The 56,366-nt window shown below is 64.6% G+C and carries 50 protein-coding genes, 2 tRNA genes and 2 rRNA genes (1 of these 54 cut by a window edge); 30 read left to right on the plus strand and 24 right to left on the minus strand.

Annotated elements, in window-relative coordinates:
* The 4 genes from A9D14_RS03375 to A9D14_RS03390 all read left to right on the plus strand — a co-directional run.
* Positions 1 to 2,273 (plus strand): 23S ribosomal RNA (locus A9D14_RS03375) (it extends 520 nt beyond the left edge of the window).
* A 108-nt stretch (positions 2,274 to 2,381) separates the two neighbouring features.
* A 5S ribosomal RNA gene (rrf, locus tag A9D14_RS03380) occupies positions 2,382 to 2,496 on the plus strand.
* Between the two features lie 121 nt (positions 2,497 to 2,617).
* Positions 2,618 to 2,694, plus strand: a tRNA-Met gene (locus A9D14_RS03385).
* A gap of 67 nt (positions 2,695 to 2,761) precedes the next feature.
* Positions 2,762 to 2,950, plus strand: coding sequence for a hypothetical protein (locus A9D14_RS03390; RefSeq protein ID WP_087910447.1), 189 nt, complete (start codon positions 2,762 to 2,764; stop codon positions 2,948 to 2,950).
* 115 nt (positions 2,951 to 3,065) lie between these two features.
* Here the strand turns inward: A9D14_RS03390 and A9D14_RS03395 are convergent, their stop codons facing one another.
* Complete coding sequence (locus tag A9D14_RS03395) at positions 3,066 to 3,425, minus strand: hypothetical protein (RefSeq protein WP_066842947.1); 360 nt, start codon at positions 3,423 to 3,425, stop codon at positions 3,066 to 3,068.
* A gap of 142 nt (positions 3,426 to 3,567) precedes the next feature.
* On the minus strand, positions 3,568 to 4,206 hold the full coding sequence (locus tag A9D14_RS19295; protein WP_157668120.1) for a hypothetical protein: 639 nt from the start codon (positions 4,204 to 4,206) through the stop codon (positions 3,568 to 3,570).
* A gap of 665 nt (positions 4,207 to 4,871) precedes the next feature.
* Here A9D14_RS19295 and A9D14_RS03405 point away from each other — a divergent pair.
* Positions 4,872 to 6,035: a cupin domain-containing protein gene (locus tag A9D14_RS03405; RefSeq protein ID WP_066842951.1), complete on the plus strand. Its 1,164-nt coding sequence runs from the start codon at positions 4,872 to 4,874 to the stop codon at positions 6,033 to 6,035.
* A 9-nt stretch (positions 6,036 to 6,044) separates the two neighbouring features.
* Here the strand turns inward: A9D14_RS03405 and A9D14_RS03410 are convergent, their stop codons facing one another.
* The 3 genes from A9D14_RS03410 to A9D14_RS03420 form a co-directional block, all read right to left on the minus strand.
* Positions 6,045 to 6,608: a pseudouridine synthase gene (locus A9D14_RS03410; RefSeq protein WP_066842952.1), complete on the minus strand. Its 564-nt coding sequence runs from the start codon at positions 6,606 to 6,608 to the stop codon at positions 6,045 to 6,047.
* A gap of 241 nt (positions 6,609 to 6,849) precedes the next feature.
* A complete protein-coding gene (locus A9D14_RS03415) occupies positions 6,850 to 7,011 on the minus strand; it encodes a YqaE/Pmp3 family membrane protein (RefSeq protein ID WP_269769214.1) in 162 nt (53 codons plus the stop codon).
* Between the two features lie 176 nt (positions 7,012 to 7,187).
* On the minus strand, positions 7,188 to 9,683 hold the full coding sequence (locus tag A9D14_RS03420) for a glycoside hydrolase family 9 protein (RefSeq protein ID WP_066848134.1): 2,496 nt from the start codon (positions 9,681 to 9,683) through the stop codon (positions 7,188 to 7,190).
* A gap of 290 nt (positions 9,684 to 9,973) precedes the next feature.
* On the opposite strand from A9D14_RS03420, the gene A9D14_RS03425 reads away from it, so the two are divergent.
* Both A9D14_RS03425 and A9D14_RS03430 read left to right on the plus strand, forming a co-directional pair.
* Positions 9,974 to 10,981: a zinc-dependent alcohol dehydrogenase family protein gene (locus tag A9D14_RS03425; RefSeq protein WP_066842954.1), complete on the plus strand. Its 1,008-nt coding sequence runs from the start codon at positions 9,974 to 9,976 to the stop codon at positions 10,979 to 10,981.
* Positions 10,982 to 10,997: 16 nt separating this feature from the next.
* On the plus strand, positions 10,998 to 11,276 hold the full coding sequence (locus A9D14_RS03430; RefSeq protein ID WP_066842956.1) for a UvrB/UvrC motif-containing protein: 279 nt from the start codon (positions 10,998 to 11,000) through the stop codon (positions 11,274 to 11,276).
* A 150-nt stretch (positions 11,277 to 11,426) separates the two neighbouring features.
* Here A9D14_RS03430 and A9D14_RS03435 read toward each other — a convergent pair whose 3' ends face one another.
* Both A9D14_RS03435 and A9D14_RS03440 read right to left on the minus strand, forming a co-directional pair.
* The gene (locus tag A9D14_RS03435; protein WP_083987589.1) at positions 11,427 to 11,798 is read right to left on the minus strand and encodes an alpha/beta hydrolase; all 372 of its coding nucleotides are present in this window, start codon (positions 11,796 to 11,798) and stop codon (positions 11,427 to 11,429) included.
* An 18-nt stretch (positions 11,799 to 11,816) separates the two neighbouring features.
* Positions 11,817 to 12,287, minus strand: coding sequence for a DUF411 domain-containing protein (locus A9D14_RS03440; protein ID WP_066848140.1), 471 nt, complete (start codon positions 12,285 to 12,287; stop codon positions 11,817 to 11,819).
* A 381-nt stretch (positions 12,288 to 12,668) separates the two neighbouring features.
* Here A9D14_RS03440 and A9D14_RS03445 point away from each other — a divergent pair, with 381 nt between their 5' ends.
* The 5 genes from A9D14_RS03445 (at position 12,669) to A9D14_RS03465 (ending at position 19,614) form a co-directional block, all read left to right on the plus strand.
* On the plus strand, positions 12,669 to 13,388 hold the full coding sequence (locus A9D14_RS03445; protein ID WP_066842960.1) for a PepSY domain-containing protein: 720 nt from the start codon (positions 12,669 to 12,671) through the stop codon (positions 13,386 to 13,388).
* Positions 13,389 to 13,785: 397 nt separating this feature from the next.
* Positions 13,786 to 17,100, plus strand: coding sequence for a response regulator (locus tag A9D14_RS03450; RefSeq protein WP_083987982.1), 3,315 nt, complete (start codon positions 13,786 to 13,788; stop codon positions 17,098 to 17,100).
* On the plus strand, positions 17,100 to 17,924 hold the full coding sequence (locus A9D14_RS03455; RefSeq protein WP_066848144.1) for a CheR family methyltransferase: 825 nt from the start codon (positions 17,100 to 17,102) through the stop codon (positions 17,922 to 17,924). The genes A9D14_RS03450 and A9D14_RS03455 overlap by 1 nt, the downstream gene beginning before the upstream one ends.
* A complete protein-coding gene (locus A9D14_RS03460) occupies positions 17,921 to 18,487 on the plus strand; it encodes a chemotaxis protein CheB (protein ID WP_066842967.1) in 567 nt (188 codons plus the stop codon). Before A9D14_RS03455 ends, A9D14_RS03460 begins: the two co-directional genes overlap by 4 nt.
* Positions 18,484 to 19,614: a hybrid sensor histidine kinase/response regulator gene (locus A9D14_RS03465; RefSeq protein ID WP_066842969.1), complete on the plus strand. Its 1,131-nt coding sequence runs from the start codon at positions 18,484 to 18,486 to the stop codon at positions 19,612 to 19,614. Before A9D14_RS03460 ends, A9D14_RS03465 begins: the two co-directional genes overlap by 4 nt.
* 60 nt (positions 19,615 to 19,674) lie before the next feature.
* Here the strand turns inward: A9D14_RS03465 and A9D14_RS03470 are convergent, their stop codons facing one another.
* Entirely contained in the window at positions 19,675 to 21,552 is a 1,878-nt protein-coding gene (locus A9D14_RS03470) for a hypothetical protein (protein WP_066842971.1), read from the minus strand.
* 367 nt (positions 21,553 to 21,919) lie between these two features.
* On the opposite strand from A9D14_RS03470, the gene A9D14_RS03475 reads away from it, so the two are divergent.
* Entirely contained in the window at positions 21,920 to 24,157 is a 2,238-nt protein-coding gene (locus tag A9D14_RS03475) for a TonB-dependent receptor (protein ID WP_157668121.1), read from the plus strand.
* Positions 24,158 to 24,182: 25 nt separating this feature from the next.
* Positions 24,183 to 24,608 (plus strand): GFA family protein, encoded by a 426-nt coding sequence (locus tag A9D14_RS03480; protein WP_066842973.1) that lies wholly within the window; start codon positions 24,183 to 24,185, stop codon positions 24,606 to 24,608.
* A 12-nt stretch (positions 24,609 to 24,620) separates the two neighbouring features.
* Here the strand turns inward: A9D14_RS03480 and A9D14_RS03485 are convergent, their stop codons facing one another.
* Positions 24,621 to 25,592, minus strand: coding sequence for a sensor histidine kinase (locus A9D14_RS03485; RefSeq protein WP_066842975.1), 972 nt, complete (start codon positions 25,590 to 25,592; stop codon positions 24,621 to 24,623).
* Positions 25,593 to 25,975: 383 nt separating this feature from the next.
* On the opposite strand from A9D14_RS03485, the gene A9D14_RS03490 reads away from it, so the two are divergent.
* A complete protein-coding gene (locus A9D14_RS03490; RefSeq protein WP_083987591.1) occupies positions 25,976 to 28,378 on the plus strand; it encodes a PAS domain S-box protein in 2,403 nt (800 codons plus the stop codon).
* Positions 28,379 to 28,384: 6 nt separating this feature from the next.
* Here A9D14_RS03490 and A9D14_RS03495 read toward each other — a convergent pair whose 3' ends face one another.
* Positions 28,385 to 29,053: a methyltransferase domain-containing protein gene (locus A9D14_RS03495; protein ID WP_232468744.1), complete on the minus strand. Its 669-nt coding sequence runs from the start codon at positions 29,051 to 29,053 to the stop codon at positions 28,385 to 28,387.
* 198 nt (positions 29,054 to 29,251) lie between these two features.
* Between A9D14_RS03495 and A9D14_RS03500 the strand changes: the two genes are divergently transcribed.
* Genes A9D14_RS03500 through A9D14_RS03520 form a run of 5 tightly spaced genes read left to right on the plus strand, consistent with a single transcriptional unit; the run spans position 29,252 to position 33,369 of the window.
* Complete coding sequence (locus tag A9D14_RS03500) at positions 29,252 to 29,716, plus strand: DUF2147 domain-containing protein (RefSeq protein ID WP_232468746.1); 465 nt, start codon at positions 29,252 to 29,254, stop codon at positions 29,714 to 29,716.
* Complete coding sequence (locus A9D14_RS03505) at positions 29,716 to 29,952, plus strand: acyl carrier protein (RefSeq protein WP_232468748.1); 237 nt, start codon at positions 29,716 to 29,718, stop codon at positions 29,950 to 29,952. The genes A9D14_RS03500 and A9D14_RS03505 overlap by 1 nt, the downstream gene beginning before the upstream one ends.
* Positions 29,953 to 29,982: 30 nt before the next feature.
* On the plus strand, positions 29,983 to 31,188 hold the full coding sequence (locus tag A9D14_RS03510) for a beta-ketoacyl-[acyl-carrier-protein] synthase family protein (protein ID WP_087910449.1): 1,206 nt from the start codon (positions 29,983 to 29,985) through the stop codon (positions 31,186 to 31,188).
* The gene (locus A9D14_RS03515) at positions 31,185 to 32,288 is read left to right on the plus strand and encodes a type III polyketide synthase (RefSeq protein ID WP_066842982.1); all 1,104 of its coding nucleotides are present in this window, start codon (positions 31,185 to 31,187) and stop codon (positions 32,286 to 32,288) included. The genes A9D14_RS03510 and A9D14_RS03515 overlap by 4 nt, the downstream gene beginning before the upstream one ends.
* A complete protein-coding gene (locus A9D14_RS03520; RefSeq protein ID WP_066842984.1) occupies positions 32,281 to 33,369 on the plus strand; it encodes an NAD(P)/FAD-dependent oxidoreductase in 1,089 nt (362 codons plus the stop codon). Before A9D14_RS03515 ends, A9D14_RS03520 begins: the two co-directional genes overlap by 8 nt.
* 6 nt (positions 33,370 to 33,375) lie before the next feature.
* On the opposite strand, the gene A9D14_RS03525 is transcribed toward A9D14_RS03520, so the two are convergent.
* From A9D14_RS03525 to A9D14_RS03545, 5 genes are all read right to left on the minus strand, one after another.
* On the minus strand, positions 33,376 to 34,722 hold the full coding sequence (locus A9D14_RS03525) for an ABC1 kinase family protein (protein ID WP_066842985.1): 1,347 nt from the start codon (positions 34,720 to 34,722) through the stop codon (positions 33,376 to 33,378).
* A 4-nt stretch (positions 34,723 to 34,726) separates the two neighbouring features.
* On the minus strand, positions 34,727 to 35,224 hold the full coding sequence (locus A9D14_RS03530) for a DUF427 domain-containing protein (RefSeq protein ID WP_198302040.1): 498 nt from the start codon (positions 35,222 to 35,224) through the stop codon (positions 34,727 to 34,729).
* Positions 35,218 to 35,580, minus strand: coding sequence for a thiol-disulfide oxidoreductase DCC family protein (locus A9D14_RS03535; protein WP_066842987.1), 363 nt, complete (start codon positions 35,578 to 35,580; stop codon positions 35,218 to 35,220). Before A9D14_RS03535 ends, A9D14_RS03530 begins: the two co-directional genes overlap by 7 nt.
* 150 nt (positions 35,581 to 35,730) lie before the next feature.
* Positions 35,731 to 36,555, minus strand: coding sequence for a ferredoxin--NADP reductase (locus tag A9D14_RS03540; RefSeq protein ID WP_232468750.1), 825 nt, complete (start codon positions 36,553 to 36,555; stop codon positions 35,731 to 35,733).
* Between the two features lie 214 nt (positions 36,556 to 36,769).
* A complete protein-coding gene (locus A9D14_RS03545; protein WP_232468752.1) occupies positions 36,770 to 37,960 on the minus strand; it encodes a multidrug effflux MFS transporter in 1,191 nt (396 codons plus the stop codon).
* Positions 37,961 to 38,097: 137 nt separating this feature from the next.
* Here A9D14_RS03545 and dinB point away from each other — a divergent pair, with 137 nt between their 5' ends.
* Positions 38,098 to 39,264, plus strand: a complete 1,167-nt coding sequence (dinB, locus tag A9D14_RS03550; RefSeq protein WP_083987595.1) for a DNA polymerase IV — start codon at positions 38,098 to 38,100, stop codon at positions 39,262 to 39,264.
* Here the strand turns inward: dinB and A9D14_RS03555 are convergent.
* A complete protein-coding gene (locus A9D14_RS03555) occupies positions 39,261 to 39,749 on the minus strand; it encodes an NUDIX domain-containing protein (RefSeq protein ID WP_087910450.1) in 489 nt (162 codons plus the stop codon). The genes dinB and A9D14_RS03555 overlap by 4 nt on opposite strands.
* Positions 39,750 to 39,753: 4 nt before the next feature.
* Entirely contained in the window at positions 39,754 to 40,377 is a 624-nt protein-coding gene (locus A9D14_RS03560; RefSeq protein WP_332459780.1) for a 6-phosphogluconolactonase, read from the minus strand.
* A 124-nt stretch (positions 40,378 to 40,501) separates the two neighbouring features.
* Between A9D14_RS03560 and A9D14_RS03565 the strand changes: the two genes are divergently transcribed.
* A complete protein-coding gene (locus A9D14_RS03565; RefSeq protein ID WP_066842993.1) occupies positions 40,502 to 41,248 on the plus strand; it encodes a hypothetical protein in 747 nt (248 codons plus the stop codon).
* Positions 41,249 to 41,270: 22 nt separating this feature from the next.
* On the opposite strand, the gene putP is transcribed toward A9D14_RS03565, so the two are convergent.
* Entirely contained in the window at positions 41,271 to 42,752 is a 1,482-nt protein-coding gene (putP, locus tag A9D14_RS03570; RefSeq protein WP_066842995.1) for a sodium/proline symporter PutP, read from the minus strand.
* 112 nt (positions 42,753 to 42,864) lie between these two features.
* Positions 42,865 to 44,685 carry a translational GTPase TypA gene (gene typA, locus A9D14_RS03575; protein WP_066842996.1) on the minus strand — a complete coding sequence of 607 codons (1,821 nt, stop codon included), beginning with the start codon at positions 44,683 to 44,685 and terminating at the stop codon, positions 42,865 to 42,867.
* 336 nt (positions 44,686 to 45,021) lie between these two features.
* Between typA and A9D14_RS03580 the strand changes: the two genes are divergently transcribed.
* The gene (locus A9D14_RS03580) at positions 45,022 to 47,736 is read left to right on the plus strand and encodes a TonB-dependent receptor (protein ID WP_083987599.1); all 2,715 of its coding nucleotides are present in this window, start codon (positions 45,022 to 45,024) and stop codon (positions 47,734 to 47,736) included.
* Positions 47,737 to 47,917: 181 nt separating this feature from the next.
* Positions 47,918 to 48,325, plus strand: coding sequence for a DUF805 domain-containing protein (locus tag A9D14_RS03585; protein ID WP_066843002.1), 408 nt, complete (start codon positions 47,918 to 47,920; stop codon positions 48,323 to 48,325).
* Position 48,326: 1 nt separating this feature from the next.
* Here A9D14_RS03585 and A9D14_RS03590 read toward each other — a convergent pair whose 3' ends face one another.
* Together A9D14_RS03590 and A9D14_RS03595 are read right to left on the minus strand one after the other, a co-directional pair.
* A complete protein-coding gene (locus A9D14_RS03590) occupies positions 48,327 to 50,870 on the minus strand; it encodes an ABC transporter permease (protein ID WP_066843004.1) in 2,544 nt (847 codons plus the stop codon).
* Positions 50,867 to 51,622, minus strand: coding sequence for an ABC transporter ATP-binding protein (locus A9D14_RS03595; RefSeq protein ID WP_083987601.1), 756 nt, complete (start codon positions 51,620 to 51,622; stop codon positions 50,867 to 50,869). Before A9D14_RS03595 ends, A9D14_RS03590 begins: the two co-directional genes overlap by 4 nt.
* Before the next feature lie 66 nt (positions 51,623 to 51,688).
* Between A9D14_RS03595 and A9D14_RS03600 the strand changes: the two genes are divergently transcribed.
* Positions 51,689 to 52,354 carry an arylesterase gene (locus A9D14_RS03600; protein ID WP_066843006.1) on the plus strand — a complete coding sequence of 222 codons (666 nt, stop codon included), beginning with the start codon at positions 51,689 to 51,691 and terminating at the stop codon, positions 52,352 to 52,354.
* Here A9D14_RS03600 and recF read toward each other — a convergent pair.
* A complete protein-coding gene (gene recF / locus A9D14_RS03605) occupies positions 52,351 to 53,454 on the minus strand; it encodes a DNA replication/repair protein RecF (RefSeq protein ID WP_066843010.1) in 1,104 nt (367 codons plus the stop codon). The two genes, A9D14_RS03600 and recF, sit on opposite strands and share 4 nt — an antisense overlap.
* Here recF and A9D14_RS19300 point away from each other — a divergent pair.
* The 3 genes from A9D14_RS19300 to A9D14_RS03615 are packed head-to-tail and all read left to right on the plus strand — an operon-like array spanning position 53,413 to position 54,193.
* Complete coding sequence (locus tag A9D14_RS19300; RefSeq protein WP_157668122.1) at positions 53,413 to 53,814, plus strand: hypothetical protein; 402 nt, start codon at positions 53,413 to 53,415, stop codon at positions 53,812 to 53,814. The genes recF and A9D14_RS19300 overlap by 42 nt on opposite strands.
* 32 nt (positions 53,815 to 53,846) lie before the next feature.
* Complete coding sequence (locus A9D14_RS19305) at positions 53,847 to 53,987, plus strand: hypothetical protein (protein WP_157668123.1); 141 nt, start codon at positions 53,847 to 53,849, stop codon at positions 53,985 to 53,987.
* Positions 53,984 to 54,193 carry a PspC domain-containing protein gene (locus A9D14_RS03615; protein ID WP_066843012.1) on the plus strand — a complete coding sequence of 70 codons (210 nt, stop codon included), beginning with the start codon at positions 53,984 to 53,986 and terminating at the stop codon, positions 54,191 to 54,193. Before A9D14_RS19305 ends, A9D14_RS03615 begins: the two co-directional genes overlap by 4 nt.
* 8 nt (positions 54,194 to 54,201) lie before the next feature.
* Here A9D14_RS03615 and A9D14_RS03620 read toward each other — a convergent pair whose 3' ends face one another.
* Positions 54,202 to 54,894, minus strand: a complete 693-nt coding sequence (locus A9D14_RS03620; RefSeq protein ID WP_198302041.1) for a queuosine precursor transporter — start codon at positions 54,892 to 54,894, stop codon at positions 54,202 to 54,204.
* Positions 54,895 to 55,052: 158 nt separating this feature from the next.
* Between A9D14_RS03620 and A9D14_RS03625 the strand changes: the two genes are divergently transcribed.
* Both A9D14_RS03625 and A9D14_RS19310 read left to right on the plus strand, forming a co-directional pair.
* Positions 55,053 to 55,129, plus strand: a tRNA-Arg gene (locus A9D14_RS03625).
* Positions 55,130 to 55,317: 188 nt separating this feature from the next.
* A complete protein-coding gene (locus A9D14_RS19310; RefSeq protein WP_157668124.1) occupies positions 55,318 to 55,491 on the plus strand; it encodes a hypothetical protein in 174 nt (57 codons plus the stop codon).
* 20 nt (positions 55,492 to 55,511) lie between these two features.
* Here the strand turns inward: A9D14_RS19310 and A9D14_RS03630 are convergent, their stop codons facing one another.
* Entirely contained in the window at positions 55,512 to 56,186 is a 675-nt protein-coding gene (locus A9D14_RS03630; protein ID WP_157668125.1) for a TetR/AcrR family transcriptional regulator, read from the minus strand.
* Positions 56,187 to 56,366: the final 180 nt, after the last annotated feature.

Genomic DNA, 56,366 nt, shown 5'->3' on the forward strand with positions numbered 1-56,366 from the left:
TTAGGGGAGTGAAACAGTACCTGAAACCGAATGCTTACAAGCAGTTGGAGCCTCTTTAGGGGGTGACAGCGTACCTCTTGCATAATGGGTCAGTGACTTAATTTATCATGCGAGCTTAAGCCGTTAGGTGTAGGCGCAGCGAAAGCGAGTCTGAATAGGGCGACAGAGTATGATGAATTAGACCCGAAACCCGGCGATCTATGCATGGCCAGGATGAAGGTGCGGTAACACGCACTGGAGGTCCGAACCGGTGAATGTTGAAAAATTCTCGGATGAGCTGTGCTTAGGGGTGAAAGGCCAATCAAGCCGGGAAATAGCTGGTTCTCCGCGAAATCTATTGAGGTAGAGCGTCGGATGTATGCCGATGGGGGTAGAGCACTGGATGGGCTAGGGCGGCGCGAGCTGTACCAAACCTAACCAAACTCCGAATACCATCGAGTCTTATCCGGCAGACAGACGGCGGGTGCTAAGGTCCGTCGTCAAAAGGGAAACAGCCCTAACCTACAGCTAAGGTCCCCAAGTCATCACTAAGTGGGAAAGCATGTGGGAATCCCAAAACAACCAGGAGGTTGGCTTAGAAGCAGCCATCCTTTAAAGAAAGCGTAACAGCTCACTGGTCTAAATAAGGGTTCCTGCGGCGAAGATGTAACGGGGCTAAAGTGATGCACCGAAGCTTAGGGTTCAGAATTTATTCTGAGCGGTAGCGGAGCGTTCCGTAGGCGAGTGAAGCGATCTGGTAATGGGTCGTGGACGTATCGGAAGTGCGAATGCTGACATGAGTAGCGACAAAGAGGGTGAGATGCCCTCTCGCCGAAAGACCAAGGGTTCCTGCGCAACGCTAATCGGCGCAGGGTGAGCCGGCCCCTAAGACGAGCCCGAAGGGGGTAGTCGATGGGAACCACGTTAATATTCGTGGGCCTGAAGATGTGTGACGGATTGCGGACGTTGTTCTTCCTTATCGGATTGGAAGGGCAGCCAAGTTGTCCCAGGAAATAGCCTCTTCATATAGACCGTACCCGAAACCGACACAGGTGGTCAGGTAGAGTATACCAAGGCGCTTGAGAGAAGTATCCTGAAGGAACTCGGCAAATTGCCTCCGTACCTTCGGAAGAAGGAGGCCCTGTATCGACGCAAGTCTTTGCAGGGGGCACAGGCCAGGGGGTAGCGACTGTTTAGCAAAAACACAGGACTCTGCTAAGTCGGCTTCAAGACGACGTATAGGGTCTGACGCCTGCCCGGTGCTGGAAGGTTAAGAGGAGGAGTGCAAGCTCCGAATTGAAGCCCCAGTAAACGGCGGCCGTAACTATAACGGTCCTAAGGTAGCGAAATTCCTTGTCGGGTAAGTTCCGACCTGCACGAATGGCGTAACGACTTCCCCACTGTCTCCAGGATATGCTCAGCGAAATTGAATTCTCCGTGAAGATGCGGAGTACCCGCGGTTAGACGGAAAGACCCCGTGCACCTTTACTGCAGCTTCAGAGTGGTATTAGGAAAGAGTTGTGTAGCATAGGTGGGAGGCTTTGAAGCGACGGCGCCAGCTGTCGTGGAGCCATAGGTGAAATACCACCCTGCTGTTTTCTGATATCTAACCTCGCACCGTTAGCCGGTGTAGGGACCCTCTGTGGCGGGTAGTTTGACTGGGGCGGTCGCCTCCTAAAGAGTAACGGAGGCGCGCGATGGTAGGCTCAGGACGGTTGGAAACCGTCTGCAAGAGTGCAATGGCATAAGCCTGCCTGACTGCGAGACTGACGAGTCGAGCAGAGACGAAAGTCGGTCATAGTGATCCGGTGGTCCCTCGTGGAAGGGCCATCGCTCAACGGATAAAAGGTACGCCGGGGATAACAGGCTGATGATTCCCAAGAGCTCATATCGACGGAATCGTTTGGCACCTCGATGTCGGCTCATCACATCCTGGGGCTGGAGCAGGTCCCAAGGGTTTGGCTGTTCGCCAATTAAAGTGGTACGTGAGCTGGGTTCAGAACGTCGCGAGACAGTTTGGTCCCTATCTGCCGTGGGCGTCGATACTTGAAAGGAGTTGCCCCTAGTACGAGAGGACCGGGGTGAACATACCTCTGGTGTACCTGTCATCCTGCCAAGGGTGCCGCAGGGTAGCTATGTATGGACGGGATAACCGCTGAAAGCATCTAAGCGGGAAGCCTCCCTTGAGATTAGGTATCTTCGAACCGTCGTAGACCACGACGTTGATAGGCCGGGTGTGGAAGTGCGGTAACGCATGGAGCTAACCGGTCCTAATAGTTCTGTTCGCGCTTGAGAATTCCACATCATCAATGACAGTCCTGCCAAAGGCAGACCGTCACGATGACGGACGAAACTCACCAGATACGCATCGATTTAAAACCTTGAACGCGCCTGCTTCATTGCTTGGTGACCATGGCGTCTGTGACCCACCCGATCCCATCTCGAACTCGGCCGTGAAACCAGACTGCGCCGATGGTACTAATGCCTAAGCATTGGAAGAGTAGGTCGTCGCCAGGCATTGAAGCCGGCGCGCTCAAGATAAAAACCCATTCACAACCTCAAAAGCCGCTGCCCGAAATCTCGGAGCGGCGGCTTTTTGGTCTCGGCGCTGCACCAAGCAGCCCAGCAAGACCAGTGTCGCGGGGTGGAGCAGTCCGGTAGCTCGTCAGGCTCATAACCTGAAGGTCGTTGGTTCAAATCCAACCCCCGCAACCACCGCTGTAGAACTCCTCAAGCCATTGAGATCATGGGCTGGTCCCTTCGTGGCCGCCAGGCCCACCATATGCGCCGGGTCCAGTTCGACTTCCGCCTCTACACCATCACCTTCTGGGTAGATCGCAATCCGCGTGATCAAGGCATGAATCACGCCAATGGCGGCCAACCGCAAGTATCGATCATCCAGCGATGTCTGGAGTTCGGCGAGCTTGGCTGTAACCAACGTGGACAGCTCTCCGGCGGTGAGGGGGGGTGAGATCTGGCTGATCGGTTCGCTTTGACCTTTGCCTGGCCTGCAACGCCCGCTTCTCAATCTATCGATCGTCGATCAGCTTGGCGAGCGTCTCACCGACACGCCCAGCTAAGCGGACTTATTCCATCGCTCCGTCGCCCGAGGTACTACGCCGCGCATCAGTCATAACATCCGTTTCGGTCAAATCGACAACATGCAGGGTAAGCCTACCCATACGCTGCGGGACTCGCGAACCGATTGGCACGTCCTCGGTGGCGCGCAGGGTAAATCGATCGAGCCTGAAGATCCCGGAAAAACCGGGCGGAGCGCCGGAAGGAACGTAGCGCCGACCCGCAACCTGCTCGACCATGGCGGCCCCCCACGACCCCATTACGTTTTCGCGTAGCAACTGTGCATCGCGTACCGTGCCGTCAGGCATCACCCAATAGCCGACATCGTTCGATAGGATGGTGGAATGGCGCATCTTCTGGCGCCACAAAGATTGTTCCTCGAATAGCCGGTCGGATTGAGATCGGGCAACGAGGGTTGGAACAATAGTTGCGGCGTTTAATCGGCCGATTGCGATAGCTTCCCAGCGAGCACTTTAATTGCGCTCCCGTCCCGGTTGCGTACATCTATGCTCATGGCGAGTATTGCCGCCATTTCGATTGCCGCACGATCACTGTCGACCAAGGCGACTGCTCAATTGCAAGCTGCCTGGCCTCAGTATCCTTATTTTGCATGAACGATAGCCAAGCCCGGCGAAAAAGTGCCGCGGTAGCCAGTTGCAGCAGCCCACTTTGTATCGCATCGAATTGAACAGATTCGCAATGCGAATCCGCGCTCCCGAACTGGTGCTGCTTTAGTAAATTATCGGCTAAGGCAAGCTTCTGGGCCAGCGTTTCCGGATGGATTTCGCCGATATACTCGCGCAAAATAGTCACGTTTTTACGGAACGATTCAAGCCACAGCCCCGTGTCCCCTTTGTGTTCCGCCGCTGTTGCCAATGTGGCGTGCAGACTGGAGACTTGGCGAGGCAGTCGAGAGACCTGATCTTCATTCCGACGAATGGATCGCTGCCGAGTTGCTCTCGCATTACGATAGCGGCCATCGGCAAAATCCTCGACCGATACCCGAAGAGAAAGTTCGATCTCTTGCTCGGCAGGGCATTTGCGCTCAATGCAATTTGCCAGTTCCACCGCAGGGTTTTCGCCGGTCACGACCAAGGTTTGCGAAGGCATGGCAGTTTGCGAAAGGACCAGAAGTGCGGTTGCAAGCATTTCTATGAATTATCCAGATCATTATGGCGAAGACGAGGCTAGCACGAAAATCGGCACTCTCGTCAGAATGGTAAAGTTTGCGAAGTGATCATGATCCTAACCGGCCGTGCGAAACGACATGGCTTGGACCGTTGGCAATAACGTCGGATTCGGGCGTCCGCTGATGCAGACGCAGAATGGGACATTGCGCTCTCGTCGTGATTGCGAAAGGCGCGCGGAAATCTGGTGCGAATGAGGAGATCGTCGGTCGACCGCTCTAGGGTGATTCGAAAGGGCCTTTTCGCCCTTCCGATGATCATAAGCCGACAATCCAGAAGTTTCCCAAACTCAGCAATTTACACCGTTACAAAACTTGCATTTGTCTGGCGGAACTGGGCAGCGTTAGAGCTAACGTCGCTTCGGGCAGTATTCGATGGCGAAACCACACGTGATCAAAAAGATGGCTGACGATCGAGTGTCTGAAAGTTGTTTGTGCTGCATCCCCTTAGGGAAGCTTGTTAATCAGCGCATGGGTCGTGGTGGTGGCAATCAAAGATGACTGACGCTAAAGGTTTTCATGGATATAGATGGCCGCCTTTCCTGCATTCTTGATGCTACCCACCTCACAGACAGAAAGGCCGAACGAACATGTACGGTCTCCATCCCAAGGCGGCGAAATCCAATAGATGACGACGCGTGACTTTCGCCAGTTTGACACAGCCAGCTTCCTTCGCGGACATTGGCAGCAGGCTCCTTTGTTAATTCGCAACCCGTGGCAGGGTTGGGTTAATCCCCTAGCGCCTGATGAGCTTGCCGGCTTGGCCTGCGAAGAGGATGTCGAATCGCGCCTCGTGCGCCGGACAGCATCCGGACAGTGGGATTTGACCAATGGCCCCCTGTCTAACGCGCATTTCGCCGAGACGGATGGGTATCCCTGGACCTTGCTTGTCCAGGCGGTTGATCATCACATCCCCGCAGTCGCTGCATTGCTCGAAGCATTTCGCTTCATTCCCAATTGGCGGATCGACGATGTGATGGTCAGCTATGCCAGCGATGGCGGCGGCGTGGGGCCGCATTACGACCAGTATGACGTCTTCCTTGTGCAGGGCCTCGGGCGGCGGCGCTGGCGGGTGGGCCAGCGCTGTGACGAGCGCACGGCCCTGCTTCCCCATGAAGACTTGCGGCTGCTGGCGGATTTTCACCCGGTTCACGATTGGGTGCTCGAGCCGGGTGACATACTCTATCTGCCGCCCGGCTTCGCTCATGACGGGGTCGCGGTGGGCGACGATTGCATGACCTATTCGATCGGCTTTCGTGCTCCCTCGCGCGCCGAGCTGGTATCGGGCTGGGCGGATTATGTCATCGACCTGCTGGACGACAACGACCGCTATCGCGATCCCGGGCTGAACCCTGCCGCCAATCCGGGCGAGATCACACCCGAAGCATTCGACAGGCTGCACCATATGGTGACCGAAGCACTGGCGAACCGCGAAAGCTTCGCTCGCTGGGTTGGCAGTCTGGTGTCCGCCCCGAAATCGGATATGATTGATTGGAGCCCCGAGGAGATGGTCCTGCCCCAGGCTGTTCGGGCGGATCTGGCCGCGGGCGGAGTACTGGAGCGAAACCCGGCGAGCCGCTTCGCCTTTCACCGCTCGGGACCGGAAACCCTCACGCTATTCGTCGATGGGACCGCCTATGATTGCGATGGCGCCACTGCACTCTTCGCCGAGACATTGTGCAGGCATGCATCGCACGCGGCAGAGCCTGAGTGGGGCGTGGCGGACCAAACTGTCCAATTGATCTGCGACCTCGCCAACAAGGGTAGCGTTGCCATCGTGTCCGACGACTGACCGCGCCGGTCAGGCCGATCGCCATTCCCCGGGGGGCAGGCCATCGATGGTCCAGTCGCCGACCGCCCAGCGAACAAGCCGGAGCGTGGGATGTCCGACGGCGGCCGTCATCCGCCGGACCTGCCGATTGCGACCCTCCGAGATTGTCAGGCGCAGCCAGCTATCGGGTATGGACTTACGCACGCGGATCGGCGGATCGCGCGGCCAGAGCATGGGATCGGCAATCCGCTCTACCGCTGCTGGCTGGGTGATCCCATCCTTCAGCCGAACTCCCTCTCGCAAGAGCCGGAGCGGCTCGTCGTCCGGCTCTCCCTCTACCTGCACCAGATAGGTCTTGGTGAGCTTGAATCGCGGATTGGCGATCCGGGCCTGCAGGCGTCCGTCATTGGTAAGGACCATCAGCCCTTCGCTGTCGAAATCCAGCCGTCCTGCGGGGTAGTAGCCGGGGGCATCGACGAAATCGGCCAGCGTTGGCCGCGGTTCGCCCTGCCGCTCGTCGGTAAACTGGGAAAGCACGCCGTAAGGCTTGTTCAGCAGGATCACGCCCGTCTTGCGTGGTGTTTCGCCGGTCATGACACTTTCAAGCGTTAAAGGACTTGTTGCGGTCAATAATCAATCGCCGCTGCTGGCAATAGAGCACCCGAGCGCCAGACCGAATTCGCTGCGAATGCTGGATAGCCCGTGCCTTATGACAGAGCGGAAATCTGCCCAAACAAATCCGCTACCAAATGGCAATCTTACGGCCGCGGTCCGAGTATCGCGGCGCGGCGGGAGGGCTCCAGCCATTGCAGGAAGTACCCCCGCCGCCCCGTACTTATCGCATGTAATTGACATAGATCCCGTGGACCAGACCCGGCAGGTACAGGATCAGGGTCAGCACCAGATTGATCAGGAACGTCTTGCCGATACCATGCTTCAGGGCGACCCCCAGCGGCGGTAAAAGTACTGTAGCTATAAGCGTAAGCAATGCCATCATCGGCGTATCTCCTTTCTTAAGACAATCCGGCGACGACTAAGTCGTTCCGCATATGCGAATGAAGCCCGCGCGATAAGCCGCACCCGGCGACAGACCCGCGCTTGCCGAAGGTCGTCGCCGGATGCCTGCAAGTCTTTATCAGTGGGCTTTCGACAAGTCTGGCGGAACCGCGGGTTTCAGCTGCCCTCTTCGGTCGCCGCAATCGCTGCCTTGGCTGCAAGGATATAGGCCGTGGTGGTGGCCACGGTATATTCGTTCTCGAACCACAGGAACGGCCAGTCGGTCTTCAATTCCGGGAAGCCAGGTTTGATGACGATGACGCCCGGCACCATGCCGCCCGGGATGAAGCTGTAATCGGCGCGGTTGTGCCCATAGCCGATCAGTTTCGATCGGGTTCCGACAGCCGAGACCAGCGACAGATTGTTCGCCGGATGGCGGCCCAGCATGTAGTCGAGCGCGTGCAGCGTGTATTCCGGCCCGATCACATCCGGGAACGCCTGGTGCAGCAGGTACATGCGGGCGCCGAAATCGGCCACCTGGCCCGAACCTGCCCACGCCCCCCTGGATACCGGCACGCCGAACGGATTGGCTGCCATCTCGGCATCCACGCGGGTCTTGGCCTCGCGCGCCAGTGCCTTGATGCGGGCGCGATAGGCTGCGTCCATATAGGGCAGGGCCCGCACGGCCGCGCCGCTGGCGCGGTCAAAATCGGACTCGATCGCGGGGATCAGTTCGGCCAGCCTGGCGGTGTAGACCGGATCCCCTTCCGTGGTGATCATCAGTTCAACGGTCGCGGAGACTTTCGCCAGATCGAGGAAACGCGCCTGGAAGCCGCCATCGTCCCGGCCGTCGCTGCTATTGACGTCGGCGTCCTGCTGCTCGGCCCAGAGCGCCTTGGCCGCTGCCAGAGCCTCTGCCGACATGGCGGGGTCGAACTTGGCCATTGCGCGGCTTGCCGCCGCCAGCGCGCCAGACACCGCCAGATCGTTGGTCGGATAGCGCGTGGTGAAGGCCCAGCGGTCGTCCTGCTTGTCGGAGCGTCCACCTTCGACGACATTCTCACCCAGCGAGGCATCATAGAGCAGCCCGTCGGTCTGCGAGCCGGCATCGCCCAGATGCGTATATTGCTGCAGGGTCGGGTCGATGATGCCCACGATCGAATGGCCGAACACCTTGTACTGCGCCAGCAATTGCAGGACGCCGTGCCGGATCTGCTGGAGCGCGTCGGGAACGCCGTCCGGCTTGCGGATCTCCACCTCGCGCGATGCCTGGTCGACGCTGGTTTCGTCCCAGTCGAGCCCGAACAATTCGCGCGTCCATACCAGGTCGCGGACCACCGCGGCGTTCTGCGGCGTCTGGATGTCGAAATCGCCCGCATCCTGGAATCCGCCCACGTCCAGGCCGGCGATATGCTCGCCCGGCTGGAACGGCGAATCGAGTTCGGCGCCCATGCGATAGCCGTCGAAATGCGTGATATTGGGCGGTGCCTGGCGCGCGTCGTCCAGATGGGGTGCGCTCTGCCAGACCCGGTATTGCTCGCGCACCGCGACATGGTCCATCTGCACGGGCAGGAAGGTGTCGAGCGAGGGCTGCCAGATGCGGTCATAGGCATCGGCGGCGATCGGGAACGGATTGGTCGTCTCGCCCGCATAAGAGATGGCATAGATGCCCGGTTCGCGCACGCTCGAGAAATCGAAGGCGGCATAGTCGTAGCGCAGGAACTTGCCCCTTGGCCTAACCGGGGCGGTAAAGACCGGCTGCTCGCCAGCGGCGGTGAGCTTGACCAGAACAGCCTCGTCCGGTGCCTCGAACGCGGGATCGAGTTCGATCAGCGCCACCTTGCTGCGGTTCGGCGTGTAGCCGGCCTGATTGAAGGAGACCACTGGCGGCCGTGTCCAGCCGGGGATCACATTGGGCCGCACATGCCAGACCACGGCGTTTTCCCGCGCGCCCGCCGGTATCAGCGAGCGGACCACGAACCAGCCGTTCTGTGCCCGGTTGCGGGCATCGTACAGCGCCAGCGGCGCAGCATCCGAGGTTATGGTGACGCGGGTCATCGGGTCTTCGGGCGACAGGGTGATCGCCCGCGCGCCTTCTGCCAGCGGCTTGGGATTGCCGGAGCCATCGGTCTCCATGGGTCCGGAAGGGTTGCGCGGGAACAGGCCGGGCTGGTCGCCCATCAGATAGGTCTTGCCGAAATAGGCAGTCGGCAGGAAATCGAGGTTGAAACCGGCCTTGCCCGCAAGTTCGGGCGGCAGCGGCTCGTCGAGATCGACCGCGATGCGAAAGCCTCCGCCCTCCTCGGGGCTCACCTTGACCCGGTATGACAGATTGACGTCTGGATAGCTGGAGCTGACCGCGATCTCACCGGGCGCGCCGCCCGGCAGACGCTCGCCAAAGGTCGGTACGGGGGCCCATTGTTCGGGTGTCGGATCGAGCCGAACCTCGCCATCCGTCGCGATCCTTTCACCGTGGAGGATGATCTGGATGCCCGCATTCTTCTCGTCGAAGAAGATCGGGCTGAACGGGTTCTGCTCGACGATCACGCTGAGTCCCTGGGTCTCAAGCGTCTCTTCGGGGCTTACCTCCAGCGTCTGGGCGTGCAGCGAAACAGCACTGCAAAGGGCAAGCGTTGCGCAAGTGGCGTTCAGCAACCGTCGGGCTTTGAGCATCAGAATGTCATCCTCTTCCAGCTTCGGTGCCATCCATGACCGAGGACCGCATCCGTCTGTTTTATCGTGCATTGGCCCAAGGTCCGGCCTGTTTTGCGATCCGAAGCGATCGCGTGGACGGTTTCCGAGGTAGCGCTATCATTTCTGGACGCTCGACCGCCACAATGCAAGCCCTTGCATCCACGAACGCGATGGCGCGACTACGTTGCCGAAGCGCCGCCTATTGCCGGACCGCAAGGAACAGGGCCCGGTGCGAGCGGTTGGATCCTCATAACCGAAAAGGACATGGAATGAAGGCTGCCAAGATTGGAAACCCCGCCACGCTCGACTCGCTGAAGATCGTCGATCTCGATGATCCTGGCGCACCTGCTGCGGGGGAAATTCCGGTGCGGCTTCATGCCAGTTCGCTCAATTACCACGATTACGGCATCGTCTCGGGCGCAATGCCATCCGCCGATGGCCGCATTCCGATGGCGGATGGTGCTGGAGTGGTGGAAGCGGTGGGCGCGGGCGTCACCGAATTTTCCGAAGGCGATCGCGTCGTCTCGACGTTCTTTCCCCTCTGGCTGGACGGTTCGCCGTCAATCGACGATTTCTCCACCACGCCCGGCGACGGCATCGACGGATATGCGCGCGAATGCGTCGTTCGTCCGGTATCCTATTTCACTCGCGCGCCGGACGGATATACCCATGCCGAGGCGGCAACGCTTACCACCGCCGGGGTGACCGCATGGCGTGCGCTCGTCGTCGAAGGCGGGATCAAGGCCGGCGACAGCGTGTTGGTGCTGGGTACAGGCGGCGTGTCGATCTTCGCACTTCAACTGGCCAAGGCGATGGGCGCAAGCGTGATCGCGACATCGTCGTCAGACGACAAGCTCGAAAAGGTCCGCGCGCTTGGCGCCGATCATTGCATCAACTACAAATCCACGCCGGAATGGGGCGCGGCAGTACGCGATCTCACCGATGGCCGCGGAGTCGATCACGTGGTCGAGGTCGGCGGTCCGGGCACCTTGCCGCAATCGATCGATGCGGTGCGGATCGGCGGCCGTATCGCGCTGATCGGCGTGCTGACCGGCGCAAGCGGCGAGGTGCCGACCGGCAGCCTGATGGCCAGGCATGTGCGGCTGCAGGGGCTGATCGTAGGCAGCCGACGCATGCAGCAGGATTTCGTTCGCGCACTCGGCGCCACCGGCATCAAGCCGGTGAATGACCGCAGCTTCGCGCTCGACAGGATCGCCGATGCCTTCCGTCACGAGGAATCGGGCGCGCATCTCGGCAAGATCGTACTCGAATGGTGAAAAGCGAGGCACCGGGATGAGCGAGACGATAGAGCAATTGCGCCGCAGGATGGAAGCAGCGGCAGCGGCGGAGGACTTCGAGGAAGCCGGAAGGCTGCGCGACCGCATCAGCATCCTGCGCGGCCAGGGTGCCGATGCCGATCCGGATGTCGACACCGGGGGGCTGGTCCGCCAGCAACCGGGCAAGATGGGACTGGGCAGCAGTCGGCAGCAGGTCACCCCGCCCGAAGGATGGAAGCCGCCGAAGAAGCCAGATCCGATGACGCGGGGTCGGGGCGGCGGCAACCGGCGTTGAGAGACGCGGCGACCGCGCAACTTCAAGCAACGCCGCGCCGGTTCTGTCTGCAAATCGTCCTGGCAGGGCAGATGATCTCGCGAACGATGGCGGGCGGCCAAACAAGGCCCCCCGCCATCGGTTACGAATGCCGCTGCAACGCGACGGACCTTAGTCCAGATCGGCCTGCATCCGCCGCACCGCATATTGCTCGGCCTGAAGCGCCGCGGGGACGACCTTGCCCATGCCGAAGAATTCGTGCGTGGTGCCTTCGAACACCCGTTGCTCCACCGGAACGCCCGCCCGGCGCAGGACGGCGGCCAGCGTCTCTTCGTCGGATCGCAGGGGATCGGCCTGCGCATTGATGATCGTCACTGGCGGCAGGCCCTGCAGGTCGGCTTCGACCAGGTCGATCCGCGGATCCTGAGCGTCGGAAGGCTGGCTCTTGTAGTAATGGCCGAACCAGCTGAGCGCGGCGGTATTCAGCGGCTTGGCCTGCGCGCTGTCGCGGCGCGAGGGCAGACCGGCGGTGAAGGCCGACAGGCTCCCCCGCTCTTGTCTTCACGATCCCTTATACGTGTTGAATACCGTCCGGCCCGCCTTGCCGAAAGCTACCACCTGATAGGGCTGTGTCCGTCCGCCCATTTCCATGCCCGGCGACCCGATCGGCATTCCGGCCACCGCCAGGCCCTCGACGCCCGCAGGACGTTCGCGGAGCAGGCGGGCAATGTCGGCAGCGGGCACGTGACCCTCGATCACGTAACCGCCGACGATCATCGTATGGCAGGATCGCAGCTCGCCCGGCACTCCTTCGCGGTCCTTGATGGCGGCCATGTCCGCGCTGTTCTGCACGGCAACCTCGGCGGATAGTTCCTCGCGGACATGTGCGGCCCAGGCTTCGCAGCAGCCGCAATTCGGGTCGCGAAACATGGTGTAGCTTGCCGCCTGCGCCGCGACGCTGCACGCGGCGAGCACCAGTACGGCGGCAGAGCCGAACGAACGCCGCACCGACTTCTTCCAATATCCCGTCATATTCCCGTTCCCTGCGATCGTGCGTATTTCCAAAATGTAGCGGCCAAGACCATCGTGCCGCGGATAAAGAACGTCATAATAAGGGCCTTCGTCCCTGCCGCCATATAGATTCGCGATGGGGCGCAGTTTCTCCAGTAACGGCGACGATCTGCCCGCCGCCCCCGGCTCGCGCATCATGGCATGAAGGCGTCGATGCTCCAGCGGTAGTCTCGGGTTGGCCCGGCACCTGATTCCTGCAACCGCGAACGGCACCTTCGCCCGCACCACATTCCTGAAAGCTGAACAAGCGCAGGTCCGGCCCGGCAGGGGCTTCACCGCGCCCGCATCAAGAATCGCCGTGCGAGCCTTGAACGCGGCGCGCGCATCGCGCAGGAGTTCGGAATGACGACCCACCGTTCGCGCAAGCTGCGATTGCACATTCTTGGCAGCAGGGTTCACAAATGGCTCGCGCTGTTCGTCGGCATCCAGGCCTTGCTGTGGATGGGTACCGGCGCGATCATGTCCTATCTCAAGATCGAACACGTCCGGTCCGAACACGTCATCTCGCGAGAACCGTCTCCTCTGGGCAGCGGCGCGGTGCTTCCGGCGTGGCTTTCCAATTCGGGCGATCTGACGTCCGTCACCACCAAGACGCTGAACGGCAATCCGGTGATCGAGGTAAGGAGGCAGGACGGCACCGCCAGCCTTCACGACCCGATAACCGGAAGACAATTGTCTCCGCTGCCCCGTGGCACCGCCGGGGCAATCGCACTGCAAGCCTGGACGGGGCCGGCTACCCGCGTTGCGTCGGTCACGCCCGCCACGGCCCCCGTGGGGACCGAGTTCGCAGGGCCCTTTCCCGCATGGCAGGTCAGCTTCGCGGACCCCGACGGCACGCGTCTCTATATCGATGCCTCGACCGGAGCGGTGCTGGCGGCGCGAAGCGACACATGGCGTTTCTTCGATTTCGTGTGGGGGCTCCACATCATGGACTGGACGCAGCGCGATCGCATCAACAGCTGGTGGCTGCTGGCCTTTGGCATCTGCGGCACGCTTATCGCGCTCTCGGGCTTCGTTCTTCTGGCGAACAGGTTTCCCAGGCGGCGGCGCAGAAAATCCTAGCGCGCGGCCACCGGTCCCCGGTAGCACGGCGTCCGCCTTGAGCCACCCGGGCGCCAACCGCTTGCCGGCATATGGCAATTAAATACTGGCAGGAAACAAGGCCCGACTATAGTCACCGGTGACGGCCATTCAGCTTCGCTTATCAAGATGGGCTGCCTGTGCGGGATCGCGCAAGCGGGGCGATTATTGCACTGCGACGCATGAAAATCGGTTGATCGGTTCGGCTTGGCGTCGTTAAATCCCGCCAAAATCTCCTAAGGGTCTCTTTCTCTTGTCAAAAACTGCATCTGCGCGCGAATTGCGTGATTCCGCGACCGGGTGGACGATTGTCGGCCTGCTGGTCGGCATCGGGTTCTTCGTGGTCAGTGCCTTCGCGGCCTATCTAAACGTGCTCGACATGCGGGAGAACGAGGACAGGATCCGCAATACGCACGAGGTGCTCAGCACGCTCAACGATCTGCTGTCCGCCGGTCTGGATGCCGAGACCGGCCAGCGCGGCTTTCTGCTGACCGGCGACGACAGATATCTCGAACCCTATCACGACGGCGTCGACGACGCGCGAAAGCATCTTTCGGCGCTGGAAAGGCTGACCCGGAACGACATTGCGCAGCGCGACAATGTGGACGCACTCGGGGCCAGGATCGAGACCCTGTTTCGCATTTCGGAACGAGCGATCCAGATCCGCCGCGAACAGGGCATCGATCAGGCCATCGCACTGACGGATAGCGATCGCGGCAAGATCGCCATGGATGCGATCCGCGAGCAACAGGCGCAAATGAAGCGCGAGGAATTGCGCAAACGCATGCAGCGCTTCGAGGAACTGGCCGCATCATCGCGAACCGCGGTCGTCAGCGCCATTTCCACCAGCCTGATCGGAATCGCCCTGACGATCGCGATCTTCATCCTGCTGGTCCGAACGAATCGCGCCCGCGAACGCCAGCGCTGGCTGCAGAATGCGCAGGTCGATCTTTCCGAAGCGATGCGGGGCGAAAAGACGGTGCCCGAACTGGCCGCAGCCGTGCTGGCATTCCTTGCGGAAAGGACCTGGGCGAATGCGGGCGCGCTGTTCAAGGGCGAGGGCGGGACCTTCAACCGGGTGGCGACGCTGGGCATAGCGGACAAGTCGGAAATGCCCGAATCCTTCGGTTTCGGCGAGGGGCTGCTCGGCAAGGTCGCGGCGGAGGCGCGCGCCACCACATTGTCGGACATGCCCGCGGGCTATTTCAGGATCGGATCGGCGCTGGGCAGCGATACGCCGCGTCATCTGGTGGTCGCGCCCGCGTTCAACGACGGGCTCGTCAACGCAGTGGTCGAACTGGGCTTTTTCGAGGATGTCGACGAGCGCGTCATCGATCTGCTCGAAGCGGCATCGGGATCGCTGGGCATAGCGCTGCGTTCGGCACGCTTTCGCGAGAAGCTTGGGATTGCGCTGGAGGAAATGCAGCGGCAGGCAGGCGAACTGCAGGCGCAGAGCGAGGAACTGCGAGTCTCGAACGAGGAACTGGAAGAACAGGGCAAGGCCCTCAAGGAATCGCAGGCCCGTCTCGAGCTTCAGCAGGTCGAGCTGGAACAGACAAACAGCCAGCTTGAGGAGCAGGCCCAGACGCTGGAAGGACAGCGCGACGAGCTGGGCCGCGCGGCCGCCTCGCTGGAACTGAAGGCGCGCGAACTGGAGCAGGCGAGCCAGTACAAGTCGGACTTCCTGGCGAACATGAGCCACGAGCTGCGCACCCCGCTCAATTCCCTGCTGATCCTGTCCAAGCTGCTTGCCGACAACGCCGACGGCAATCTGTCGGACGAACAGATCAAGTTCGCGCGCACGATCGAATCCTCGGGCAACGATCTGCTGACCCTGATCAACGACATCCTGGACTTGTCGAAGATCGAGGCGGGCCACGTGGAAATCGCGGCCGCCCCGGTGGCGACCGAACGGCTAGCCGCCGATCTGCGCAAGATGTTCGAACCGGTCGCGCAGCAGCGCGGGCTAGAGTTCGAGATCGCGCTCGCGCCTGGCGCGCCGCGCTCGATCGAGACGGACCGGATGCGGCTGGAGCAGGTGCTCAAGAACCTCCTCTCCAATGCGCTGAAATTCACCGAGAAGGGCAAGGTCACGCTGTCCATCGCGCCCGCGTCCGGCGACACGATCGAACTGGCGGTCACCGACACCGGCATCGGCATTTCCGAGGCGCAGCGCGAAGCCATCTTCGAGGCTTTCCGCCAGGCCGACGGCACGATCAGCCGCAAGTTCGGCGGCACCGGGCTGGGCCTGTCGATCTCGCGCGAACTCGTGCGCCTGCTGGGCGGCACGATCCGTCTCGATAGCGAGGAAGGCAAGGGCAGCACGTTCACCGTGACCGTTCCGCTGACCTACGATCCGGCCAAGGTCGCCTCGCGCCAGATTTTGCCCGCCGCAAGCGACGACAAGAGGGTGCCGGCCGCGGCTCCGTCGGCACCGACCCGGCCGAGGGAAGTGCCGGCAGCAGCGCGCGCCATGCTCGACGACCGCGATGCGCTGGCGGAAGGCAAGCGCCTGCTGCTGGTGATCGAGGACGATTCGAGCTTTGCGGGCATCGTCTGCGACCTGTCGCGCGAGATCGGTTTCCAGTGCATCGTCGCGGGAACGGCTCAGGACGCGATCGACCTTGCCCGCGAATACCGGCCAAGCGCGATCGTGCTGGATATCGGCCTGCCCGACCAGTCGGGCCTCACCGTGCTCGACCGCCTCAAGCACCAGGAGGAGACGCGGCACATTCCCATCCACGTCATCTCCGGTTCGGGCCAGAGCCAGACCGCCCTTGCGCTCGGCGCGATCGGCTTCCTTGAAAAACCCGCCCCGCGCGAGCAGCTGGCCGAAGTGCTGGCGGGCCTGCAGGAAAAGCTGACCTCGCGCATGCGCCGCGTGCTGATCGTGGAAGACGACGCGGTGCAGCGCGAAGCGGTGGGCAAGCTGCTGGGATCGCAGGACGTCGAGACCGTGGGCGTCGGCACCGCCGCCGAATGCCTCGAGGAACTGCGCGACGGGCGATACGACTGCATGGTGCTCGACCTTTCGCTGCCCGATGCCTCTGGCTTCACCCTGCTGGAAACGCTGAGCGAGGAGGGCGATGCGTCTTATCCGCCGGTCATCGTCTATACCGGCCGCGACCTGTCGCCAGAGGAAGAGCAGCGCCTGCGCCGCTATTCCAGCTCGATCATCATCAAGGGCGCGAAATCGCCCGAACGCCTGCTCGACGAGGTATCGCTTTTCCTCCACCGCGTCGTTTCCGAACTGCCGCCCGAACAGCGCCAGATGATCGAGAAGGCGCGCCACCGCGACGCGGCGCTCGAGGGCAAGCGGATTCTCATCGTCGAGGATGACGTGCGCAACGTCTATTCGCTGACCAGCGTGCTCGAACCGCGCGGCGCGCTGACCCGGATCTCGCGCAACGGGCAGGAGGCGCTCGACGCACTCGCCGAAGCGGAAGGCGATCCGGACAAGGCGATCGATCTGGTGCTGATGGACGTGATGATGCCGGTGATGGACGGCCTTACCGCCGTCCGCGAGATCCGGGCCAACCCGCAATGGCGCAAGCTGCCGATCGTGATGCTGACGGCCAAGGCCATGCCCGACGACCAGCAGAAATGCCTCGACGCGGGGGCCAACGACTACATGGCCAAGCCGATCGACGTCGACCGCCTGCTGTCGCTGGTGCGCGTATGGATGCCGCGGTAATGGTCGAGAGCATCGAGGATATCGAGATCCAGCTGCTGCTGGACGCGGTCTATCGCCATTATCATTACGATTTCCGGCACTACGCGCGCGCTTCGATCAAGCGGCGCCTGCTTCAGGCGCGTGCGCAATGGGGCTTTGAAAGCATCTCGGAAATGCAGTCCGCGGTGCTGCATGACGAGACGATCCTGCCGCAATTGCTGAACTTTCTGACCGTGCAGGTCAGCGAGATGTTCCGCGATCCGTCCTATTTCCGGGCGCTGCGGGAAAAGGTGGTGCCGCATCTGCGCACCTATCCCTCGCTCAAGGTATGGGTCGCGGGCTGCAGCAATGGCGAGGAACTCTATTCGCTGTCGATACTCTTCGCAGAGGAGGGCCTGGCGGATCGCACGATATTTTACGCGACCGACATCAATCCCTCGGCGCTGAGGGCGGCGCAGGCGGGCGTCTATCCGCTCGACCGCATTCGCCTGTTTACCGAAAACCACCAGCTGTCGGGCGGCCATACCTCGCTGTCGGACCATTACACCGCCAATTACGACCTGGCGGTATTCGACAAGACCCTGCGCGAACGCACGGTCTTTTCCGATCACAGCCTGGTGACCGATGCCGCGTTCGGCGAAATGCATCTCGTCTCGTGCCGCAACGTGCTGATCTATTTCGACAACGAATTGCAGGACCGCGTGGTGAAGCTGTTCTCGGACTCGCTTGTGCGCGGCGGCTTCCTCGGCATCGGATCGAAGGAGAGCCTTCGCTTTTCCGCCCATGCCGATCTGTTTTCGGACTTCGTGCGCGAGGAAAAGATCTATAGGAGGAAATCGCGATGAGCCTGCGCGCGGTCGTCATCGGCGCTTCCGCCGGCGGGGTGCAGGCGCTTTCGCAGCTGCTGCCTGGCCTTTCAGCCGGCTTTCCGGTGCCCGTCATGGTCGTCGTCCACGTTCCCCCGCGAAAGGCCAATGCGCTGGTCGATCTCTTCGCGCAGAAATGCCGACTTCCGGTCAAGGAAGCGGAAGACAAGGAGCCGCTTGTGCCCGGCACGATCTATTTCGCTCCACCCGATTATCACCTTCTCGTCGAGACCGAGCGGACGCTGGCCCTGTCTTCGGACGAAACGGTCAACCATTCCCGCCCTGCCATCGACGTGCTGTTCGAAACCGCTGCCGATGCGTTCGGTCCGGGGCTGGTCGGCATCGTCCTGACCGGCGCGAACCACGACGGTGCGCGCGGCCTAAAGGCGGTCTGCGAAGCGGGCGGCACCGCCCTGGTCCAGGATCCGGCAACGGCAGAAGTCGCGACCATGCCCGAGGCGGCGCTGGCCGCATGTTCCGCAGCGCGGGCGATGAAGCTCGACGAAATCGAACGGTCCCTCGAAGCGATGGTCCGGTCATGACCGATCCCGTCAAATTCCTGCTGGTCGACGATCTCGATGAAAACCTGCTCGCGCTCGAGGCGCTGCTCACGCGCGAGGGGCTGGTGCTGCACAAGGCCCGCAGCGGCGAGGAAGCGCTCGAACTGATGCTGCGCAACGAATATGCGCTTGCGCTGCTGGACGTGCAGATGCCCGGCATGGACGGTTTCGAGCTGGCCGAATTCATGCGCGCCAATGATCGTTCGCGGCATATCCCGATCATCTTCGTCACCGCCGGGACGGGCGATGCCTCGCGCCGCTTCCGCGGGTACGAGGCGGGTGCGGTCGACTTCATCCAGAAGCCGATCGAGACCGACGTCCTGCGGTCCAAGTCGAACGTGTTCTTCGATCTTTACGAACAGCGCCGCCAGATCACCGCCCAGCGCGACGAGCTGGCAAGCCTGGGCGCCGCCCTTCGCGCCGCGGACCAGCAGAAGAACCGGTTCCTGGCGGTGCTTGCCCATGAATTGCGCAATCCGCTGGCGGTGCTCGCCTCGGGCCTGAACATCCTGGAGCGGGCGAAGGAAGGCGTCGATGCGGATCATATACGCATGACGATGCGCCAGAACATCGCCCACGTCAGCCGTCTGGTGGACGATCTGCTCGACATCAACCGGATCGAGCGCGGCAAGATTTCACTGAAGAAGGAAATGGTCCGGCTGGACCGGATCCTGCCTGCCGCGCTGGACCTTGCGCAGCCCGCGATCGAAGCGGCGAACCACAGGCTGCAGGTCGAAATGCCCGGCGAGGCGATCACGCTGGAAGCCGATCCTGCGCGCCTGATCCAGATCATCAGCAACATCGTCGGCAATGCGGCGCGCTATACCCCCCAGGGCGGCGAGATCGAGGTGAGGGTGGCCAGCAGCGACGGCTTTGCGGTCATCGAGATAGCGGACAACGGCATCGGCATCCCGCCCGAACAGCAGGCGCGCATATTCGACATGTTCGAACAGTCGGACACCGGCCTCGGCGTCATCGGGGACGGGCTCGGCATCGGGCTTGCGCTGGTGAAGCAGCTGGTCGAACTGCACGGCGGAGAAATCCATCTGCAGACCTCGCAGCCGGGCGAAGGCAGCACCTTCGAGGTGAAACTGCCGATCGCGAAATAGGGACCGGGATGGGTGGCGGCTTTATCGCCGCCACCGAACCGCAGCGCCCGGCGGCAATCATCAGCCCAGGTATGGCCGCAGCTTGCGAAGCGCCTTGCCCCCCATGTCGAGCGGGCGCGGGGCGAGCGAGAATTTCGCGCCCAGCCATCCCAGCGCTTCGGCATTCTTCCGCCGGCGCAGCACGTTCAGCACGTGCCCCAGGTCGGACAGATGGAAACCCGATACCAGCGCGCTCGACTCGTCGTTCAGCGCTTCGCGCGAGAGACGAACCGATTTGCGGATGGTCAGAAGCGCTTCCCGCGTCGGCATCTCGAAGAACTCGTCCGACAGCGCGCGAAAGGCGGCCGCGCAGACCTGCGCGGTCGGAAACGCCTGCATGTAGAGCGGTGCCCACTCGCGAACGAAGGCTTGCACCTCGTCCGCGATCTGCTGCCGGATCGCGGCCTCTTCGGGATTCATGCGCTGCAAAACAGGCCGTGCCTTGCCGTCCTCGCCGAATTCGAACCCCTTGCAGCTGCCCTCGGGCGCCATGCCGAACAGATGCTCTGCCACGGTCGCGTGCCGCCACAACGCCGGCGGCGTCGCCGCACGCCGATGCGCGATATTGAGTTCGATCATCGATTCCGCGCGGCCCGCCTGCCGGAAGTTGCGCCGGGTCTCGCTGAGGTACAGATAGAGCCCGAACATGCGCTGTTCGGGGACCAGCGATTGCAGCGCGGTCTGGACATTCAGATGCCAGCCGATGTCGACGATCGCCGACGATCCCGCGCCAATCAGCCCGACATTCTCGAAATACTGGCGGGCCGCGCGCCGCAATTCGGCGGCATCGTCAAGCACGGCGCGGCCTTCCTCGGCCCGTGCCAGCACCTGGACGAAGCGGCCGAAATCGGCCGCCGACATGGGCGCATCCTGGCCAAACTCATCGCATAGCGCGTGCATTTGCGGCGACAGCGCGGCCCGGTCGAGGCGCAGATAGCGCAGCAGCTTGTCCGTCGTCAGGTCGCCGGGCTGATCGAAAATCCACTGGAGATCGGTCTGCAGGTCGCGAATGGACGCGAAATACAGCGAATATCGCGAGCCGTAGACATAATGGCTCTCGACCCCGGTCAGGCCGGTCTTCTTCAGATAGTCGGCAGCCAGGAAAGGCAGAAAGCCGTCGCGCGCCATGAAGTAGAGCCGGTCGACCTTGCCTTCCTCGGCCCGCCGTACCGTCCAGAGCGCCCAGAGCAGCGAGGCCGGCCCCAGGAAATCGGAAACCAGGCGGTTGCCGGTCCCGCGATAATCGGCGCGGCCGCTGCGCACCGACCCCACCAGAATCGAACGCGACAGCTGCGATGTCGCAAGCGCTTCGTTCAGCCGCTTTTCGAAGCCGTTCAGCCTGTGCCCGCGATAATGCTTTGATCGCAGCCCCAGCGAACGCGGCTTGCGGTGATCGGAATGCCGGTGGTCGCCGGTCATGAAATAGTCGGAAGGGCTGCCGCCCAGATCCTCCATCACGTGATGATAGAGATCGCCGTCGTGCTTCGTCTTGTCATGCGAGGAGGAGACGAAGATCTCGTCGCCCGGCTGCATCACGCCGTTTTCTTCCAGCACGGACCGCAGGAAATCGGCGGGCAGATACATATCCGAGACGAAGACGATGCGGTGGCCCTGCTCGCGCCGCGATGCGATCACCGACAGGATCTCGGCATTGGGATAGAGCAGTTCGCGCTCGCACGCCAACTCGGCCTCTACCCCCAGGTCGCGGTTGTCGCCGACCATCCACGCAAGCTCGTCCCAGATCGCCGCCAGCGTGGTTTCGGCCCGGTCCTTGCGCGCGCGCCGTTCGGCCACGATGCGGGCCGATACGAACGCGTCCTCGCAGATGCCGTCCGTCTGTTCGGGCACGTCCCTGGAAAGCCGGTGATAGATCAGCCGGAAGACATCCGTGGGATCCACTACCTTGCGAAACAGAACCGTGTCGAGAAGATCGAAACAGGCAAATTTTTGCGGGCTGTCTTTGCTTCCGCGCTTTTCCCGTGAAGCAAGCGATGGGGATTTAGAAGGGTTTTCCTGCACGCTCTCTGTCATTCAAAAATTTGCGACACCGATAGTCCCGGCGACCATCAGCGACCGGCGCCGAACGATCAAGCGCATTTTGGAACTAAGCCCTTTGATCCGGCACGATACGGACGTGACCCGATCCCGACCAATCACACCCTAATACAAACATGAGTGTCTGGTTTCCCGTCCGCGGCCTAATCTCATTCGCGACATATAAGCCGAAAAAACGGCTGATGGTGGGAGAGAGCGGATGAAGAGGGCGTTGCACTTCTGTTTGGGCGCGTCGGCCATGGTGCTGGCGTCGACGCTGGCCCCGAAGCAGGCCCACGCGCAGGCGGTCACGAACGAGCCGGGCGAGACGAGCGTCCCCGCCGAAACCCCGGCAGCGGGCGTCACCGAGATCGTCGTCACGGCGCAGAAGGAATCGCAGAACCTTCAGGATGTGCCGATCTCGGTAACCGCGGTCACCGGGGAAATGATCGAGGATGCGCAGATCAACAATATCGCGGATCTGTCGAACTCGATCCCCAATGTTCAGATCAACACCTTCTCGAACTCGCCGGATTCGGCGGTCTTCACGATCCGCGGCGTCGGGGTGAACGATGCCGATCCCTATGTCGGCACCACCGTTTCGGTCGTGGTCGACGGCGTGGTCGTGGGGGTGAACACCGCGGCGCTCCTCTCGCTGTTCGATATCGAGCGGGTGGAAGTGCTGCGCGGGCCCCAGGGCACGCTGTTCGGCGCCAACACCACCGGCGGCGTCATCAATGTCATCACCAAGCAGCCGACGGGAGAGTTCGGCGGGGACGTCCAGTTCGTCTATGGCAACTATGGGCAGCTCGAGGTGAATGCCTCGCTCAATTTCCCGATCGCGGAGCAACTCGCGGGCAAGATCAGCGTCCTGCACAACGAGATGGACGGATATTTCCGCAACTACCTCGACGGCGAGCGCATCGGGGAGCGTAACATCACGACGTTCCGCGGCTATCTGCAATATGACGGCGCGGACTATGACGCGACCTTGATCGGCGAATATGTCCGGTCGCGCAACGGATCGCAGACCGGCGTGCTGATCGCCGGGCCGGGCGAATTGTTCTACACCCCGGGCGAGACCGAGGATCCGTTCGACTTCAGGCGGGGCCTGTCGGACGACCAGCCCGACCTGAACGACCGCGACACCTATTCGCTGACGCTGACGCAGAACCTCGACACCTCGCTCGGGACGCTGACGTCGATCACCAATTACCGCGAATATGACAATCTGCTGTTTTCGGACGACGATGCGACCACGCGCGTCCTTTTGCAGACGCGGCGCGACACCAACCATCACCAGTTCAGCCAGGAATTGCGCAACCTGGTCGACATAACGGACAGCACGCGGCTGATCGCGGGCGTCTTCTATTTCGAGCAGGAATATACCCTCGACCAGGACGGCAAGCTCGACGGCTTCCTGCCCGGCCTGGGACAGCCGCAGACGCAGGAGCAGGAGAACCGGTCCTATTCCGCCTTCGCGCAGCTCTATCAGGATCTCACGCCCGAGCTGACGCTGCAGGCCGGCATCCGCTATAGCCATGAACGCACGAGCGCGACGTCGACCACGGCAAATTCGATCAGCCCCGACGGCGGCCCGGCCGCGTTCGACGATCCGGTCATTCCCGGATCGCTGATCACCGCCACGGGCAAGGAAAGCTGGGACAATGTCGGGTACAAGGTCGGGCTGGACTATGCGCCCAGCACCGACCTGCTGCTTTACGGATATTATGCGCGCGGCTTCAAGTCGGGCGGGTTCACGGGGCGCATCGCCATCGCGCAGGATATCGGCCCGTTCGACCCCGAAACGCTCGACACGTTCGAGATCGGGGTGAAGGCGGACCTTCTCGACCGCCGGCTGCGCTTGAACCTGGCGACCTTCCTCAACAAGTACGACGACATGCAGGTGGTGCAGAACATCACCTATCCCTCGGGCGCCAATTCCGCCTCGATCGCCAATGCGGGCAAGGCGGAGACCAAGGGCTTCGAGCTCGAGGCGACGGCCGTACCGGTCGACGGGCTGACGCTGTCGGGTTCGCTCGCCTATCTCGACGCGAAATACGAGGAATACGACACGCTGGTGCTCGACGCCGCGACCGGCGGGCTGGTGCCGGTTTCCTATGCCGGCAACCGGTTGATGAACTCGCCCGAATGGAATGTCGCACTCGGCTTCAACTGGGAAGGGCGCGTCGGGCCGGGCGAGCTCAACGCCAATGCGCAATATACCTACACCAGCGACAAGTTCACCAGCTACACCAACCTGCCGGTGGAACAGGTCGACGCGATCGAGCTGGTCAACGCCAGCCTGCGCTGGAGCCCCGACAATTCGGGCCTTGAGTTCGGGGTGTGGGTGCGCAACCTGTTCGACGAGGAATATTTCAACCAGAAGCTCAACCTTGCGGGCATCGGCACGCTCGCCTCGATCGGGGCGCCGCGCACCTATGGGATCGATGCAAGGTTCAGCTTCTGAAGACCGCCGGGAAAGGGCCCCCGTCATGACCGACACGAAACGAGAGGGCGGGTGCCTGTGCGGAGCGGTGCGGTACGAGGTGTCGTGGCCGCCGATGATGCTGGTCACCTGCGCCTGCACCAATTGCCAGAAACAGTCGGGGGCCGCCGCCTCGGTCGTGGGGGCGGTGGCGCGCGATGCGCTGGTCCTCAGCGGCACGCTCAAGACGTATGAGGACCGCGCGGCCAGCGGCAATGCCGTCTATCGCCAGTTCTGCCCCGATTGCGGATCGCCCATACTGACCGACACAAAGGCCGCGCGCGAGGGGAACATGATCTTCTTCAAGGCGGGGACGCTGGACGATACGGCGGACCTGGCGCCCACGATGCATTGCTGGACGGCCAGCGGGCAGCGGTGGGTGCATTATCCGCAAGGCGACATCGTCATGCAGCGGCAGGAGGGGCTGGGCTGACCCGGGCCGGTTTCAGGCCACGTCCAGCACGATGTGACATTCCACGCCGCTGGGCGCGAAGTTCAGTTCGCTGGTGCCGTCCGCGGCAAGCGCCCTGGCGATCAGAACGGATCCGAAGCCCTCGGTCCTATCCGGGCTGACCGCCGGACCGCCGCATTCCTTCCAGGATACCTCCACCGCGCCGTCCGAACGCGCGATCCGAACCTCGACGCGGCCGCTTTCGACCGACAGGGCGCCATATCTGACCGCATTGGTGACCAGCTCGTGGAAGATCAGCGACAGGCCCTGGCTGGCGGATGCCGACAGCGCAGCCTCGTCCGATACCGCGATGTCGAAGCGGCCTTCGTATCCCCTGAAGGCCGACAGTTCGGCTTTCAGGATGGCGCTTGGCTTCATCGAGTCGGGCGAATGCGCGATCAGCAACTGGTGCGTGCGGGCAAGCGCGCCGACCCTGCCTTCGAGCGACCGGGCGAATTGGGATATGTCGGTGGCGCCGCGTGCCGACATCCTGACCAGCGACTTGATCATGGACAGCATGTTGCGGACCCGGTGGTTCAGCTCGCTGGTGATGAGGCGAAGCCTGGCCTGGCTTTCCTTGGAATCGGTGATGTCGATGACATGGCCGATCAGCTTGACGATCCGCGCCTCGGCATCCTTGAGCGGGCATCCGGCGGCCCTGATCCAGCGGATGTCGCCGCGAAAGGTGCGGATCTGGCATTCGAAGGACCATTCGCGGCTTTCCTCGACCGCGGTCTTCTGAAGATCGTCGACCCTGGCGCGGTCGGCGTCGACCACATGATCCAGGAACTGGCCATAGCTCCACGACGCGAGCGGCTGGTCATAGCCGAAGATCTCGTCGTGCGTGCCGTTCCTGACCGCCAAACCCGACTGCAGTTCCAGTTCCCAGATACCGATCTGGCCCGATTCCAGGACAAGGCGCAGATGATCGGCGCTTCGATTTTCGAACGGTTGCAGATCGGGCATCGCGGCTGTTCTAATCCAGGTTCGCAATGCTGTCACCTGTACAGCATCGCAGGGGGCGGGCGAACGCAGCTGCAGGCAGGGCAATCATCAAATCGTGGTTGCTACGGATCGCCATCGCCAATCGTCCGCAAGGCAAATCGGCGGCTCCGGCCCGATCCTGCGTAGAAAGGCCGAAGGCGGTCTGGGACCCCACTGGCCGGGTTTTGCGCGGTGTTGCTACGGCAGCCTGCGTGCTAAGGGGCTGGAACCGTTTGGCTCTGCCCCTGTTACGATTCGGATTTTTCGCGCCGCTGGCGGTGCGATTCTGCCTGCCCCGACCGTCGGCAGGTCGTTCGAACTGACGAGGTCGTCGTCCTGCGCGATCGAAAGAGGAATGGCAAAGGATGACGGAAACTTCATTGAGCGTGGAGCGGCTCGGCCAGATCGTGGACGAGGCCGCTTCGGAGGTCTATGTCTTCAGGGCCGAAGATTTCCGCTTCCTTCTCGTCAACAAGGGCGCCCGCGAAAACCTGGGAATAAGCGCGGAGCAGCTTTCGGACCTGCGTCCGTGGGACGTGAAGCCCGAATATCCGGAAGCCGAATTCAGGGCGCTGGTCCAGCCGCTGCTGGATGGCGAGACCGACAAGCTCTATTTCGAGACCGTGCACAGGCGTGCCGACGGTTCGACCTATGACGTCGACGTCCGGCTGCAGCTGATCACCAGCGGAGAGAAGCCGCTGTTCTATGCCGCGATCCACGACATATCGCACCAGAGGAAGATCATGCGCGATCTGGAGGCGGCAAGCTCGCGGCTGGACGCCATCCTCAACAACACGACCATGGCGGTCTTCATGATGGACGACCGGCAGCATTGTTCGTTCATGAACAAGGCGGCCGAGGAGATGACGGGCTACAGCTTCGCGGAAACGCTGGGGCACCCGCTTCACGATGTCATCCACCATCATCATCCCGACGGCAGGCCGTTCCCGATCGAGGAATGCGCGATCGACCGGGCCTTTCCGCAGCATAACCAGACGCGCGGGGAAGAGGTGTTCATCCACAAGGATGGCCATTTCTACAACGTCGCCTTCACCGCATCGCCGATGACCGACAGCCAGGGAAACACCATCGGCACGGTGATCGAGGCGCGGAACATCGACGAGGACCTGAAGGCCCGCAAGGCGCTGAATTCCTTCAACACCGAACTGCGCCGGCGCGTCGACAAAGCCATCGCCGAGCGCGAGGCGCTGGAAGAGAAGCTGGTGCAGTCGCAGAAGATGGAGGCCATCGGCCAGCTGACCGGTGGCATCGCGCACGACTTCAACAATTTGCTGCAGGTCATCAGCGGCAATCTGCAATTGATGAAGGCCGATCCCGACACCACGGAAAGGGCGGCCGGGCGCATCGATCATGCGATCTCTGGCGTGAAGCGGGGCGCGAACCTGGCGACCCAGCTACTTGCCTTCGGGCGCCAGCAGCCGCTGCGCCCCGAGCCTGTCAATGCGGGCAGGATCATCCGCGGCATGGACGACATGCTGCGCCGCACCTTGGGCGAAACGGTCGAGATCGAGACGGTCGTGGCGGCCGGGCTGTGGAACTGCATCGTCGATCCGCACCACCTCGAGAATGTGCTGCTCAACCTTGTCATCAATGCGCGCGACGCGATGGAGGGAGAGGGCAGGCTGACGGTCGAGGCGGGCAATGCCTCGCTCGACGACGAGTACATCCTGAACAATCCCGATGCCGAGCCGGGTCAATATGTGGTCATCGCCGTGACCGACGACGGCTGCGGCATTTCCGAGGAGAACCTGGCCAGGGTCTACGAACCTTTCTTCACCACCAAGGAATCGGGCAAGGGCACCGGCCTGGGGCTGTCGATGGTATTCGGCTTCGTCAAGCAGTCGGGCGGCCATATCGCGATCTATAGCGAGTTGGGGCAGGGCACGACCGTGCGGATCTACCTGCCGCGCACCCAGGCCACCGAGGCCACCGAACGGAGGCAGTCCGATCCCGTCGTGGTGACCGGCGACAACGAAGTCGTGCTGGTGGTCGAGGACGACGACGAGGTCCGCTCAACCGTCATGGCGCTGCTGGCCACGCTGGGCTATCGGGCGGTCGAGGCCAAGAACGCCGACGCTGCGCTGGCAATCGTCAATTGCGGCATCGCGATCGACCTGCTGTTCACCGACGTGGTGATGCCGGGCAAGCTGAAATCGACCGAACTGGCACGCATGGCGCAAAAGCGGCTGCCCGATCTGGCGGTGCTGTTCACCTCGGGCTATACGCAGAATGCCATCGTCCATGCAGGCCGGCTGGACGATGGAGTGGAACTGATCAGCAAGCCCTATACCGTCGAGCGGCTTAGCCAGAAGATCCGCTCCGTGCTGGAGAAATCCGGCACCGTCGCTCCGTCCAGGGCAGAGCCCGTGCCGCAGCAACCGGCACAAGCCGCAAGGACCGGCGGGGCCAGGCGCATCCTGGTGGTGGAGGACGAGATGTTCATCCGCATGTCGCTGGTCGAACTGCTGGATGGACTGGGGCACCAGACGCTGGAGGCCGGCTCGCTGCGCGAGGCGCAGCAGCAATTGGACAAGGCAGCGCCGGACATGGTCATCACCGACATGAGCCTGCCCGACGGCAAGGCCAGCGCCTTCGTGCTGGAACTGCTGGGGCGGGCGGACCGGCCCGAGATCGTCATCGCGACGGGGGGCGTCGTGCCCGACGAGATAGTTTCGCGCGGTATCTCGGTGCTGCGCAAGCCGTTCAGCGACCGCGAGGTTCGCGACATCGTCGGCTCGGCGGACTGAACCGGATCAGGGAGCGGGCCGCTTGTCCCGCTCCACCGACAGGCGGAACGGAAACCGGCGCACGATGCGGTACTGGTCGGGCGCCAGGCCAGCCCGCTCCATGATGGCGGCCCATTCGGCCCTGCGGAACGAGCGCGCGATCGAAAGCTGCCCATCCTCGCGCACGATGCGGTGCACGCCCAGCGCGCGCGCCAGCAGCGGATAGAACTGATACGCCAGCCGGTGCCGGTGCAGATCGCCGATCACCCAGCCGCGCCGCGCCGTGCCCTCCATGTGGCGGATGAAGGCCTGCAACTGGTCGTCGGTCATGTGATGGGCGACCTGGCTGCTGATGATGAAATCGAAGCCATCGGCCTGATCGGCATAATCGCCGGTGCGGAAGTCGATGCCCATGCCGCTCTCGGTCGCCGCGCGGGCGATGGGGGCGCTGCGCGGATTGAGATCGACCCCGACCAGCCTTGCCGCGATGCCGCGCCGCCGTGCCCAGCGGTCGATAGTGCGCAGCATGTCCCCCTGTCCGAACCCCACGTCCAGCAGTGAGAACGACGGGGACCGTGCCGCGGCCCGCTTCAGGAAAGGCAGCACAGAATGGGCGGTGAACGTCCAGCGATTGACCCGCGCCAGCCCGGCCATGACCTGCGCATAGGTCGCCGCATCCAGGTCGTCGGCGTCCATCTGCTCGCTTTGGCGGGATCGTTCGGCAAGGCTTGTCATATCGGCACCCTGATGTTGTCATCATCGTCGTGCACGATGGCAGCAACGGAACCAAGCGCCGTGCGGCAGGTTCCCATTCACGGAGTGGCGCAACTGTTCTATCGTGCCGGTCCGGCGGGAATCTCCGCCGCGGGGAGCTTTCAACACCATGGCCTGCACTTGACTTTGAATCCCAGATCGCGTCCCACGGCGCTCGCGCTTTCGGCAGCCCTGGCCCTGCTGGCCGGCGGCGGGGCGGCATGGGCGCAGTCCGGCGCGGCTTCCGGCGAACCCAGCGTGTTCGGCCGCTGGCTGACCCATGACAAATCGGGGATTATCGAGATTCGGCGCTGCGGCAACGCGGCCTGCGGCACGCTGGTCAAGGTGCTGGACCCGGCGGCCCCGCGGAACGACGCCAACAACCCCGATCCGGCGCTGCGCGGCCGCGACCTTGTCGGTATCAGGGTTCTGTCGGGCTTCACGCCGCAAGGGGGACGCTGGGAAGATGGCGAGGCCTATGACCCGCAAGCGGGCCGCACCGTGCGCGCCCGCATGACGCTGGCTTCACCCGATCGCCTCGACGTGACAGGATGCATCCTGGTCGTATGCAGGACCAAGCACTGGACACGCGTGGGGAAGGACTGATGGCCATGAGCGACGAGGAGATAATGGCGATGGTCGCGCAGGAAAGCGGCCTGCCCCGCGCAAGGCTGGACATGGACGCGCGACTGGGCACGCTCGACATATCCTCGATCGACATGGTCAGCCTGCTGTTCGAGGTCGAGGACCGCTATGGCGTCGAGATCGAGCCCGAGCAGGTCACGCCCGAGATGACGCTGGGCGAGCTGGTGAACCGCATCCGCGAAAAGGCGAAAGCTTGACCGGAGTCGGCGCTTGACCGGAGCCGTGGTTTGAACCGCGCGGTCCTGATCACCGGGATGGGCTGCGTCAGCGGCCTTGGCGTCGGGGTCGCGGAAAGCTGGCGGCGGCTCAAGGCGGGCGAGGGCGCGATCCAGCCATTATCGCGCGGCGGCATCGAAGGCTGCGCGGCGGCGATCGAGGACGTCGATGCGCTTGTTCCGCCCGCATCCGATGGCCTCAGGCGGTTGGGCCGGCTCGATCCGCTGTCGCTGTTCACGCTGATCGCGGCAGGCGAGGCGCTGGAGCAGGCGGGGCTGACCGGCAGCCCGTCGCTCGATAGCCGCACCGCCGTCGTCGTGGGATGCGGCAGCGGCGGCAACGCCACCGTCGACACCGCCTATCAGCGCCTGTTCGGGCAGGGACAGGCGAAGGTCCATCCGCAGACCATCCCCAGTTCCATGATCGCCGCTCCATCGGCGCATGTCGCGATGCTGCACGGCATCCACGGCCCCGCCTTCACCATTTCCAGCGCCTGCGCGTCGTCGGCCCATGCGCTGGGAGAGGCGATGTACATGATCCGCGCGGGCCGGGTGGACGTCACTATCGTCGGCGGGGCAGAGGCCTGCCTGAACCGGGGTTCCTGGACCGGCTGGCAATCGCTGGGCGTCCTGGCCCCGGACACCTGCCGCCCCTTCTCCCGGGGCAGGCAAGGCATGGTGCTGGGCGAAGGCGCCGCGATGCTGGTGCTTGAGAGCGAGGATCATGCACAGGCGCGCGGCGCGGCCGTGCTGGGCAGGCTGGCAGGCTACGGCGCCAGCAGCGATGCCGGGCAGATGACCGCTCCCGATGCCGCGGGCATGGCAGCAGCCTTGCGGGCCGCGCATCAGCACGCCGGCGTCGCGCTCGACGGTCCGCTGCTGGTGTCGGCGCATGGCACCGGCACCGCGCTCAACGACGCGACCGAGGCGGCTGCCCTGCGCGCGGTCTATGGCGACTGGCTGGACCGGCACTGCGTCATCGCGACCAAATCGGCGCATGGACACATGATCGGCGCAGGCGGGGCAATGGAATTCCTGCTTGGCATGAAGGCCCTGCATGACGGGTTCGCGCCGCCGACACTCGGTCATCTCGGCCCCGATCCCGATTGCGAGGTGCCGCTGGCGATCGAGGGGCAGGATTTCATCGGCGATGCGCTGGTATCCAGCAGTTTCGCATTTGGCGGGCTCAACGCCGTGCTGATCGGAACCCGCGCATGAACCCGGCTACCGCGCATATCAACCGCATCGGAACCGCGAATCCGCCGCACAAGGTGCACGCCGCCTTCGTCGAATTCGTGACCAATACGATCCACGACGCGCGCGAACGCCGCCTGTTCACGCGCATGGTGGAGCGTTCCGGCATCGGCCAGCGCTTCTCCTACCTCAAGCCCGTCACCCTGCCCGATGGCACGATCAGTGACAGCGACGGCTTCTACGGCACCGGAGAGTGGCCGACCACGGCGGCGCGCATGCTGCGCTATCGCCGCGATGCGCCCGAGCTGGCGATCGCCGCGATCCAGGCGCTGGATCCCGACATCGCGCGGGCGGGGATCACCCATCTGGTCGTCGCCTCGTGCACCGGTTTCGTGGCGCCCGGTCTCGACCAGCTGATCGTGCGGCGGCTGGGCCTCGATCCGGGAGTGGAGCGCACGCTGGTCGGGTTCATGGGCTGCTATGCCGCGGTCAACAGCCTGCGGCTGGCGCATCATGTCGTGCGTTCGACCCCCTCGGCGCGCGTGCTGGTCGTCACGGTGGAGCTATGCTCGCTGCATTTCCAGCGCAGCGACAATCTGCAGAAGCTGCTGTCGATGCTGCTGTTCGGCGATGGAGCGGCGGCGGCGCTGGTGACCGGCGAAACGCAGGGCATCGCGCTTGCCGATTTTCGCGCGGCGACGATCGGCGGCACCGCCGATGCGATCACCTGGGACATCGGCGACCAGGGCTTCGACATGCATCTGGGCGGCGAGGTTCCCGCCCGCATCGGCGAGACGCTGCAGCGCGAAAAGTCCGATAACGCCCCGGATGGCCTGCTGCGCGGCCAGGCGCCGCAGGATTTCGATCTGTTCGCGGTGCATGCGGGCGGGCGCAGCATCCTGGACGCGGTAGAGAACGGGCTCGGCCTCTCCAGCGATGCGCTCGATCATTCGCGGGCGGTGCTCAGCGAGTTCGGCAACATGTCCTCGGCCACGCTGATGTTCGTCCTGGCCCGGCTGCTGGCCAACAAGGGAGCCGCGCCGCAAAAGGGGCTGGCCATGGCGTTCGGGCCGGGGCTTGCGGCCGAAAGCTTCCGCTTCACGCTGCTGCCGGCCGGTGACTGATGCGCTGGTCCTTGGCGGCGGGCTGGCGGGAAGCGCTTCGGCCATCCTTCTGGCGGGGGCCGGCAAGTCGGTCACGCTGATCGAGCGGGAAAGCGGCCCGCATCACAAGATCTGCGGCGAGTTCCTTTCGATCCAGGGTCGCGATCACCTGGAGGCGCTTGGCATCGACCCGGTCGCGCTGGGGGGCACGCCGATCGACATGGTCGAACTGTGCTCGGGCGCACGGCTGGTACGCTCGCGGCTACCCTTCACCGCGCTCGGCCTCAGCCGCTACCGGCTGGACGAGGTGTTGCTGGAGAGCGCCGACCGGTCCGGCGTCGATGTGCGCCGCGGCATCCGGGTCACCAGCATGGACGGGCACCGCGTATCCACCAGCGCCGGCGGGCACGAGGCGGGCGCGATCCTGCTCGCCACCGGCAAGCATCGTATTCGCGGCGACCGCACCGAGGCGGATGGCGGGCCCGATCCTTTCGCCGGGTTCAAGATGCATTTCCGACTGCCTCCATCCGCCCATAGGGCCATTGCCGGAACGATCAGGCTGATCCTGTTTGACGGCGGCTATGCAGGGCTCCAGCCGGTCGAGGACGGGACGGCGAACCTGTGCCTCGTCATCCGCAAGGACAGGCTGGGCGAACTGGGAGGGAGCTGGGATGCGGTGATGGCGATGCTGCGGACGTTGCCGCATTGCGGCGACCTGCTGCGCGATGCAGAGCCGCTGATGGAACGCCCGGCGACCATCGCGAACCTTGCCTATGGCATCGCGCCGCGCCCCGCCATGGCCGAGGGGCTGTACCCGCTGGGCGACCGCGCCTGCATGACGGCATCGCTGACCGGCGACGGCATGGCGCTGGCGCTGCGCAGCGGCTTCGTCGCGGCATCCTGTGTCGCACAGGGCGAGACGGTTCGCGACTATCACCGGCGGCACGCACGCGAAGTGCATGGGCAGGTCAGGCGCGCCATGGCGCTGCAGCATATTCAGGAAACGCGACTGCTGCGCCAGGCCGGGATCGGTCTGCTGGCCGCGTTTCCCGGATTGCTGCACCATCTTGCACAGGCCACGCGGCTGCGGCGCTGGTCGTAGGCGTGCCTATCCCGCCGACACCCGCGCATCGTCCAGCCACTGCGACGCCAGAGAACGCACATCCACGCGTGCCTTCAGCCGCGCTGCCAGCAAGGCGGTGCCGCTGATCTTGCGCTGGACGAACAGCAGGTCGGACGGCGGGATGTGCCATGTCGCCCGGTCGGCGGCCATCTCCATGCTCTCGTCGCGCACCACGCTGACGAATTGCCGGTCGCCGAAGTCGAACGGGCCTTCGCGGGTCATCTCGCCGATGATGATTTCCAGGATCCGGTCGATCCGCTCACGGTGGCCGCTGACCGCGCCGCTGCCGATGAATCCCGCCTCCACCGCGGCGTGGCGCACGGCATCGCGGTCGCCCGCAAACCCTGCCTGCAACAATCGGCGATAGGCATCGCTGGTCAAGGGCTCGATGGCCCTTGCAGCGCCGAAATCCAACAGCACCAGCCGCCCGGTTTCGGGCTGGTAGCGATAGTTCGCGAAATTAGGATCGGTCTGCATCACCCCGAATTCGAACAATTCGCGCAGCACCAGCGAGATCAGCGTATGCATCACGGCATCGCGCGTATCCTGCGGCGCACCCACGAGGGATTCGATCGGCTTGCCGGGCAGGAAGCTCATCGCCAGCACACGGTCGGTGGTGAATTGCTCTTCCAGTTCGGGCACCGAAACTTCGGGCGTGCCCGCCAGCAGCTCGCCGAACAGCTTCATCTGCGCGCCCTCGCGCTCGTAATCCGCTTCCTCGGCCAGCTGGCGCTTGGCGTCGGCCAGCAGCGGGCCGATGTCCAGCTCGCGCGGCAGCAGGCCCGACATGCGCAGCAGGGTCGCGACATTGTCGACATCGGCATCGATGCTTTCGCGCACGCCCGGATATTGCACCTTGATCGCCAGTTCGCGCCCCTCCAGCGTGGTCGCGCGGTGGACCTGTCCGATAGAGGCGGCGGCGATCGGTATCGCGTCGAAGCGGCGCAGGCGGGTGCGCCAGTCCTTGCCCCATTGCTGTTCGAGCACGCGGTTCAGCTGCGCGGGCCGCATGTGATCGGCGTTGTCGCGCAGCTGCGCCATGATTTCGGCCAGTTCGGGCGGCAGCATGTCGCCCGCGTCCATCGAGATCATCTGCCCCAGCTTCATCGCCGCGCCGCGCAGGTGCGAAAGCCGTTCGGCCACCTTGCCCACGTTGCCGGGCGTCAGCAGCATGTCGCGCATGCGGGGCCGCTCGCCATCGGCCAGGCGGCGCGCGCCTTCGGCGACCATGCCCCCGGCGACGCCGCTTGCCAGCCGGCCGAAGTGGCCCAGCCGCGACAGCCGTCCGCGCGGCACCGTCCGTCCGCGGCGCGTGGTGCGATCATCGGTCATCGCATCACCACAAGCGGCTGCCGGGCACGCCCTTGAAGGGGCCTGCGAAGCGGCTGGTGATCCAGCCGCCATAGAACTCGCCCGGCTGCGGCGTCACCGTCTCGCCGTCCACGCTGCAGCGGTCGAACGGGCCGGCGTAAAAGGCGAAATGATCGCGCAGCATGGCAAAGGCGGGGGTTGGGCTTGGATAGCTCCAGCCGACGCGCGGCAGGACCATGTCGCCGATCACGACATCCCAATAGGTTGCCGCCCCCTTCCACTCGCAGAAAGACGAACCCGCGGCGCGGCGCAGCACATCGGGGGCGATATCGGCGGGCGGAATGTAATAGCTGGGTGGATGGCTGGTTTCGAGCGTGCGGACCGTGCTGTGGCTGTCAGCGATGGTCATGCCCGCATGCTCGATCACGACATGTGCATCGACCGCTTCGCAGATCGCGGGGCGCGGGAAATCCCAGACGCTTTCCTGTCCGGGTCCGGCGGGATCGGGTCTGGGCCTCAGCATGGCGCGCTCTTTTCAGCCAGTCGCTGCAATCGCGGGCGCACGACCAGGAACGCCCGATATGCCCGTTCCAGCAGCGCCAGCACAATCGGCACGCGCGCCGCGATGCCCAGCGGACGGAGCAGCGGGATCGCCCGCCACATCGCCGCAAAGGCGGCGGCACCCGACAGCAGGCGGCCATCCTCGCGCGCATGGAAGCGCTCCAACAGGTCCGCGCGGTCGACCGGGCAATCGCCTCCGGCTCCGCATGCGACATCGAGGAAACGGATCGCGCCGCGCCGGTCGAGGCGGCGCATCAGGGCAATCTCTCGGCGGCACAGGGGGCACGCGCCGTCGTACCAGACGATCAGGTCAGACATGCGAGTGATATGGGAAGCCGAAGGCCCCTCTCACAGGGCCGCGCGATAATCCTGCCCCAAAGGGCAACGACCGCCCTTCGGACAGCAGCGCCGCTGGGCGGGCCCAAGCGCACCGGTTCAGGAGGCGCGCCGGGCAGGCACGCCCGCCGTTCAGCCGACGAAGGCGCGCTCGATCACGAAATGGCCGGGCTTGGCATTGCTGCCCTCGACGAAGCCGCGCGCTTCCAGGTCGGCGGCATGGTCCTTGATCATTTCCATGCTGCCGCACAGCATCACGCGATCGTTTTCGGGATCGAAGGTCTTGGGCCCGCTGACGTTCTCGAACAGCTTGCCGTTCTCGATCAGCTGGCCGATGCGGCCCGTGGTGCGAAACGCCTCACGCGTGACGGTGGGGACGTAATGGAACTGCAGCAACGCCTCGTCCTGCACCAGCGGATCGCCGGCCAGCTGCGATTCCAGCAGGTCGCGATAGGCAAGATCGCTGACCTTGCGGACCGAATGGACCAGCACGATTTCCGAGAACATCGAATAGACGTCGGGATCGCGCGCCAGGCTCATGAACGGGGCAAGGCCCGTGCCGGTCGACAGCATGAAAAGGCGGCGGCCCGGAATCAGCGCATCGGTGACCAGCGTGCCGGTCGGCTTCTTGCCCAGATAGACCGGATCGCCGACCCTGATGTGCTGCAGCCGCGACGTCAGCGGCCCGTCCTGGATCTTCACCGACAGGAACTCAAGCTCGTCCGCATAGCTGGGGCTGGCGATCGAATAGGCGCGCAGCAGCGGCTTGCCGTCGTTGGGCAGGCCGACCATCACGAATTCGCCAGACCGGAACCGAAAGCTGGCGGGGCGCGAGATCGAGAAGCTGAACAGTCCGTCGTTCAGGTGATGCACGCGCTTGACCGTTTCCACTTCAAGAGCGGCGGAGGGCGTGAAGTCTTCGCGGACGAGGGGCTGCTGGGTCAAGGCTTGGTCCATATTCTTGGTCAGGTTCGACATTCGTGCGGCGCAATTGGTGCCAAAGGCGTCCGATTGCAACCGCCGAGCTGGGGCGGTGGCCCTCATAAACCTAAAGGTTGGTAATGCAAGTCACTCGCATTAATGCTCTACAGTGTCGCTTGTGCCGATTTCGCGTGTGAAAGCCAATGCAGGATATCTTTGACCCCCGCAAAATCAGCTTAGGGGCCGCCCGCTAGCGCTCGACCTGCGGGATCGAACCCTTGCGGCGGCGGAACAGTCTGCCGCGTTCGCTATAGAGGATCAGCAGCAGCCCGCCGAGCGAGAGGCCGAACAGCGCCATGCCAAGCGGGCGCGCCGTGCCGTCATAGGCGCTGCCCACGATCGCACCCAGCACTGCGCCGCCGCCCACGCGCATCGCAGTCTGCAGCGAACTGGCGGAGCCTGCGAAATGCTGGAACGGCTGGAGCGCGATCGAGCTGAAATTCGCGCCCAGGAAACCGATCAGCGCCAGGTTCACGGTCATGATCGGCGCGAACAGCCAGAAGGCATCGGGATGATAGGTGGCCGCCGCCCATTGCAGGCCCCCGGTCACCACGAAGACCAGCAGCGCCGTGTGGCTGACCCGCCGGGCGCCATGCGTCTCGACGATGCGCGAATTGATGAAATTGCTGCCCGCCATGAACAATGCCATGCCGCCGAACACATAGGCGAATTTCTCGCCCAGTCCGAAATGCACCGCGACCAGCTGTTCCGAGCAATTGATGTACCCGTACAGCCCGCCGAACACCAGCGTCGCGCCCAGCACGTAACCCACCGCGTCGCGGTTGGTGACGATAACCCGGAAATTATGCGCCACCCTCTTCACATCGAGCGGCTGGCGGTTTTCCGGCGCCATGGTCTCTGCCAGCCGCAGATAGACCCAGCAGAACATGATGATGCCCATGGTGAACATCACGCCGAAGATCGACCGCCAGTCGGCCACCAGCAGGATCGTCTGCCCGATCGTCGGGGCCAGCACCGGCACCACCATGAACACCGTCGCGATCATCGAGACGATGCGCGCCATCGCGTCGCCTTCGTATTTGTCGCGCACGATGGCATTGGCGATCACCGCGCCCGCCGATGCGACCATGCCGTTGGCGAAACGGAACGCGATCATCGCGGGAAAGCTGGTGATGATCATGCACAGGAAATCGAACAGGCAATAGACCGCGATCCCGCACAGCAGCACCCGCCGCCGCCCGAACCGGTCCGCCAGGAAGCCGAAGATCAGCGACCCGACGCCCATGCCGATCAGATAGCTGCCCACGACCAGTTGCCTGTCGTTGGGATTTTCCGCGCCCAGATCGCGCGCGATATCGCCCAGCGCCGGCAGCATGGTATCGATCCCCAGCGCCTGAAGCGACATGAGGAATGCGAGCATGGCTGTGAATTCCGCCCTCCCGAGGGATTGGGGCGGCGCGGGGAATTTGAACATGACGGTTGTCCTTGCGCCCGAAACCGGCGCGGCTCAATCCCTAAACTTGCTGCACCTGCACATGATCCCGCTTGCGGGCGCGCATGCAAGAATGTCTGCCCAGCGCGTTTCGGCTGCGCTATTGGGGCGTGGTGACCGACGCTGCGAACACGGAAGACGACGCCCGGGCGGCGGGGCTGCGCAAGATCATCCATGTCGACATGGATGCCTTCTTCGCCAGCGTCGAACAGCGCGACAACCCCGAACTGCGCGGCAAGCCGGTGGCCGTCGGCGGATCGTCGGGGCGCGGGGTGGTCGCCGCCGCCAGCTATGAAGCGCGCCGCTTCGGCGTACGCTCGGCCATGCCGTCGATCACCGCCAAAAGGCTGTGCCCCGATCTGGTGTTCTGCAAGTCGCGCTTCGACGTCTACCGCGAGGTGAGCGGCCAGATCCGCGCGATCTTTCGCGATTATACCGACCTCGTCGAACCGCTCTCGCTGGACGAGGCCTATCTCGACGTGACCGAGGACCGGCACAATCTCGGCTCGGCCACCCGCATCGCGCAGGCCATCCGCCGCCGCATCCGCGAGGATACGCGGCTGACCGCCAGCGCGGGCGTCAGCTACAACAAGTTCCTGGCCAAGCTGGCGTCGGACCAGAACAAGCCCGACGGGCTCTGCGTGATCCGGCCGGGCGAGGGGGCGGCATTCGTCGCGGGCCTGCCGGTGTCGCGCTTTCACGGCGTCGGGCCCAAGGGCGCGGAAAAGATGAAGCGGCTGGGGATCGAGACCGGCGCCGACCTTGCCGAGCGCGACCTGCCGTTCCTGCGCGCGCATTTCGGCAGCTTTGCCGATTATCTCTACCGCGCAGCCCGCGGCGTGGACCTGCGCGAGGTGCGGTCGCACCGCATCCGCAAGTCCCTGGGCGGCGAGCGCACATTCCACCAGGATCTGTCCGCCCCTGCCGAACTGCGCGAGGCGATGGACAATATCGTCGACATCGTCTGGGACCGGATCGAAAAGGGCGAGGTGCGCGGGCGCACGGTCACGCTGAAGCTGAAATACAATGATTTCCAGATCGCCAGCCGTGCGCGGTCGATCCCGCAATTCGTCGGCGGCAAGGCTGAATTCGCCGCGATCGGCCAAGGCCTACTGGCCGACATGATGCCGCTGCCGCGCCCGATCCGGCTGATGGGGCTGACGCTGTCGAAGCTGGAGGGCGTACAGCCCAGGAAGCGCGGGGACGAAACCCGCCAGCTCGACCTGCTCTAGCCGCGATGCGTCAGCGCCGCCTCGACATAGCGCCGCGCCCATTCCGACATGGCAGCGGGCAGCGCATCGGGCGCGAAGAAGCGCGCCTCGGCGATCTCGCGGTTGTCGATGCGAAAGGCGCCTTCGACCCGGGCCAGGAACACGATGACGTCATTGCTCGCGCCGTGCATTTCCACCGGCTCGCGCAGGACCCGGGCAAGCTCGTGCGCCTTCAGCCCGACTTCCTCTTCCAGCTCGCGCGCGGCGGCCTGTTCGTGCGATTCGCCCTTGTCGACCCCGCCCGTCACCAGCTGCCATTCGCCCCTGGCGCGGTAGCTGTGCCGCACCATCAACACATGGCCGTCGGCGTTCAGCGGCACCAGCGCGCAGCCGCGCAGTTGCGGCTTGCGCCAGCGCCACCAGATCCGCCGCGCCCGCTCGCCCAGCTTGAGCGCGAGCCGATGGACGGCAGGGGGCATCAGCCCGGCAAGGGGAATGTCGGGCAATGGCTTACGAGAAGCAGGCGACCCGCATGCGCGCCGCCTGCAGCAGCCGCGCGACCGGCAGATCGTTGTCGCCCCGCGCCGCTTCCTCGAACAGCGCCAGCTTGTCCTCGCCGCGCACCACGAACATCAGCGCCTCTGCGGTCAGCAGCTTGGACAGGGTCAGCGTCACCCGGTCGAACGGTGCTTCTGGCGGCAGCGGATCGGGGGTGAGCCGTCGGATCTGCCGCGGGTCGTCGACCTGCGGATCGGTGTTGGGAAACAGCGATGCGACGTGACCGTCCAGCCCCATGCCCAGCCAGGCCAGCGCGAAATGCGGGGCCTGCTTGTCCTCGGTCAGTTCGACCACGCTCGCGCCCGTATCCGCCAGCGCGGCGGCAAGGCGGCCGTAATTGCTCGCCTCGTGATCGGCGGGGACGCAGCGGTCGTCGCCCGGCCAGAATTCCAGCCGCTGCCAGTCGAGATCGTGCTTCGCCAGCTCTTCAAAAATGGGGAAGGGGGTCGATCCGCCCGGCACCGTCACCGCCACCTTACCCTCGCGCTGGGCCAGCGCATCCTTCAGCTGCTGCGCCAGCCAGTCGGCGATGTCGGCATCGCTCCAGCCCTTTTGATATTCGATCTCGGTCAGCACGGGCGTCAGGCTCCTTTATGTTGGGCGGTCATCGCTTGCGCGGTCACCGGGTTCAGGTGGCGATGCCGCATGGCAATCGCAAGGACCTCCGGGACCAGCCCGCCGCTTCGCGCATTACCATAGCATGCTGCTGCCGATCACTGCCGCCATGACTGCCGTCTTCGTCGCGATCCACCTGTATATCGGGCGGCTGCGATGGCTCGACGTGCTGCCGCGCCACCGCTGGCTGTCGTTTTCGGGCGGAGTCGCGGTCGGCTATGTCTTCCTGCACCTGCTGCCCGATCTGGCCCTGCACCAGCGGGCATTCTCGAACGAGCTTGGCCTGTCGGATACGCTGGCAGAAAGCATGGTCTATTCTCTCGCGCTGCTCGGCCTGGTCGCGTTCTATGCGCTCGAGCGCAAGGTGCGGCTGTCGCGGGCGAAATCGCGCGCCAAGGGCAAGGGGGATCAGTACGAGGATCATCTCGAATGGGTGCACGCCAGCAGCTATGCGGCGCTGAACCTGCTGATCGGCTATCTGCTGCTGCACCGCGAGGAGGGCGGCTGGGCGTCGCTTACGCTGTATTTCGGGGCGATGGCGCTGCATTTCATGACCGTGGACCACGGCATGAGGGAGGATCACCGCGAAGCGTATGAGCGGCGCGGACGCTGGGTGATCAGCGCGGCGGTCGCGGCAGGCTGGCTGCTGGGCGCGCTTGTCACCGTACCGCAGGTCGGGATCGGGTTCCTGTTCGCCTTCCTGGCGGGCGGGATCGTGCTCAACACGCTGAAGGAAGAATTGCCGCAGGAGCGCGAGAGCAGGCTCTGGCCGTTCCTGACGGGCACGGGGCTCTATGCCGCGCTGATGCTGGCCGGGGAATTCATCGCCTGAACGGCCCGGTCGGTATCAGCCCCTATTGAACGGCCGCACGCGGCACCGGCACGCTCGACCCCATGCGGCTGACGATCACGATTGCTGCCCAGGCCGCGATGAAGCCGGGAATGATCTCGTACACGCCGGGGCCGCCCATGAAGCTGTCGCCAAGGCCCGCCGCGATCCACGCGACTACCACGACCGCACCGGTCACCAGTCCCGCGACCGCGCCCGATCCGGTCATCCGGTCCCACGTCAGCGCCAGGATGATCAGCGGCCCGAACGCCGCGCCGAACCCGGCCCACGCGTTTGAGACGAGGCCCAGCACCTCGCTGGTCGGATCCGCGGCAATGGCGATGGCGGCCAGCGCCACCAGCAGCACGCACAGGCGCGACACGTTCACCGTCTCGCGCTCGGACGCATGCTTGCGCAGGAACAGGCGGTAGAAATCCTCGGTCAGCGAAGAGGAAGCGACCAGCAGCTGCGAGCTGATCGTCGACATGATCGCGGCCAGCAGCGCGGCCAGCAGGAAGCCGGTGATCAGCGGGTGGAACAGCGTGTCGGCCAGCAGGATGAAGATCGTTTCCGGATCGTCCAGCACCAGATTGTTGATCTCGACATGCGCGCGGCCAAGGATGCCCACGCCCAGCGCGCCGATCAGCGAGACGAACATCCAGCTCATCCCGATATTGCGCGCGGTCTGCACCCCGCCTTCCTTCACCGCCATGAACCGCACGATGATATGCGGCTGGCCGAAATAGCCCAGGCCCCAGGTCACGGCGGACAGGAAGCCGATCACGGTCAGACCGTTGAACAGCGACAGGAACGCCGGATCGACGGCCTGCACCGCCTCGGTCACGGTGGCGCTGCCGCCGTCGCTGGTCAGCACGACGACGGGCATCAGGACAAGCGCGACGACCATGATGCAGCCCTGCACGAAATCGGTCAGCGACACGGCCAGGAAGCCCCCCACCATCGTATAGGCCAGCACCACGCCAGCGGTCAGCCAGATCCCGGTCATGTAGTCGGACATGCCCGTATCGCCGAACAGCCCGGCAAAGCTCGTCACGAACAGCTTGCCGCCGCCCACCAGCCCGGCGGCGGTATAGACGGTGAAGAACAGCACGATGATGATGGCGGATATCACGCGCAGCGCGATGGCGCGGTCGGGAAAGCGATTGGCCAGGAATTCCGGGATCGTCAGCGCATTGCCATAGGACACTGTCTGCTCGCGCAGGCGCGGCGCGACGATGATCCAGTTGGCCAGCGCGCCCACGAACAGGCCGATGCCGATCCACGCCTCGACCAGGCCGGCGGCATAAAGCGCGCCGGGCAGTCCCAGCAGCAGCCAGCCCGACATGTCGGACGCGCCCGCGGACAGCGCCGCGACGGCAGGATGCAGGTTGCGTCCGCCCAGCAGATAGCCTTCCGAACTGTCGGTCGACTTCTTCCACGCGAACAGGCCGATGCCCAGCATCAGCACGAAATAGAGGGTGAGTGAGATCAGTGTTCCTGTAGCCATGGGGCCGCGACATATCGCCGCGAACCCCGTTTGGCCACCGTCCGGCCCCAATTAGACCGATTTCATCGCGGCAAGGCGCCTTTCGCCAGGATCCTTGCGCGTTTTCACAGGCTCAGGCGTCGATCTTGCGCTTGGCCTTCTTGCGCTCGTTCGGATCCAGCAGCGCCTTGCGGATGCGGATCGACTGCGGCGTCACCTCGACCATCTCGTCATCGTCGATATAGGCGATGGCCTGTTCCAGCGTCATCCGCTTAGGCGGGGTGAGGCGGATGGCATCGTCCTTGCCGGTCGAGCGGAAGTTGGTCAGCTGCTTGGACTTCAGCGGGTTCACTTCCAGATCGTCGGGCTTGGCGTTCTCGCCGATGATCATGCCTTCATACAGCTTTTCCTGCGGGGCCACGAACAGGATGCCGCGATCCTCGAGGCTGTTGAGCGCATAGCCCACGGCCTCGCCAGTGCCGTTCGAGATCAGCACGCCGTTCTGGCGCCCCTCGATCGGTCCCTTGTAGGCGTCGTATTTCTCGAACAGCCGGTTCATGATGCCCGTGCCGCGCGTGTCGGACAGGAATTCGCCGTGATAGCCGATCAGGCCGCGCGACGGCGCCGAAAAGGCGAGGCGGGTCTTGCCCACGCCCGACGGACGCATCTCGGTCAGGTCGGCCTTGCGGCGCTGCATCTTTTCCACGACCGTGCCCGAATATTCGTCGTCAACGTCGATGACGACGGTCTCGTAAGGCTCGGTGCGCTTGCCGCCTTCCTCGCCGAAGATCACGCGCGGACGCGAGATGCCCAGCTCGAACCCTTCGCGGCGCATCGTCTCGATCACCACGCCCAGCTGCAGTTCGCCGCGGCCCGCCACTTCGAAACTGTCCTTGTCGGCGCTTTCGGTGACGCGGATGGCGACGTTCGTCTCCTGCTCGCGCATCAGGCGGTCGCGGATCATGCGGCTGGTGACCTTGTCGCCCTCGCGGCCCGCAAAGGGGCTGTCGTTGACGGCAAAGCGCATCGCCAGCGTCGGCGGGTCGATCGGCTGCGCGGCGATCGGCTCGGTGACCGAGGGATCGGCGATGGTGTTCGACACGGTCGCCTTTTCCAGGCCCGCCAGCGCGATGATGTCGCCTGCGCGCGCCTCGTCGACGGGAACGCGGTCTAGCCCGCGGAACGACATCAGCTTGGATGCGCGGCCGGTTTCGATCACCTTGCCGTCGGCATCGATCGCGCGGATCGGGTCGTTGGTGCGGATCACGCCCGACTGGACACGGCCGGTCAGCACGCGGCCCATGAAATTGTCGCGGTCGAGCAGCGTCGCAAGGAAGCTGAACGGTGCATCCTCGTCCAGTCCCGGCGAGGGGACGTGGTCGCGGATCAGTTCGAACATCGGGGTCAGGTCGCCCTCGCGCGCGGTCAGGTCCTCGCTGGCATAGCCGTTGCGGCCCGAGGCATAGAGCGTGGGGAAGTCCAGCTGCTCGTCATTGGCGTCGAGGCTGACGAACAGATCGAAGATCTCGTCCAGCACCTCGTCCGCGCGGCCGTCGGGACGGTCGATCTTGTTGACGACGACGATGGGCTTGAGCCCCAGCGCCAGCGCCTTGCCGGTCACGAACTTGGTCTGCGGCATCGCGCCCTCGGCGCTGTCGACCAGCAGGATCACGCCGTCGACCATGCTCAGGATGCGCTCCACCTCGGCGCCGAAGTCGGCGTGGCCGGGCGTGTCGACGATATTGATGCGCAGGCCTTCCCACACGATCGAGGTCGGCTTGGCGAGAATGGTGATCCCGCGTTCCTTTTCGAGATCGTTCGAATCCATCGCGCGTTCCTCGACGCGCTGGTTGTCGCGGAACGTGCCGGACTGGCGGAAAAGCTGATCGACGAGCGTGGTCTTGCCATGGTCGACGTGCGCGATAATCGCGATATTGCGAAGGTCGGCGGACATTGGTCCCTCTTCAATAAATCATCTGTCTGCTGGTCGAGGGAGAGCCGGCTGCCCTGCAATGTGCCGCGCGCCGAACCCCCGGCAGTCTTCCCGCCAGGAACAGGCCGCGCCCCTTTCACGAGCGCGCCCCTATATCAGAGTGTGCAATGCAGCAAGTCTTTTACCTGTTGCGCGGGGGGCACAGCCTGTGACTTTGGACAGGATCGTACGTCCGACGAGATTGCTTCCTTAAGCTTTGAATTATAGGGCATCAACTGCTGGCAGTCGATTTTTTCGGAGAGCCAGGGTGAAAACGCCCGGGGATCGCTTGCCTTCGTTGGAGTGGAGAAAGCTTTCATGGTTTCAAGGGGTCGCGGCTTTTCGGCCGTGCGCGTGCTCATCCTGTCGGGCGGCAGCCTGGCGGCCATCGCCTCGTGTCCGGCGCTTGCCCAGGACACCGCGGCCCAGGAGGGCGACTACGCCGAACCGGCCTTTGCGGAGCCCGCCTTTGCCGAACCTGCCTATGAAGAGGATGCGGCGCTGCCTGCCGCCCGCGGCAACGACATCATCGTCACCGCGACCAAGCGCGCGCAGACCCTGCAGGACGTGCCCGTCGCGGTCAGCGTCACGACCGAGGAGCAGATCGAGCGCGCCGAGATTCGCGACCTCAAGGAGCTGACGACCGAGGTGCCGACCCTGCGCGTCATCCAGCTTCAGTCCAGCGCCAACACCAATTTCATCATCCGCGGCTTCGGCAATGGCGCGAACAACGCGGGGATAGAACCCTCGGTCGGCGTGTTCGTCGACAATGTCTATCGCTCGCGCAGCGCCGCGCGGATCAACGATCTGCCGGATCTCGAGCGGATAGAGGTCCTGTCGGGCCCGCAATCGACGCTGTTCGGCAAGAACGCCAGCGCCGGCGTCATCTCGGTCACCACGCGCGAACCGCAGTTCGATTTCGGCGGGCAGGCCGAGGTGAGCTATGGCAATTACGACGCGATGGTCGCCAAAGGCGTCGTCACCGGCCCGATCACCGACAGCATCGCGGCATCGCTGGGCGGCGGCATCAACATCCGCGAGGGCTATATCCGCGACGAGGCGCTGGACCGCGACACCAACGAGCGCAACCGCTGGTTCACGCGCGGCCAGTTGCTGTTCGAACCCAACGATCTGTTCAAGGTGCGCCTGATCGGCGACTATGAAAAGACCGACGAGGATTGCTGCGCCACCGTGCTGCTGCAGAACGGCTTTACCGGCGCGGCGGTGAACGCGGTCGGCGGGCGCTTCTCGGACCCGGCCGATCCCTTTGCCGATGTCGTCTATTCGAACTTCCCCTCGACCAACGATATCGAGAACTGGGGTTTCTCGGGCCAGGTCGACTTCGGCTATGGTCCGTTCGGCATCACGTCGATCACCGCCTATCGCGGGGTGGACGCGCTGACCAACCAGGATTCGGATTTCACCAGCGCCGACCTGATTTCCGAAAACTCGCAGGACCTGGGCATCCGCACCTTCACCCAGGAATTCCGCGCGACCGCCGAATTCGGGCCGGCCAGCGTGTTGCTGGGCGCGTTCTATTTCAACGAGAAGATCGACCAGACCAATGATCTGCTGCTGGGCAGCGACTTCCGGCCCTATGCCGACCTGCTGATCGGCGCGCAGACCGGCGGCGCCTTCACCGCCGCCAGCGTCGAGCAGACTGTCGGCGCGCTGCTGGGCGACCCGACGCAGTTCGTCGGACGCTTCTTCGGCGACGGGCAGGGCCTGGACGAAGCCTATACGCTGGACAACGAGGCGATCAGCCTGTTCGGCCAGGTCGACTTCGAGGTGACCGACCGGCTGACCCTGACCGCCGGGCTGAACTATACGAAGGACGACAAGTCCTTCACCACCGACACCGCCACCAGCGATGTATTCTCGACAGTCGACCTGGTCGAGGTTGGCGGCATCGGCATCTACCAGCAGGCGCTGTCGACCACCGTCGGCAGCGCGCTGATGCTGGGCCGCCCCGCCACGGCGGCCGAGATCGGGGCCTTTGCGGGCGCGAACCCCGCGGCGTTTGGACAGATCGCCGCCGGGTCGCAGGCCTTTGCCGACGCGAACGCCACCAATCCCGACGTCAACCCGCTGCTGGGGCTGCAGGCACTGCAGTTCCTGCCGCCGTTCCAGAACGTGCCCAACGCGGTCGAAAGCGGCAAGATCAAGGACGACGACCTCGCCTTCACCCTGCGCGCGGCCTATGATCTGTCGGACAGCGTGAACCTGTATGTGTCCTATGCGACCGGCTACAAGCCGCCGTCGGTGAACCTGTCGCGCGACAGCCGCCCGACGCCCGCGGACCGGCAGGCGCTGGTCGCCGCGGGTGCCGCCGTCCCGAACCTGACCGCGGGCAGCCGCTTTGCCGATGCCGAGGAGTCCGAGGTCTACGAAGTGGGCGTCAAGGGCAACTGGGGTCTGGCGCAGGTCAATTTCGCCGCGTTCCGCCAGTCGATCACCGGCTTCCAGTCGAACATCTTCACCGGCACCGGCTTCTTCCTTGCCAATGCGGGCGAGCAGCAGGTGACGGGCTTCGAATTCGACGGCACGATGTACCCGGTCGATCCGCTGATGCTGCGCCTGGCGGTCACCTATCTGGATGCCGAATACACTGATTTCCAGCAGTCGGGCGTGGGCGACCTGAGCGGTCAGAAGGTGGCGGGCGTGCCGCCGATCGCACTGACTGCGTCGGGTCAGTACACGCATGAATTCGGCAATGGCTCGCAACTGATCGCGCGCGGCGCGTATCACTACGAATCGCCGATCGAGGTGATCGAGGGGCTGCCCGGCTTCATCGATCTTGGGCAGGAAGCCGCCATCGGCGCGGTGCGTCCGTTCCCCCGGCAGGTCGACGATGTCTCGGCGTCGCTCACCTGGGTCAGCGACATGGGGCTGGAAGTGTCGGCGTGGGGCCGCAACCTGCTGAACGACCGCTATCTGCTGTCGATCTTCGATACGCCTATCCAGCCGTTAAGCTTTTCCGGCTATCCCAACCAGCCGCGCACCTATGGCGTGACCGCGCGCTACAAGTTCTGATCCCGCCCGCGGGGTCGCATCCGGATCTGACCGCAAGTGTCAGGGGAGAGGGAAGGGGTCGCATCCGGCGGATGCGGCCCCTTTTCCGTCGCGCGCCAGCCTTCCTGACAAAGCGTTTTGCAATCGATCCCCGAATACGGGATAAAGCGGCCGGACGTAATTTCGACAGGGGGAAATTGCCATGCAATACATGCTGATGCCGCTGGCGCGCTATTTCGACTTTTCAGGAAGGTCGCGGCGCAAGGAATACTGGATGTTCGCGCTGCTCAACCTGATCATCATCACGATCTTCGTGACCGCACTGCTCACCCTTGGCATTTCCCTCGACCCCTATGACGCGACCGGCGGTCCGGTGATGTGGCTGGTGATGGCGGTGCTTGGCATCTATTCACTGCTCATCCTGATCCCGTCCATCGCGGTGCAGGTCCGGCGGTTCCACGACCAGGACAAGTCGGGCTGGTTCGTCCTGATCAATTTCGTCCCCTATATCGGCGGGCTGATCGTGCTGGTTTTCATGCTGCTGGAAGGCACGCGCGGGCCGAACAAATACGGTCCCGATTCGAAAGAAAGCTTCACGCGCGGCGTCTAGATCACAGCGATCGCAGCGCGCTTGCCGGGCGGGCGCGCAGCACGGGGATGGAGGCGGCGGTGGCGGCGACGATGACCAGCGCCGCGCCGCCCGCCAGCACGCCCAGCACCAGCGCCCAGTCGGGCCGGAAGGGCAGGTCGAACAGGCCGGTCATCACGCCCCAGCCGACCAGGCTGCCCAGCGCCAGCGCCACCAGCGCCAGCAATCCTGCCAACAGCGCATAGCGCACCGCCAGCGCGCCCAGCACCTGTGCGCGGCTGGCACCCAGCACGCGCAGTACCACGGTCTCGTAAGTCTCTCGCGCGCGGGCCGCGGCGATCGCGCCCAGCAGCACGGCCAGCCCCGCCAGCACCGTGACCGATGCGGCGGCCAGGATCGCGGCCGCCATGCTGCCCAGTATGTCGCGCGCCTGGGTCAGCACCGCGCCGACTTCGATCACCGCGCTGCCGGGGAATTCGCGCACCATCGCGCTCAGCAGCGCGCGCCGGTCCGCGCCTTCCGCCAGCGAAACGGTCGCGGCGTAATTATGCGGCGCGTCGGCGATGGCGCCGGGGCTGAAAACCAGCACATGGTTGAACCCCAGGTCGTCCCATTCGATGGTCCGGATCGAGGCGACCACCGCCTCGCGCTCTGCCCCCAGGACGCTATATCGCAGGCGGTCGCCGATGTTCAGCCCGATGGGCCGCGCCAGCTCCTCGTCGACCGACACCAGCGCCTCGCTCGCACCCTGCCGCTCGCTCCACCATTCGCCGCGGGTGACGGTGTTGCCGTCCGGCACGGCACTGGCATAGGTCACGCCCCGCTCGCCGTTCAGCGCCCACGCGCCCTCGGGCACATCTTCAAGATCCTCGACATATGTCATCGCGTCGGCGGGACCATAGGCGATGATCGTTGCGCGCAGGTTCGGCACGGCGCGCACGCCCGATCCCGGCGCGATCCGTTCGACCAGGCCGGCAAAGCGGTCGACGTCGCCGCTGGGCAGGTCGATCACGAAATAATCGGGCGCCACCTCGGGCACGCTGCTCGCGACATAGCGGTCGAGCGCGGACTGAATGCTGGCGATGGCAGCAAAGGCGGCCAGCCCGAAGCCCAGCGCGGTCGCCAGCGCGACGGTGGGCGCCCCGGGCCGGTCGAGCGATGACAGCCCCATGCGCACCGCCAGTCCCGCGCCGGTCTTGGGCAGGACGCGCGCCATGCGCTTGATACCCAGCCCGATCGCCGCAAGCAGCCCCAGCATCGCCGCCGCGCCGACGATAAACCACAAATTCAGCAGCGGATCGCGCGCGCCTAGCAGCACCAGCGCGATCAGCAAGGCAATACCGATGCCGACCGGCAGCGCCGCTGCCCGCCATACCGCGATTCGCCCGCCCGCGCCCGACCGGAACAGCGCCATCGCCGTCACCTCGCGCGCCGCGATCAGCGGCGGCGCGGCGAAGATCAGCGCCACCAGCAGCGCGAAGCCTGCCGCGCGGGCCAGCGCCGCCACGTCGAAGCTGAAGCGCGCCTCCACCGGCAGCATGCCTTCCAGCAGGGAGGCAAGCACCGGCACCGCCAGATATCCCAGCACAAGCCCCGCGATCACCCCGACCAGCGCGGCGGCGACCACCTGCACGACATGGATGCGCATGACATCGCCGCTGGATGCGCCCAGCACCTTCAGCGTGGCGATGGATGTGCGGCGGCTTTCCAGCCACGACGTCACCGCGCCCGCGATGCCGATCCCCGCGATGAACAGCGCGGCCAGCCCGACCAGGGTCAGGAACTGGCCCATATTGGCCATCAATCGGTCCGCGCCCGGCGATGCGCGGTCGCGCGTGCGATATTCCCAGCCCGCGATGGGAAATCGCGCGGTGAAGGCTTCGGCGGTTTCCTCCACATCGGCATCGGCGGGCCGTTTCACGCGATACTTGAAGCGCGCCATCGATCCGGTCTGCACCAGCCCCGCATCGGCCAGCGTCGCTTCGGAAATCAGCATCGGCGGGCCCAGCGAGAAGCCCTCCGACAGCCGGTCGGGCTCGCTTTCGATCAGCCCGGTCAGGCGCACCTGCGTCTCGCCCAGCCGGACGCTCGCGCCCTCGTCGATGTCCAGCCGGTCGAGCAGGCCCGGGTCCACCCACGCCTCGCCGCGGGGGGGAGCGCCCACGCTGCGCCCGTCCCGCAGCGTCAGCTCGCCATAGAGCGGATAGGCATCGTCGATCGCCTTCAGCTGCACCGGCGCGCCGACGACATCGTCGCCGCTGCCGACCGAGGCGATGGCCTGCATCCGCACCCCGCCCGAAACGTCTCCCAGCGCCCGCATCGCGGACAGTTCCTGCGCGCTGGCAGGCTGGCCATAGCGGCGAAATTCGATGTCGCCGCCCAATATGTCCTGCCCGCGCGTCGCCAACTCGCCGCGGATCGCGCCTTCCAGCGTGCCGATGGCCGACAGCGCCGCCGCACCCAGGAACAGGCAGACGATCAGCAGGCGAAGCCCGCGAAACCGCCATGAGAAATCGCGCCGCGCCAGCCGCAGGGCCAGCGCCCAGCGCGCGCGCATCGCGTTCATAGGGGGCTGGTGCCCATGCGGTCCGACACGATCCGCCCGTCCGCCAGTTCCAGCACGCGCTGGCAGCGTTCGGCCAGCGCCGGATCATGCGTGATCAGGAACAGGGTCGCCCCGCTCGATCCGCGGCGCGTGAACAACAGGTCGATGATCTCTGCCCCCGTCGCGCTGTCGAGATTGCCGGTCGGCTCGTCCGCGAAGATCAGCGCGGGGCGCGGCGCCAGCGCGCGGGCGATGGCGACGCGCTGCTGCTCTCCGCCCGAAAGCTGCGCGGGAAAATGGCCCAGCCGGTGGCCTAACCCCACGGCCTCAAGCTCTGCCCGGGCGCGCCCGAACGCATCGGGCATTCCGGCGAGTTCCAGAGGCGTCGCCACGTTTTCCAGCGCGCTCATCGTCGGCAGCAGGTGAAACGCCTGCAGCACGATGCCGATGCGTCCGCGCCGCGCGGCGGCCAGCTCGTCCTCGCCCATCACGGCGCCGCCCGCCCCGGCGAACTGCGCTCCGGCTACGTCCAGCGTGCCGCCCGTCGCTCGCTCCAACCCCGACAGCACCGCCATCAGCGAGCTCTTGCCCGAACCCGACGGGCCCAGCAGCGCCACGGTCTGCCCGGTCGGCACGGTCAGGTCGATGCCCTTCAGGATCGGCACCTCGACCTTTCCGTTGCGGAAGCTGAGCATCAGGCCCCTTGCCGCGATCGCGGTATCGTCGGGTCCGGCATCGGATGGGAAATTGGCAGCGGTCATTGTGTCGAGCATGGTGCATGACATAGGGTCGGGCAGGAAACAAAGAAGGTGTTGTAACAAGTGGTCGCAAGATTTTGGATGCCATGTGTGGCTTTGCTGCTGGCAGCATGCGGGACGGACACCGACGTGGCGGACGGCGAGGCGGCGGGTCAGCAGGCCGATGCGGTCATGCCCACCGGCCCCGCCATCGACGTGCTGGCGTTCGGCGACAGCCTGTTCGCGGGATACCGGCTGGACCGCGACGAATCCTATCCCGCAAGGCTTCAGGCCGCGCTGCGCGAGCGGGGGCTGAACGTCAATGTCACCAACGCCGGAGTATCGGGCGATACCACGGCGGCGGGGCTGCAGCGCATCGACTTCGTGCTCGATTCCATGGCGGGAGAGCCCGATCTGGTGCTGCTGGAACTGGGCGCGAACGACATGCTGCGCGGCCTTCCGGCCGAGGAAGCGCGGCGCAATCTCGACACGATCCTGCAGCGGCTCGACCAGCGCGACATCCCGGTGATGGTCTATGGCATGCGCGCCGCGCCCAACCTGGGTGGCGATTACGGCCGCAGCTTCGACAGCATCTTCCCCGATCTGGCCGACAAATACGATGCCGAACTCGTGCCCTTCTTCATCGAGCCGCTGATCTTCGACCGGTCGCTGGTGCAGCAGGACCAGCTGCATCCCACGGCTCAGGGCGTCGACGCGATGGTCGAGCAGACGGTCGAGCAGGTCGAGGACAGGATCGACGACCTCTAGGCCTTTTCGGCCACCCCGTCGGCCACGCGCCAGACCGCGGCCCCGCCTTCCAGCCCGCCGAACAGCGCAAGCTCGGTCCCCGTCATCCACACCTGTGCGCCGCTGGCATCCAGCCTTTCGAACAGCGCGGCGCGGCGCACGGGATCGAGATGGGCGGCAACCTCGTCCAGCAGCAGCACCAGCGGCCGGCCCCCGTCCGCCCCGTGATCCTTGGCCAGCGTGGCATGCGCCAGCGTGATCGCAATCAGCAGCGCCTTCTGCTCGCCGGTCGAGCAATCGGACGCGGGGCGGCCCGTGCCCGACATGACCACCGCCAGATCGTCGCGATGCGGGCCCGACAGCGTGCGCCCCGCACCGCGCTCTGCCCCGCGCGACTGGCGCCACTTGTCCGCCAGCGCATCGGCATCGGCGGGAGAGGCGGGGTCCACCGCGATCTCGGGCCGTGCGAACGGAGCGTCGGGCAGCACCGCCAGCCGCGCCGAAAGCTCGCCCACCACGGCGGCGCGATTGGCGGCGATGGCGGCGCCCGCCTCGGCCATTTCCCTTTCCAGCGCCTCCAGCCACGAGGGATCGGGCGCGCGGTCGGCGGACAGCAGCCGGTTGCGCTCGCGCAGCGCCTTTTCATAGCGGCCCGAGTGGGTGGCATGCTCGGGCCGAATCGCCAGCACCATCCGATCGAGGAAACGGCGCCGCCCCGACGCGCTGTCGGTGAAGAGCCGGTCCATCGCGGGGGTCAGCCATGCGACCGACAGCCATTCGGCCAGCCGAGCGGCGGGCAGGGGCGCGCCGCTGGCCTGCACGATCCTGCGGGCCGGCTTCTGGGCGGGCGCGTCTGCCTGTACCGCCGTGCCCAGCCGCACCGGCGTCACCCCGCTCACCAGATCGGCGCCGATGGCAAAGCCCGCCGCATCGTCTCGCGTCATCTCGGCCAGCTGCGCGCGGCGCAGGCCGCGTCCGGGCGTGAACAGCGAGAGCGCTTCCAGCACATTGGTCTTGCCCGCCCCATTCGCGCCCACAAGCAGGTTGAAGCGTGCCGACCCGTCGAGCCGCGTGGCGCGATGGTTGCGGAAATCGGCAAGCTGGATGCGGTCGAACGCCATCAACCGGCGCTAGCTTTCGAAGGGGCGTGGAGCCAAGCGAAATCCCGATCCCAAACCTTGGCGAAAATTCCCGAACATCGGCAAGCGTTCATCTGCCCGCAATCTAGGCTTTTTTCCAAGTCATTGACGAACAAGGATAATCAAAACTGGCACGGTGCCTGCAATGTATCTGGCATGGAGGCCAAAGGGGCCATCCAACCCAACATTGAAAGGAAATACATCATGTCGAACTCCAACGTCGCCACCCAGGCTTTCGCATTCGCCCTCGCGCTGATCGTGTCGGTCGCCGGCTTCGGCGTCACCGTCGCACCCGATCATGGCAACGATGTCGCACCCGTCTCCGCCGAACTGATCGCCTGATCGATCACCTTAGAAGAAAGGATAATGAACCCATGACCCGGAACTCCAATCTCGCCTCGCAGGCCTTTGCCTTCGCCCTTGCCCTTGTATTGTCGGTCGGTGCCTTTGGTGTCACCGTGGCGCCCGACCACAACAGTGACAGCATCGATCCCGCCGCGGAGATGGTGGCATGAGAGACCTGACCAACCGCAACGACAATTCCCCGCGCAAGTTTCGCCTGAACAAGCAGCGCGGCAAGCTGATGGGCGTCAGCGCGGGGATGGCCGATTATTTCGGCGTCGATGTCATGCTGGTCCGGATCGCCTGGGTGCTGGGAACCCTGCTGGGTTTCGGCTCGCTGATCCTGATCTACATCGCCATCGGCCTGATCGCGGACTGAGGGGCGCGCTAGCCGCGCCCCTTGGCCGCACCACGCCCCCGAATATGCGCGAAAGGTGAGAAATCGGTGTCCGTGTCGAACACATCCACCCCTTCGCGCCTCTTGAGCCAGCCGATGATCGCATAGGTGACCGGCGTCAGCACCACTTCCCAACCGGTCTTGAGCACCCATTGCGTCAGGGCCACCCAGAACACCAGCTCGCTGGTCCAGCCCGCCACGCCCAGGAACGCCAGCGGATAGAAGATCGCGCTGTCGACACCCTGGCCCACCACCGTCGATCCGATGGTCCGTGTCCACAGCATCCGCCCGCCGGTCCAGATCTTCATCTTGGCCATGACGAAGGCGTTGACGAACTCGCCCGCCCAGAAGGCGGCGATCGATGCCAGCACGATGCGCGGCACCTGTCCGAACACCGCCTCGTAAGCGGCCTGGTTGCCCCAATCGGGCGCGGGCGGCATGGCGACGACCACGAAGCTCATGAAAGCCATGAAGACCAGCGCGCCGAACCCGGCCCAGATGCAGCGCCGCGCGGCGCCATAACCGTACACCTCGGTCAGCACGTCGCCGATCACATAGGACACGGGAAAGAACAGCAGCCCCGCGCCGAACGGCCACAGGCCGACCAGCGGCAGTTCGATCACCGCGACCTTGCCCGCGCCGATCACGTTTGACAGCAGCAGCACGGTAACGAAGCCCGCCATGACGAAATCGTAATAGCGAAAAGTGACGGGGGCCGGGCTGCTTGCCGGTTCCGTCGGGGGCTCTGTGCTTCGGGCGGGCGGCGGCGTCGGCTCCATGAAAACAATCGATAGCGGCAATTGCAGCCGCGTCAAAGCGCCGCTATGCGAACCCCCGGCGCGCGCCCTTAGCTCAGCTGGATAGAGCACGAGACTTCTAATCTTGAGGCCGCAGGTTCGACTCCTGCAGGGCGCGCCATTTCCGTTCAGTTTCGGGCGCGAAGCGCCGGTTCGCCAACGCGATGGGGAGGGACCGGTCTGAACGCGTTCCCTTGTTCATGCGATCGCAACCCGCCCGAAACAGACGGCGAGCGAGGCGTGAGGCCGCCGATGGATGGCGCGATCCGCGCCGGAATGTAGGTCTTCGCCCGGCATAAGGCATGCACCATGATCCGCCCCCTGGTCCCGGGCAGGCAAACCTGTGACAAGGCGGCGAAGCAGTATGCTGTGCCGGGTGAGGCGCTGCGCTGCTGCAAGTCGGCCATCTTGTCGTCGGCAATGCAGGTGACCGCTTGTCCGGGCGGCGTCAGCGGCTTGGCGCGATTGACGGGCACCGCCTGAAAGGCGCGTTCCCCGGGCTGCTAGTCCGCCGATCCACGCGCTGCATTGCTGCGCATGCCCGCCAGCACCAGCGACAGGCTGAGCCGGCTGGCGGTCACGCCGCGGATCCGGTGCGCCGCCAGCAAGCTGCCCGCGCGCAGCACGATGGCCGACAGCACCGCGTTGGAAGCACGCGCTTCCGCCTCGCTCATGCCATAGCGCTGCTGCATCGAGGCGAGCAGCGGCGTGCGCGAACGGCGCGCCGCTTCGTCCCGTTCGCCGCGCAGGGCGGCGCGGATCTCGGCCACGCGCAGCAGCGATTGCAGCAGCGGCCCGCGCCGTTCCATGTCGTCGAGATAGCTGATGGTCGACAGGATCACCGCCGTCTGAACATCGCCGCCGCGCAGCGCCACGTCGCGCCGTGCGCTTTCCACGCGCTCAAGCTCGCGCCGGGTCAGCGCCAGCAGCAGGTCGATGCGGCGCGAGAAGCAATTATGCCCCTGCGCCTGTGACAGGCCGATCTCTGCCGCGACGCGCCTGACGGTGACATCGCCAATGCCGTCCGACACCACGATCCGCGCCGCCGCGTCGAGCATTTCCTGCTGCCGGTCGGCAATCGACTTGCGCGTGCGCGGGCGTACGCGGGGCCGTGCCCTGGCGGCAGCGGGCGATTCGCCGGTCGAGCCGTTTCGAGGATCGGGTCGGTTGCCGTTCATGCTCACAGCCTGCGCCAGCGACGCGCTGGTGGCAAGCTGGCAACCTTGCAAAACCCACGGATTCGCGAAGCCGACGCGGGAATTCGCCGCCGTGTGGACATGCGGCCGAACCTGATCATTCAAACAGGGTTTCAATCTATGGGTATGTCGATTATGGACATTCGCAACAGGTATCAGGCG

This window comes from Croceicoccus marinus (assembly GCF_001661675.2).
Taxonomy (GTDB): Bacteria; Pseudomonadota; Alphaproteobacteria; order Sphingomonadales; family Sphingomonadaceae; genus Croceicoccus; species Croceicoccus marinus.

Excerpts from the sequence above, each read along its gene's own strand:
- A9D14_RS03410 (WP_066842952.1), bottom strand. The coding sequence starts at position 6,608 with ATGACCGGCGAAACACCACGCAAGACGGGCGTGATCCTGCTGAACAAG.
- A9D14_RS19300 (WP_157668122.1), top strand. The coding sequence starts at position 53,413 with ATGGTTGCGGAAATCGGCAAGCTGGATGCGGTCGAACGCCATCAACCG.
- A9D14_RS03580 (WP_083987599.1), top strand. The coding sequence starts at position 45,022 with ATGGTTTCAAGGGGTCGCGGCTTTTCGGCCGTGCGCGTGCTCATCCTG.
- A9D14_RS03390 (WP_087910447.1), top strand. The coding sequence starts at position 2,762 with ATGCGCCGGGTCCAGTTCGACTTCCGCCTCTACACCATCACCTTCTGG.
- A9D14_RS03425 (WP_066842954.1), top strand. The coding sequence starts at position 9,974 with ATGAAGGCTGCCAAGATTGGAAACCCCGCCACGCTCGACTCGCTGAAG.
- A9D14_RS03415 (WP_269769214.1), bottom strand. The coding sequence starts at position 7,011 with ATGATGGCATTGCTTACGCTTATAGCTACAGTACTTTTACCGCCGCTG.
- A9D14_RS19310 (WP_157668124.1), top strand. The coding sequence starts at position 55,318 with ATGATCCGCCCCCTGGTCCCGGGCAGGCAAACCTGTGACAAGGCGGCG.
- A9D14_RS03430 (WP_066842956.1), top strand. The coding sequence starts at position 10,998 with ATGAGCGAGACGATAGAGCAATTGCGCCGCAGGATGGAAGCAGCGGCA.
- A9D14_RS03565 (WP_066842993.1), top strand. The coding sequence starts at position 40,502 with ATGCTGCTGCCGATCACTGCCGCCATGACTGCCGTCTTCGTCGCGATC.
- A9D14_RS03405 (WP_066842951.1), top strand. The coding sequence starts at position 4,872 with ATGACGACGCGTGACTTTCGCCAGTTTGACACAGCCAGCTTCCTTCGC.
- A9D14_RS03495 (WP_232468744.1), bottom strand. The coding sequence starts at position 29,053 with ATGGACGCCGACGACCTGGATGCGGCGACCTATGCGCAGGTCATGGCC.
- A9D14_RS03535 (WP_066842987.1), bottom strand. The coding sequence starts at position 35,580 with ATGTCTGACCTGATCGTCTGGTACGACGGCGCGTGCCCCCTGTGCCGC.
- A9D14_RS19295 (WP_157668120.1), bottom strand. The coding sequence starts at position 4,206 with ATGCTTGCAACCGCACTTCTGGTCCTTTCGCAAACTGCCATGCCTTCG.
- A9D14_RS03590 (WP_066843004.1), bottom strand. The coding sequence starts at position 50,870 with ATGAACGCGATGCGCGCGCGCTGGGCGCTGGCCCTGCGGCTGGCGCGG.
- A9D14_RS19305 (WP_157668123.1), top strand. The coding sequence starts at position 53,847 with ATGACCCGGAACTCCAATCTCGCCTCGCAGGCCTTTGCCTTCGCCCTT.
- A9D14_RS03540 (WP_232468750.1), bottom strand. The coding sequence starts at position 36,555 with ATGGACCAAGCCTTGACCCAGCAGCCCCTCGTCCGCGAAGACTTCACG.
- A9D14_RS03445 (WP_066842960.1), top strand. The coding sequence starts at position 12,669 with ATGACGACCCACCGTTCGCGCAAGCTGCGATTGCACATTCTTGGCAGC.
- A9D14_RS03490 (WP_083987591.1), top strand. The coding sequence starts at position 25,976 with ATGACGGAAACTTCATTGAGCGTGGAGCGGCTCGGCCAGATCGTGGAC.
- A9D14_RS03480 (WP_066842973.1), top strand. The coding sequence starts at position 24,183 with ATGACCGACACGAAACGAGAGGGCGGGTGCCTGTGCGGAGCGGTGCGG.
- A9D14_RS03505 (WP_232468748.1), top strand. The coding sequence starts at position 29,716 with ATGGCCATGAGCGACGAGGAGATAATGGCGATGGTCGCGCAGGAAAGC.
- A9D14_RS03630 (WP_157668125.1), bottom strand. The coding sequence starts at position 56,186 with ATGAACGGCAACCGACCCGATCCTCGAAACGGCTCGACCGGCGAATCG.
- A9D14_RS03515 (WP_066842982.1), top strand. The coding sequence starts at position 31,185 with ATGAACCCGGCTACCGCGCATATCAACCGCATCGGAACCGCGAATCCG.
- A9D14_RS03420 (WP_066848134.1), bottom strand. The coding sequence starts at position 9,683 with ATGCTCAAAGCCCGACGGTTGCTGAACGCCACTTGCGCAACGCTTGCC.
- A9D14_RS03525 (WP_066842985.1), bottom strand. The coding sequence starts at position 34,722 with ATGACCGATGATCGCACCACGCGCCGCGGACGGACGGTGCCGCGCGGA.
- typA (WP_066842996.1), bottom strand. The coding sequence starts at position 44,685 with ATGTCCGCCGACCTTCGCAATATCGCGATTATCGCGCACGTCGACCAT.
- A9D14_RS03615 (WP_066843012.1), top strand. The coding sequence starts at position 53,984 with ATGAGAGACCTGACCAACCGCAACGACAATTCCCCGCGCAAGTTTCGC.
- dinB (WP_083987595.1), top strand. The coding sequence starts at position 38,098 with ATGCAAGAATGTCTGCCCAGCGCGTTTCGGCTGCGCTATTGGGGCGTG.
- A9D14_RS03450 (WP_083987982.1), top strand. The coding sequence starts at position 13,786 with ATGCGGGAGAACGAGGACAGGATCCGCAATACGCACGAGGTGCTCAGC.
- A9D14_RS03455 (WP_066848144.1), top strand. The coding sequence starts at position 17,100 with ATGGTCGAGAGCATCGAGGATATCGAGATCCAGCTGCTGCTGGACGCG.
- A9D14_RS03595 (WP_083987601.1), bottom strand. The coding sequence starts at position 51,622 with ATGCTCGACACAATGACCGCTGCCAATTTCCCATCCGATGCCGGACCC.
- A9D14_RS03600 (WP_066843006.1), top strand. The coding sequence starts at position 51,689 with ATGCCATGTGTGGCTTTGCTGCTGGCAGCATGCGGGACGGACACCGAC.
- A9D14_RS03440 (WP_066848140.1), bottom strand. The coding sequence starts at position 12,287 with ATGACGGGATATTGGAAGAAGTCGGTGCGGCGTTCGTTCGGCTCTGCC.
- A9D14_RS03485 (WP_066842975.1), bottom strand. The coding sequence starts at position 25,592 with ATGCCCGATCTGCAACCGTTCGAAAATCGAAGCGCCGATCATCTGCGC.
- A9D14_RS03585 (WP_066843002.1), top strand. The coding sequence starts at position 47,918 with ATGCAATACATGCTGATGCCGCTGGCGCGCTATTTCGACTTTTCAGGA.
- A9D14_RS03530 (WP_198302040.1), bottom strand. The coding sequence starts at position 35,224 with ATGCTGAGGCCCAGACCCGATCCCGCCGGACCCGGACAGGAAAGCGTC.
- putP (WP_066842995.1), bottom strand. The coding sequence starts at position 42,752 with ATGGCTACAGGAACACTGATCTCACTCACCCTCTATTTCGTGCTGATG.
- A9D14_RS03460 (WP_066842967.1), top strand. The coding sequence starts at position 17,921 with ATGAGCCTGCGCGCGGTCGTCATCGGCGCTTCCGCCGGCGGGGTGCAG.
- recF (WP_066843010.1), bottom strand. The coding sequence starts at position 53,454 with ATGGCGTTCGACCGCATCCAGCTTGCCGATTTCCGCAACCATCGCGCC.
- A9D14_RS03620 (WP_198302041.1), bottom strand. The coding sequence starts at position 54,894 with ATGGCGGGCTTCGTTACCGTGCTGCTGCTGTCAAACGTGATCGGCGCG.
- A9D14_RS03465 (WP_066842969.1), top strand. The coding sequence starts at position 18,484 with ATGACCGATCCCGTCAAATTCCTGCTGGTCGACGATCTCGATGAAAAC.
- A9D14_RS03545 (WP_232468752.1), bottom strand. The coding sequence starts at position 37,960 with ATGCTCGCATTCCTCATGTCGCTTCAGGCGCTGGGGATCGATACCATG.